The organism is Microvirga subterranea (assembly GCF_003350535.1).
GTDB classification, from domain to species: Bacteria; Pseudomonadota; Alphaproteobacteria; order Rhizobiales; family Beijerinckiaceae; genus Microvirga; species Microvirga subterranea.
This window is the reverse complement of the sequence record NZ_QQBB01000003.1, coordinates 395,064-450,586: the sequence shown is the minus strand read 5'-3', so window position 1 is coordinate 450,586 and position 55,523 is coordinate 395,064. Positions and strand designations below refer to the sequence as shown.

The following is a 55,523-nucleotide window of genomic DNA, read 5'->3' as shown; positions in this document are numbered from 1 at the left end:
GGTCGCGGTCGAGCCGCGAGAGCGCCTGGTCGGGCTCGGCGCGCTTCGAGAGCACGAGGTGGACCGTGTTGAAGAACTCGTTCGAGACCTTGTTGTAGTTGTCGCCGGTCACGGAGGCCGGGCGGGCGACCGCGTTGGTGAAGACGTCCACGAGGTCGCCGATGAACGGGTTGGCGCGGGCGATGTCGGCATCGCCGTAGAGGCTCACGATCGTCGGGTTGAACGAGCCTTCGATGGCGCGGCGCTTCTGCTCCTGCGCGCTCGTCAGGTACATGACGAGATCGATGGCCGCGTTCTGCTTCTTCGAATATTTCGACACGGCGAGGAGCTGGCCGCCGAGCGTGCCGGCATGGCGCCCGTCCGCCCCGCCCTGCGGCAGGGGCGCGATTCCGACCTTGTCCTTGATGGCGCTGTCGGCTCCTTGCGCAAGCGCCCAGGCATAGGGCCAGTTGCGCATGAAGGCAGCGTTTCCGGCCTGGAAGACGCCGCGGGATTCTTCCTCCGTGTAGTTGAGCACGCCCTCCGGCGTGACGGTGCCGACCCAGCCGGCCGCCAGCTTGAGCGCCTCGGCGGCCTTCGGGTTCTCGACCGTGATCTCGCCTTTCGCGTCCACGATGGTGCCGCCGTTGAAGGACGCGATCCATTCGAGCGCGTTGGTGGTCAGGCCCTCATAGGCCCGGCCCTGCCAGACGTAGCCCCAGAAGTCGCCGCGGCCGTCCTTGCGCTCGCCCTCCTGGATCAGGCGCGCCGTCTCGGTGAGGTCGGCCCAGGCCTGCGGCACGGGGCGCTTGTACTTCTCCAAGAGGTCCTTGCGGTAGTAGAGCAGGCCCGCATCGGCGAACCAGGGCATGGCCATGAGCTTGCCGCCGACCTGGCTGGTCTCGATCATGGTCGGCAGGTGATCGTCGATGGTCCCTTGCGCCTTGGCGGTGAGGTCCACGAGGTGCTGGCCGAGGATGCCGGTCCAGACCACGTCGATCTGGAACACGTCGATGTCGGCGGCCCCGGCTCCGAAGAGCTGCTGGTAGAGGGCAAGGCGCTCGGTGGCGGAGTTCGGGGTCGAGACGATCTTGACCGTGTTGCCCGTCTTCTTGGCCCAGGCGTCGACGCCCTGCTTGCAGATCTCGTACTCCTTGCCGAGCGCGCTGCAGGAGATGGAGATCTCCACGGCCCAGGCGCCCGTGGAGGCGATCAGTCCGGTGGCGGCGGCAAGGCTTGCCAGGAAGCGGGGCATGGCTTTCCTCCTGCGGGTTTATTGCTTAGCTTTTTAAAACCCCGTGCCGACTTTTGTTCCTCACGAACGTGGTCGGCGGTCGGGCGCGCCCCATCTCCACATCGCAAGAACATGAGGGTTTGCCATGAAGATCACCTGGCTCGGTCATTCCGCGTTCCGGCTCGATTTCGCCGACAAGGTCGTGCTTCTCGATCCCTTCTTCACCGGCAACCCAGCCTTCGAGGGGGACCGGGACAAGGTGTCGGAAGGGGTCACCCACATCCTCATCACCCATGGGCACGGGGATCACGTGGGCGACACGGTGGACATCGCCAAGGCCACGGGCGCCAAGGTCGTGACCAATTTCGAGCTCTGCATGTACCTGGCGAAGCAGGGCGTCGAGAACATCGATCCCATGAACACGGGCGGCACCACGGACCAGGGCGGCTTCACCGTCACCATGGTGCGGGCCGACCACTCGGCCGGCCTCGTGGAGATGGACGTGAACTTTCCCCTGGGCAACGCCAACGGCCTCATCGTGAAGGCGCCGGGCGAGCCCACCGTCTACCACATGGGCGACACGGACATCTTCGGCGACATGGGCCTCATCGCCGAGATCCACCAGCCCGAGGTGGTGATGATCCCCATCGGCGACCGCTTCACCATGGGCCCGGAGGTAGCGGCCCTGGCGATCAAGCGCTTCTTCGGCGGCGCCAGGGCGGTGATCCCCTGCCACTACGGCTCGTTCCCGCCCCTCGTGCCCAATGCGGACCGGTTCGTGGCCGCCATGGACGGGTCCGGCATCCAGGTGGTGGTGCCGCACAAGACCGTGGGCGTGAGGGTGTGATCACTGCTTCCCGTGTCATCCCCGGCGGCCCGAAGGGCCGGGAAGGGGGATCAATGGCATTGGACTGGAGGCTGGCTCCCCTTCCCCTCACTTCGTTCGGCCGGGGATGACAGGAGGGGCACATCCGCCGTTGCACCCCTTGGCGGGCGGGTGTTATAGCCCGCCCAACTGCATCAAGGGGTTTGGCCATCCATGTCGGTCGATCAGAAAACGGTTCGGCGCATCGCCCATCTGGCGCGCATCGCGGTGACGGACGAGGAGGTGCCGCACCTCCAGGGCGAACTCAACGCCATCCTGTCCTTCGTCGAGCAGCTCAACGAGGTGAACGTGGACGGGGTCGAGCCGATGACCTCCGTGACGCCCATGAGCATGAAGAAGCGCCAGGACGGCATCACGGATGGCGGCTATGCGGACAAGATCGTCCGGAACGCCCCCGCCACCGAGGACAACTTCTTCCTCGTGCCGAAGGTGGTGGAGTAAGAACCCGTCATCCCGGCCGGAGCGGAAGCGAAACAGCCGGGATCGCGCAAACCAGTACTTTCTTCCAGACGATCCCGGATCGCTGCAGGGCAGCGTCCGGGATGACAGGATGATCCCGTGACCGAACTGACCCATCTCACCATTTCCGAGGCCCGCGACGGCCTGAAGGCCAAGTCCTTCTCCGCCACGGAGCTGGCCCAGGCCCATGTGGACGCCATCGCGAAGGCGAGGGCGCTCAACGCCTATGTGCTGGAGACGCCCGAGAAGGCGCTCGCCATGGCGAAGGCGTCGGACGAGAAGCTCGCTAAGGGCGAGGGCAGGGCGCTGGAAGGCATCCCGCTCGGCATCAAGGACCTGTTCTGCACCGAGGGCGTGGTCTCGACCGCCGGCTCCAAGATCCTCGGCAACTTCAACCCGCCTTACGAGTCCACCGTCACCCGGAACCTCTGGAACGACGGCGCCGTGATGCTCGGCAAGCTCAACATGGACGAGTTCGCCATGGGTTCGTCCAACGAGACCAGCGCGTTCGGACCGGTCGTATCGCCCTGGCGGAACGACGGCACCCATCTGGTCCCCGGCGGCTCCTCGGGCGGCTCGGCCGCGGCCGTCGCGGCGCATCTGTGCCTCGGTGCCACCGCCACGGACACGGGCGGCTCCATCCGCCAGCCGGCGGCCTTCACGGGCACGGTCGGGATCAAGCCGACCTACGGCCGCGTGTCGCGCTGGGGCACGGTGGCCTTCGCGTCCTCCCTCGACCAGGCAGGCCCGATCACCCGCACGGTGCGGGATGCCGCCATCATGCTGCGCTCCATGTCCGGCCCGGACGCCAAGGACACCACCTGCGCGGACCTTCCCGTGCCCGATTTCGAGGCGGCCGTCTCCCGCGGGGTCAAGGGCCTCAAGATCGGCATTCCGAAGGAATACCGGGTCGACGGCATGTCGCCCGAGATCGAGAAGCTCTGGCACCAGGGCACCGAGTGGCTGCGCGCCGCCGGCGCCGAGATCGTCGAGGTCTCCCTGCCGCACACGAAATATGCGCTGCCGGCCTATTACATCGTCGCGCCGGCCGAGGCCTCCTCGAACCTCGCCCGCTACGACGGCGTCCGCTACGGTCTGCGCGAGAACGGCAAGGACATCGTCGACCTCTACGAGAAGACCCGCGCCGCCGGGTTCGGCCGCGAGGTCAAGCGCCGCATCATGATCGGCACCTACGTGCTGTCCGCGGGCTATTACGATGCCTATTACGTGCGCGCCCAGAAGATCCGCACCCTGATCAAGCGGGACTTCGAGGAGGTCTACGCGAAGGGCGTTCACGCGATCCTGACGCCCGCCACCCCGTCCGCCGCCTTCGGGATCGGCGAGAAGGGCTCGGGCGACCCGGTCGAGATGTACCTGAACGACATCTTCACCGTCACCGTAAACATGGCGGGCCTGCCGGGCATCGCCGTTCCGGCCGGTCTCGACCAGCAGGGGCTGCCCCTCGGCCTCCAGCTCATCGGCCGCGCCTTCGACGAGGAGACCCTCTTCGCGGCCGGCCAGGTGATCGAGGACGCCGCGGGCAGGATCATCCTGCCGCAGCCGTGGTGGGCCTGAGGTGGCGCCTCCCAGCGTCCCGCTTTCGGTCTGGCTGCTCGCGGCCTTCGATCCGGTCCTGATCCTGGTGGCGGTCTGGCTCGGCTGGAAGGCCGATCAGCTCGGCAAGGTCTTCATCGCCGCCATCGCAGCGCTCGTCGCCTCGGTGCTCGTGTCCTGGATATTCACCAGCATCGGCATCCCGTGGGTCGCGCCCGTAAGGGCCGACCTGCCGACCCTGTTCCCGGTGCGGATCGCCGCCGCCCTGATCTGGGCCGGCGGCGCCTATGCGGTGCGGCGAGTGGTAAAGCGTTAGGTTTCGGCGATCCCGGCCTGTGGGTTCGCCGAGGGGCCGAGCGCCGTCGAGATCTCCGCCAGGGTCGCCTTCTCGGCGTCGCTCACCGCCACGCCGCCGAAGCCCAGGAATCCACCCTCGTTTCCGGCCTCTGCGGCTTTCTGGGCCACTTCGCGCAGCCATCCCTTGAAGGCGGCGGCATCCTCCGGCGCCTTTGTGTCCAGAATCCCCGAGACGGCGCGCAGTTCGTCGATCGCCTTGGTCTTCACGTCAGCGAACTGGCTCCCCTTGAAGCGGTCCTGAAACGAGGTCCGGACCGCGTCGCGGGTCGTGGGGTCGGCGATGTCGTCCGCGACCGCCTTCACGAGCGGGTTCGCATTCGCGTCCTGCTTGGCGGCGAGCAGCGCCCACCCACCGGACATGGATTCCTTCAGGAGGCCCCAAAGGCCGCTCGGGTCAGCCGCCGTAATGGCCATGCTCACGATCATCGGGCTCGCGGCGACACGCGCCCATTCCTCGGGGGTGAAGCTTGCCTTGTTCGCCATCGTGGAGTCTCCCGGTTCACAGCTTGGCCAATGACGCTGGCAAGGTCGTAATTGTCAGCAGCGCAGCTTTGTTCCGCGCCTCGGCCGGCGAGCCTCTTACCCACTATACTTCGACCGGGACCGAAGCGTTGCCGGGCGACAGGAAGGCCCGGACATGACAGGTTGCCGCCAGCCCGAAACGGACACGGCAGGCAGCGATCATGGCACCGAAGGCACCTCAATCCCCCAACTACATCGTCGAGCTTTCCCTGCTGGCAGCGCTCGCGACCCTGTGGGGGGCGTCCTACACCTTCATCAAGCTCGGCATCGAGACGATCCCGCCCGTGACGCTGATCGCCGGCCGCACGATCCTGGCGGGCGCCGTGCTGCTCGTCATCCTGCTGGCGAGGGGGATCCGCATGCCTCGGGACCGGGCGACCTGGGGGCGGTTCACCGTGCAGGCCTGTCTCAACAGCGCGATTCCGTTCACGTTGATCGCATGGGCCGAGACATCCGTCGATGCGGGGCTTGCCGTCATCCTCAACTCGATGACGCCGGTCTTCACCTTCCTGATCACGGCGCTCTGGGTGCGCCATGAGGCGACGTCGCACCGGAAGATGGCCGGCGTAATCATCGGTCTTGCGGGGACCACGGTCATCGTCGGTGCGCAGGCCTTTTCCCATGTGGGGCAGGAACTCGTCGGCCAGCTCGCAGTGGTCGGGGCGACGATCTGCTATGCGGGGGCGGCCATCTTCGGCAAGGGCTTCAAGGATCTGGATCCGATGGTGCCCGCCGCCGGATCCCTCGTCTCGGGTGCTGCTCTCCTGATCCCGGTGAGCCTCATCGTCGACCGGCCCTGGACGCTCGAGCCGTCGAGCTCCTCGCTCTTGGGTCTCGTCGGCCTCGCCCTGTTCTCGACCGCGGCAGCCTTCGCGATCTATTTCCGCCTGATCCGCACGCTCGGGTCGGTCGGAGCCACCGCCCAGGCCTACCTGCGGGCGCCGATCGGCGTGGCCATCGGGGCCTACTTTCTTGGGGAGCGGCTGCCGCCCACGGCGTGGATCGGCCTCGGCTGCATTCTCGTCGGGGTCACCCTGATGACGATGCCGGACAGGCGCCCAGCCACCCTGAGGGCGGCCTGACGGCGCAGCAAAAAGGGCCTGACCCGAAGGTCAGACCCTTTGTGACGCATACTCTTTACGCGAGACGCAAGCTTAGGGCTTGGGAGCGGCCGGGGAAGCCGGGGCCGCCGGAGCCGTCGTCGACGGAGAAGCCGGGGTCGCCGGAGCGCTGGTCGAGCCGGAACCGGTCGCGCCGGGCTTGGTTGTCGACTCGGTCTGCGTTGCGGTGCTGCCGGTGGTGCTCGGCTCACGGTCGCCGCCGTCATAGAACAGGAAGGCCAGCAAGCCGAGAGCGATAACAAGACCGCCGATCAGGTAAGCAAGTGTGTTCGAACCACGACCTTCACGCTCGTAGACATTCGTCTCGCGATTGTAAACGTTGGGCTCGCGATCGATGGGATCCATAGCCATTGTTAACTCCTTGACCGTTTTACCTACCCGACAACGCCCTATCTCCGATGCGGTTTCATGGCAGCTTGACAATTATTGTAAATAGCTGTGAACAAAGCAAAAATAATCTTAACCGTTCATCAGGAAATCTGAACGGATGTTCAGGTTCGAAAGGGGTTGACCCGGATGCCCTCTGGCACTTACTCCGGGCTGGAAACGACGAGATATTAAAGGCGCGAGACGTCATGAACGCTCCGGTCAATCCCAAGAAACTCATCAAAGGCGCGACAGGCGATTGGGAGATCGTCATCGGCATGGAGATCCACGCCCAGGTGACGAGCCAGGCGAAGCTGTTCTCGGGCGCCTCGACCGCCTTCGGCGGGGATCCGAACAGCCACGTCTCGCTGGTCGACGCGGCCATGCCCGGCATGCTCCCCGTGATCAACGAGGAGTGCGTGCGCCAGGCGATCCGCACCGGCCTGGGCCTCAAGGCGCAGATCAACCTCAAGAGCACGTTCGACCGGAAGAATTATTTCTACCCGGACCTGCCGCAGGGCTATCAGATCAGCCAGTACAAGAGCCCTATCGTGGGCGAGGGCGAGGTCATCGTCGACGTGCCCGAGAGCGGCGAGACGATCACGGTCCGCATCGAGCGCCTGCACCTGGAGCAGGATGCGGGCAAGTCGATCCACGACCTGCACCCGACCATGAGCTTCGTCGATCTCAACCGCTCGGGCGTGGCCCTGATGGAGATCGTCTCGAAGCCCGACCTGCGCTCGTCCGACGAGGCGCGCGCCTACGTGACCAAGCTGCGCACGATCCTGCGCTATCTCGGCACCTGCGACGGCGACATGGACAAGGGCAATCTCCGCGCCGACGTGAACGTGTCGGTGCGCCGCCCCGGCGAGGAGTTCGGCACCCGCTGCGAGATCAAGAACGTCAACTCCATCCGCTTCATCGGCCAGGCGATCGAATACGAGGCGCGCCGGCAGATCGGCATCCTGGAGGACGGCGGCGTGATCGAGCAAGAGACGCGCCTCTACGATCCGGGCAAGGGCGAGACCCGCTCCATGCGCTCGAAGGAAGAGGCGCACGACTACCGCTACTTCCCCGATCCGGACCTGCTGCCGCTCGAATTCGACCAGGCCTACGTGGACGAGCTCGCCCAGCACCTGCCGGAGCTGCCCGACGAGAAGAAGGCCCGCTTCATGGGCGATTACGGCCTCTCGGCCTACGACGCCAGCGTCCTGGTGGCCGAGCGCGCCTCCGCCGACTTCTTCGAGGAGGTAGCCAAGGGCCGTGACGGCAAGGCCGCCGCGAACTGGATCATCAACGAGCTGTTCGGGCGCCTGAACAAGGAGGGCAAGGACATCTCCTCCTCGCCGGTCTCGGCCGCCCAGCTCGGCGCCATCGTCGACCTGATCGGCGAGAACGTGATCTCCGGCAAGATCGCCAAAGACCTGTTCGAGATCGTCTTCACCGAGGGCGGCGATCCGCGCGAGATCGTCGAAAAGCGCGGCATGAAGCAGGTCACAGATACCGGCGCGATCGAGGCCGCCTGCGATGCGGTGATCGCCGCGAATCCCGAGAAGGTTGAGCAGGCCAAGGCCAAGCCGACTCTGCTCGGCTGGTTCGTCGGCCAGGTCATGAAGCAGACGGGCGGCAAGGCCAACCCGCAGGCCGTGAACGAGCTGCTGAAAGCCAAGCTCGGGATCGAGTGACCATGGCCGTTACCGCGACCCTGGACGGCGAGGTCCGGAACCTGCGTCTTGCGGCGGATTCGGACGCGCAGGACCTGTTCGGGCTCCTGTCCCTCTGCTTCGCCGAGTACCCCGGCTGCTTCGTTGATCCGCACGACGACCTGCCGGACCTGCGCTATCCGGGCTCTTCCTTCGACCGGAAGGGCGGGGCGTTTTGGGTGGTGGACGACGAGCGCGGGCGCGTCTGCGCCTGCGTGGCGGTGGATTTTCCGGAAGACGGGGTGGCGGAGCTGCACCGGCTCTACGTGCGTCCCGACCAGCGTGGCAACGGCCTCGGCGGCGCCCTCGTGCGCCTCGTGGAGCGTCATGCGCGGGAGAGAAGCGCAAGCCGCATCTTCTTCTGGTCCGACACCCGCTTCACCAACGCCCATCGGCTCTACCAGCGCCTCGGCTATGCGCGGGTCGAAGGCCAGCGCGACCTCGGCGACATCTCGAACTCGGTCGAGTACCGGTTCGAGAAGAGCCTCTGACGCGAGGGTCCGGCCATGGGCCGCTCAGCCTCAAAGATCGTTCTCGCGGCCGTGCTTGCTTGCGTCGGCATCGTGCCCGCAGTCGCGCAACAGGGTGCTCCCCCGAAGGATTGGCGTGAGGTGAAGTGCGAGCGCTACAAGGCAGCCTGGACCGAGGCCCTGGCGCGGCGCGGCACCAAGGGCGTCGGCCGCGAGTTCCTCGACAATCACGAAGCCTTCCTGGCGTCGGGCTGCACGACGCAGGGCAATGTCTGCCCGCGCTCCGAGGAGGAGCTGGCGCTCGCCAACATCATGGTCGTGGCCGCCATGAATGCCGGAACGGCGAGCACCTTCCCGCCCTTCGCGTGCCGTCGGTGATCTAGCCCGGCGCCGCTCCCTGGGTGTTGACGAAGACGGCGTAGATCGACTGGCTTCCGGCCATGAACAGCCGGTTGCGCTTCGGCCCGCCGAAGCAGACGTTGCCGCACACCTCCGGCAGGCGGATGCGCCCGATGAGCTTGGCGTCCGGGTTGAAGACCAGCACGCCGTTGTAGCCGACGGCCCGCCCGGCATTGCTTGCGGACCAGAGGTTTCCGTCCACGTCGCAGCGTATTCCGTCCGGTCCGCACTTCACCCCGTCGACCATGCAGTCGCTGAAGACCTTGCCGTTCGTGGCCTTGTTGTCCGTGCCGATGTCGAAGGCGAAGATCTCGCCCTTGCCGCCCGGTCCCGCATCGCCCGGTCCCTTGCCGGTGCTAGAGACGTAGAGGCGCTTGTAGTCGGGCGAGAAGCAGAGACCGTTGGGATCCGGCACCTGGTCCTCGCCGATGACGAGATCCACGCGCCCGCTCGGGTCGATGCGGTAGACGTTGGTCGGCAGTTCCCGGCGGGCCTCGCCGAACCCGACCGACTGTCCGAGCCGGGACTTGAGCCGTCCCTGCTGGTTGCTCGGTCCTCCGGCCGCATCCGGCGCGCCCTCGTAGAGCTGGCCGCCATAGGGCGGGTCCGTGAACCAGTAGCTGCCGTCCGGGTGCGGAACCACGTCGTTGGGCGAGTTCAGCCGCTTGCCCTGGTAGGAGTCCGCCAGCACCGTGATCGAACCGTCATGCTCGTAGCGGACGACGCGGCGGGCGAGGTGCTCGCAGGAGAGCTGGCGCCCCTGGAAGTCGAAGGTGTTGCCGTTGCTGTTGTTCGACGGCATCCGGAAGACGCTCACATGCCCGTCGTCTTCGAGCCAGCGCATCTGGCGGTTGTTCGGGATGTCGCTCCAGACCAGGTAGCGTCCTTCGCCGCTCCAGGCGGGCCCCTCGACCCAGAGCCCGCCCGTCCACAGGCGCATGATGGCGCTGTTGGGCTGGACGTACTGGTTGAAAGCAGGGTCCACCGTGATGACGTCGGGATCGGTGAAGTAGGTCGTCGGCGCGCCTCCGGGCCCGAAGTCCCGCGGCGGCATCGTGACCGTGCTCGGCGGACCGGGCGGCGCCGAGGTCTGCGCGAAGGCAGGCGCTGTGCCGGCTGCGACGGCGCCGACGCCGAGCGCCTGGATGATCGTGCGACGCGAGACTGAATTGCGGCGGTCTCGATGACCGTCTTCCTCTGTCATGGACGTTTCTCCCCAACGTGCGGTGGACGTTTGCAAACACGCAACTCACGCAACTCGAAACGGGGGCGGCAGCCGAAGCGGGCCGGAAGCGAGGTTTCAGGATTAGGACGCGGGCGATGCCCGCACCAGTGGTCATGCGAATACATGCCACGCTCATGGGTGGTATTCCCGGCCATCGTCGATCCGATGAGTTCGGCTTACGGGATCTCGTAGACGGAATACTCGTCGTTGAGCCCGCGCAGCGCTGTCGTCTGCTGCATGGGCTTGAGGCCCCGGCTTTCGATGATGCTCGAGGCCTTCGGGTCTTCCACGACGTTACCCGTGGCGAAGATCGCGCGCGACATGGCAAGGCCCTGGACCCGGGAGGCGATGTTGACCGTCTGGCCGAAATAGTCCTGCCGGTCGTTGAGCGTCACCGCGAGGCACGGGCCTTCGTGGATGCCGATCTTGAGCAGCAGGTCCTCGCTGCCGCGCTCGTCGTTGAGCGTCCGCATCGCCTCGCGCATCCGGAGCGCCGCGGACAGGGCGTGATCGGGCGTCGGGAAGGTCGCCATGACGGCGTCCCCGATGGTCTTCACGACCGCGCCGGATTCGGACGCCACGATGTCGTTGAGCACGCGGAAATGCTCGCGCACGAGGTCGTAGGCCACAAGGTCGCCGACGCGCTCGTAGAGTTCCGTCGAGCCTTTCAGGTCCGTGAACAGGAAGGTGAGGCTCGTGATCTTCAGGCGCTGATCGACGTCGAGCGTGTCGGTACGATAGATGTCCCGGAAGGTCTGATTGGTGAGCAGTCGCTTGGCCGTCAGGAAGGGACGTCGCCGCTCCATCATCTGGTGCAGTTCCGGACCCGCAACCCACACCGCTGGCAGCACGCGCCGGTTCGTGCGGTTCTCGAGGGTGATCCGCAGCGGCCCCGGCTGCATTACGAGAGTCTCGTTCGGCGGATGTGTCTGGTTGATCACGAGGGTCAGGCTGCGCCGCTCCCGCGTCGGCTCGCCCTTCACGTCGATGAACTGCACCGAGTGCGTGATCGGCTCGAACACGATCACGAATTCGGAGGGCAGCTGCAGCGACAGGATCGCGCGCTCGCCGGGCGGAAGCTCGACGGCGTCGAGAACGATGTCCTCGAGCCGCTCGTCGAGATCGTCCGGCAGGTCGACGCCCGAGCCCCAGAAGATCTGGCGCATGTAGTCCGCCATCGGCAGCGTGTCCGGGTCGTGTGCGCCGATCTTGCGCACGCGCGGGCTCACCGTGAAGGTGACCTCGACCATCTCGTCCAGCGTCGGCTCGTAGCCGGCCGCGCAGAGGGCGCAGTGATACTCCGCGCGGTCTACGGATTTGAGCGACGTCGCCGCATCCAGCACGCCGCCGCAGCCCGGGCAGAGCACATTCCAGGACATCTCGAAGATGCCGAGCCGCGCCGCATGCAGGAAGGCGGCGATGACCTTCTCCTCGTCGAAGCCGTGCTTCGCCGCGAAGGCCAGGGCGTTGACCCGGTTGAGCTCGTGGTCGGGGGCCTCCTGGATCAGCCGCTCGATGGCGTCGACCACCGCCGGATCGGCGGCCTGGCGGAGGAGGGGGAGAAGGCGTTCGGCTTCGCTCATGCGGGAGCCTCCGGGTGTGCAGGGCGAAATCAGGGGATCGCGGAGCATCGCAAAAGGATGCGCGGCGCGTCGTGGTGATGTGCTGACCGGTACGAACGCTATGATACCACCGCCGAGAACGAATTGTGAACAACGAAATTGATCCGGAGCCCTTTCTTGAGGTTTCGCTCCTTTGCGACTCTCCTGCCGATCGGCTAGGGTCCTGCCGCTCAACCAGCCTCGCAGGTCCATCACATGACGGCTCGATTCGAACTCCACGGAATTACGTTCTCCGGCCCGACCAACAAGGTCGCCCTGATGCTGTCTCTGGCGGGGGAGCCCTTCGACTACGTCCACGTGAACATGATGTCCGGCGAGCACAAGCAGCCGCCGCACCTCGCCAAGCAGCGCTACGGGCAGGTCCCGTTGCTCGTGGACCGCAACAACGGGCGGCACCTGTGCCAGTCGGCGGCGATCCTCGAATACCTTGCCGACATGACCGGCAAGTTCGGCGGCGCATCGCTCGACGAGCGACTGCAGATCCGCGAATGGCTCTATTGGGATTTCGACCGCCTCGCCGGGCCTCTCTACCGGGCGCGCGTCATTCGGCTGGGGATCCGGCAGGCTCCGCCGGAGGTGCTGGAGGACGCCACCAACAACGCCAAGGCGGCCCTGACGGTGCTCGATGGGCATCTCGCCGGTCGCAGCTGGATCGTCGGGGATGGGGCCACCATCGCCGACATCGATCTCTACGGCGTCGTGGCCTACGCTGACCAGGCCGGCATCGACCTCTCGGCCTATCCGAACGTGAGCGCCTGGACGAAGCGGTTGGAGGCTCTGCCGGGCTTCCGGGCGCCCGGCTTCCTGCCGCAGGAATCGAAGGCCGCCGCATGAGCGGCCTGCTGATCCGACAGGCGGGCGACGAGGACCTCGAGGCGATCATCCGCCTGCACGAGGAGGACGAGCTCGGCTCCCACGGCGATGCCTGGACGCCGGAGAACCGGCCCGCCTACGAGGCGGCCTTCGAGGCGATCACCCACAGCTCCGACAACGAGCTCTTCGTCGCCGTGACCGGCGACGAGGTCGTCGGCACGTTCCAGCTCACCTTCATCCCGAATCTCACCGGCCGCGGCGCACTGCGCGTGAAGGTGGAGAGCGTGAAGGTGAAGGCTGCCCGGCGCTCGCAAGGCATCGGCGCCAAGATGATGGAATTCGCCGAGAAATACGCCCGCACCCGCGGGGCCGCGATGCTGGAGCTGTCCTCCAACAAGACCCGCACGAACGCCCACCGTTTCTACGAGCGCCTCGGCTTCGCCCGCAGTCATGAGGGGTTCAAGAAGAGGCTCTAGTGCGCATGTCGAGACACCCGTGTCATCCCCGGCGGCTCGCAGAGCCGGGAAGGGGATCCATGCAAACCGGTGAGAGTGAGGGGATTCGCTTCCTCTCCGGTGGCTGCGCCACGTCCGGCCGGGAATGATACAGGTATGAGCGGCGCGGTCGCGATCAGGAGGCGCGTATTCCGATGATAAGGTTTTGCCAAAGACAGGCACTCCTCCTCGCCGCCCTCACAACGGCCATCGCGGCCGTGCCCGCACGGAGCCAGGAGACCGCGCCGAAAACTCCCTTCGCGGATGCCGACATGCAGCCGGCATTCCGTGCACGCTGTGAGGATCTTCATCGATTGACCGACGACGTGGAGACGGGCGCGAAGCGCATCGACCTCGCCGTCGAGGGCGAACTCACCGTCGTCCATTCCGACGGCGTGCTGACCTATCTCGGCCTGTGCAAGGCCCCCGATCCGCGGGTGCTCTGCGTCACCTACCGGGACAACGGCATGAAGCCGGGCGACCGCGTGGCGCTCGCCGGCGGCTACGGCCGGCCGGACCGCGACCACATCCTGCTCGATCCCTGTCTGGCGTCGCCTCTCGGCGGGGCATCGGAGTAGGGGGCTCAATTCTCCCGGAGGGCCTTGCGGAAATAGACGACCCGTTCCGTCTCCTCGAAGCCGAGAGCCACGTGCATGCGATGCGAGACGCTGTTGTGCAGCTCGGCGTCGGAGGCGAGCTCCGACACACCGAGACCGTGAGCCCAATCCTCGACCGCGGCGATCAGCACCCGCGCGACGCCGGACCGGCGATGGTCCGGATCGACGTAGATGCCTTCCAGGAAGGCGACGGGGGAGGTGGTGCACCCGTTCACGTAATCCTCGCGCAGGGAAGCCTCGGCGAAGCCCACGGCTCGCCCATCGGAGGTCCATGCGAGGAAGGCGCAGGAGCGGCCGTGCTGACCGAGAAGGTCCTCCGTTTCCTGCCGATGCTCCTCCACAGGCGTATCGGGCCACAGGGCCTTCCGAAGGCGGGCCCACTCCTCGATGGTATCCTGCCTGCAAGGTTCGATCCGCATGGTCCGATTCCCTCCTGCTTGCGCCGAAGCCGTTGTTACGGCTTCGGCCGATTGCGGCAAGAGGCAGCCCGTCCGGTTTCGCCGCGCAACGGGACCGACGCGCGGTGACGGGCCGGAACCGTCAGACGCCGAACCTCACATGGCCCTCGCTGTCGACCGGCCAGGCCGGATTCCAGGCGATCTCCCAGGCATGGTCGTCCGGATCGGCCACGTAGCCGCGAAAGCCGCCATGCACGGGCGCGTCGGCCGGTCTCAGGACCGTCCCGCCGAAGCGCGCGAGCCGGTCGATGAGCGGCTGGACGTCGTCGCGGTTCGCCACGTTGTGGGCGAGCGAGAAGGCGCCGGGCCGCAGCAGGCCCTCGCGGCGCATGTCATCCTCGAGCGCATGCGTAAGCCAGGTGCCGAAGACGAACCCGTTCATCTGGTAGAAGGCGATCTCGTCGTTCCCGAAGACGGGCGTCCACCCGAAGCCGTCGACATAGAAGTGCCGGGACCGGGAAAGGTCGCGAACGCCGAGGGTGATCACTGATATCTGCTGTTGCATGGCGCATGTCCCTGGGTTGCCCTGGAGCACCATGCGCCAGGGCTTCCGTCATGGGACTTGGCGCTCGCGCGCCAGCCAGAGCTCCCGCCGAATCTTCCGACGGGAACGACCGGGCTAACCAAACCGGTCCGCCTTTTCCGACAGACAGATCGTAGTGCGGTTCAAGGACACGTGGCAAGCACTCACGACCGGCTTGCAGGCCAATGGCTCAGAAAATCAGAATGGGAAGAAGAAAAAGATGATTTCGAGCTGGCTCCACCGAAGTTGAGGCCACCCAAAGCGTCGTCTAACCAAGGCATAAGCAACGAAGAGGATTACCCCAGCAAGCGGATAAGCAATTGCGAACAGCACGAAGTCGCCGGCTGCAAAGCCAGCGACAACGCCAATGCTTAGCGACAGAAGGCAAATCGCAATAGCAGCCCTGTCACTTCCCTTGCGCGGATTGATCTTAGGACCCGTATACTGGCTCATGCCATTGTTGTCTCAGTGGCATGGGGTGGGGTTTCGAAGCGCGATCTCCCCCACCTCCGTATACTCCAGCCTCAGCCGAGCATGAGATCCGGGCAGATCCAGTCAGGCCTTGTTGGCCTTCATGCGGGTGTTGCAGGCGCTCCAGAATTTCGGCCACTTCATGCCGGGCTCGACCTTGCCGCCGGCCTTAGCCTCCTTCCACTCGGCGCTGCACTTCGACATGCGCTCGCGGGCGGCCATCTGGGCGGCGGTGGGCTCCTTCTTGGGCTTGGTCTCGGTCGCGAGTGCCGCGGAGCAGCCGAGGGCGGCGACCATGGCGGTGGTGACGGCGAAGCTCAGAATGCGATTGGTCATCAGGTTCCCCTTGCGAGGCCTCTGCTATCGAGAGGCTCTATAACGACCATAATGAAATAAAGTATCTTATAGTCCTTCGCGAGACCAATTCGGCTCTTTTCACCAGCTTTCCTTGCGCCAGATAGTGTCCGGCCCGATCTAATGGCCTAAACACTGTGCCCGACGTTCTGAATTGAGGAGTGGTCCGTCATGGCGGCGCCTGCCCAGCAAAAGCCGATCGATCTGTATTACTGGCCGACCCCGAACGGCTGGAAGATCACCATCATGCTCGAAGAATGCGGGCTGCCCTATACGATCCATCCGGTGAACATCGGCAAGGGCGACCAGTTCAAGCCGGAATTCCTGGCGATCTCCCCCAATAACCGGATGCCGGCGATCGTCGATCCGGAGGGACCGGACGGCAAGCCGATCTCGGTGTTCGAGTCCGGCGCGATCCTGCAGTATCTCGGCCGCAAGACGGGCCAGTTCTACCCGGCCGACGAGCGCAAGCGGGTCGAGGTCGACCAGTGGCTGTTCTGGCAGATGGGCGGCTTCGGTCCCATGCTCGGCCAGACGCACCATTTCCGCATCTACGCGCCCGAGAAGGTGCAATACGCCATCGACCGCTACACCAACGAGGCGAACCGCCTCTATGGGGTCCTGAACAAGCGGCTTTCCGACCGGGAATATGTGGCGGGCGATTATTCCATTGCCGACATGGCCATCGTGGGCTGGGCCAAGCTCTGGGAGCGCCAGGGCCAGAACATCGACGACTTCCCGCACGTGAAGCGCTGGCTCGAGACCATGCTGGCCCGTCCGGCGGTGGAGCGGGGCCTCAAGGTCAGCTCGGAGATCCGCCAGAACAACGACATGCAGGACCCGAACGTCCAGGCCGTGCTGTTCGGCCAGCGGGCGCGGTAGTCAGTTCAGGATGTGGCGCCTTTTCCCTCCCCCTTGTGGGGAGGGACCAAGGGTGGGGGTGCTGGCGCCAGACCGTCATAGGCTATCGCTCACACCCCCCTCTCCAACTCTCCCCCACAAGGGGGGAGAGGGCTCCGTCGCGCTTCCCGTGCGAACCTTCCTGCGTCTCCTTCTCACGTCGCTGGCAACCTCTCGGGTGAGAGAAGGGCGGCGTCGCTAATTCACCTTCGACCAGGTCTGGGAGCGGCAGATCAGGCCGCCGAGGACGCAGCCGGAGAGCTGCATCGCCTTGCCCTGGAAGCTCATCTTGCCCGAATAGGTCTTTCCGTCCTTGTAGTTGTAGAGCTGGCCCGTAAAGCCCTCGCCCGAGGGGACGATGTTGGAGATCATCTGCACGCCCACGAGGCTGCGGCCGCGCTGGCCCGGGTCCGGGTTGTTGGAATCCTTCGCGTCGCCCTGAACGCTCACGATGGTGCCGCAATAGGCCTGTCCGCAGCGGGCGATCCGCACCCGGGTCTCGCCGCTTTCGCTCAGGTAGGTGCCGCTGGGGTCGGAGGTCTGCGCCTGGGCCGATCCGGCGAGCACGAGGAGCCCGAGGGCGGCGAGGATAGACGTTTTCATGGCGTTCTCCCATAGGCCGGCCTTCGGACGGGCCGGTGCGCAGGGAGAGTAGGGCCGGGACTTAACCTTTCCAAGCCTGGCCTTTCGCAGGAGCGAAAAGGCGCTTGAGGGCGGGGGAGCGCGCCGCTATAAGCGCCGCACTTTCGAAATTCCATCAAAGAAGCGAGTTTTCCCATGGCCACCGAGCGCACGTTCTCCATCATCAAGCCCGACGCGACCGAGCGGAACCTGACCGGCGCCGTCAACGCCGTCATCGAGAAGGCCGGCCTGCGCATCGTGGCGCAGAAGCGCGTTCTCATGAGCCGCCGCGAGGCCGAGACCTTCTACGCCGTCCACAAGGAGCGTCCCTTCTTCGGCGAGCTCGTGGACTTCATGATCTCCGGCCCGGTCGTGGTGCAGGTGCTCGAGGGCGAGAACGCCGTCGCCCGCTACCGCGAGATCATGGGCGCCACCAACCCGGAGAGCGCCGCCGAGGGCACGATCCGCAAGCTCTACGCCAAGTCGATCGGCGAGAACTCCGTCCACGGCTCTGACAGCCAGGACAACGCCAAGATCGAGATCGCCCAGTTCTTCTCGGGCAACGAGATCGTCGGCTAAGACCGGGGCGTCATCCCCGGCCGCTTGAAGAGCCGGGAACGACACAAAGACACAGGCCGCCTCCGGGCGGCCTTTTCTTTGCGAATAGAGCTTGCTGCCCCAGGACGCCCGTGTAGGTTGACCTCCAAAAGAAGCGATCGGGGCCGCACGTGCAATCTATTGGCTATCTCCTGGGAGCGCTGCTCGTCATCGCAGCGATCACGCAGCTTTTCCTCTGGCTGCTGAGGCAGTGGGATGCCAGGATCCCTCGGATCCTCGTCGCGAACGCACTTTCCCTTTTCCTCATGACGGTCCTCAGGGCCATAGGTACTGCCGATGGTGGGGAGCCGAATTTCCAGAAAGCCTTCGCGGCCCTTGTCATCCCTCAGATCGTCTGGCTTGTCATCGGCCTGTTTCGGGAGGGAAGAGCCGCACGTTCGGCGGCGGATGGAGCATCCATCTGGGCCGAGACATCCTCAGCCCCTGCCGCCGGGGGGCAGCAGACGGTTGATCCCGAGAACGCGGCTCAGGTATCCGACCCCGGCGCTCCGTACCCGGCTGCCCGCGTTTCAGGAATTGAAAGAGGGGACGCCGCGGTAAAATCAAACAACTTCATCGCGCGCCACTGGCGGGGCGAGTTCCCTCTCTGGGTTTCCTATTGGATCTTCGGATTTCTTGCGAATGTGGCTGCTCTGGTCTTTGCAGCAGGCGTTTCTGCGGCGCTGTCGTCCAGCCAGGGATACAACCCGATCAACGTTCTAGGCACGCTGGTGCTCGTCTGGACAGGCATCTGCCTAATTCTGGTCTGGCAGCTTGTCGGTATCTGGCGGTCCGCGAACCGACATGTGGAGCGCGGGCGCTGGCGCCTCTGGGCAGGTCTTGCCAAACTCGCGGTAATCCTCGGCCTCCTGCAGGTCGCCGTGGAATTCAATCAGACCGGATATCCTCAGATCCGCGAAGCGACCCGGATGGCGTTTCTCGACGATCCGGATATTCCCGCCTATGCCATCCGCATCATGCGGAACGGGACGGAGGTCGAGGTCTCCGGCGGCTTCAAATATGGTCTGAACGAAGACTTCGAACGCATCCTGAAAGCGGCTCCCCAGGTGAAGGTCGTTCACCTGAACAGCGATGGCGGGCGATTAGGCGAGGCCGAAAAGCTCTACCGGTCCATCAAGGACCGAAATCTCATCACCTACACGGCGGCGCGATGTGCATCCGCCTGCACACTCGCCTTTGCGGCAGGGCGTGAGCGGTGGATCCATCCGACCGGACGCCTCGGCTTTCATGCACCTACCTTTCCAGGGATGAAAGCCGGCGAAGCGCGCAATGCATCCAGCACGCAGAGAGCGCTCATGGTTTCATCCGGCATGGCATCCGATTTCGTGTCGCGAGCGCTGTCGACGCCGAATGAGAGCATGTGGTTTCCCAAGCACGAAGAGCTCACGGCCGCGCGTGTCGTCACCGGCGTAGCGGATGTCTACAAATTCGCTGCGTCGGGATGGGGAACCACGATATCGCGGGAGCAGATGGAGCAGCGCTTCACCGAGGTCAATTCGCTCTTCGCGACCCTCAAATCCGTGCGGCCGGCCGACTTCGCCAAGATCGTGGATGAGATGAACGCCGGATATCTATCCGGAGAATCCGAAGGGCGACTGATCGACGCCGCACGTGCTCGCCTCTTGCCCGTCATCGGCAGCTACCGTCCGTTGGCCGACGACCAGACCGTTCTCGACCAGGGGCGGTTGATGGTCGATCAGTACAAAGCCTTAGCATCGATCGACAGGCAGCTTTGCTATGAATATGCCTCAGGAGTCGGCGCAACGAAAAACTATGCAAGCTACCTTCCGGCGGATCTTCGCAAGCGGGAGCTGGAGATCAACGAGCGAATCTTGAAGACGGCAAGCTCGCGCAGCCCGATTTCGGAGAAGGCTACCGAGCCCTACTGGGAAGCTGTCATCAACCGGCTGGCGGGCCGCTTCGGCGTCGACAATCTTCAAATTTTAGCCGAAAAGGACCTTAGTCCGGCTCACCGGGCACAGTATTGTGACATGGCGATTGCCATCTACGAGGAGATCCTCAATCTCAAGAAGGACGGAGCCGTCATGATGTTGCGCCACAACTTTCAGAACCTCGCAGACTAGGCTCCGGTAAGCCGCCATGAACCAAGCGCCCCGCATCGAACGTCGCCCCTCGGTCTGCCCGCACGACTGCCCCTCGACCTGCTCCCTCGACGTCGAGGTGATCGACGGGCGCACCATCGGGCGGGTGCACGGAGCACAGACCAACCGCTACACGGCAGGCGTGATCTGCGCGAAGGTGGCGCGCTATGCGGAGCGGATCCACCACCCGGACCGGCTGCTGCATCCGCTCAGGCGAACCGGCCCGAAGGGGTCCGGGCAGTTCGAGCGCATCTCCTGGGACGAGGCGCTCGACATCGTGGCGCAGAAGTTCCTTGAGGCGGAGCGGGCGTTCGGCTCGCAATCCGTCTGGCCCTATTACTACGCGGGCACGATGGGCTACGTGATGCGCGACGGCATCAACCGCCTGCGCCACGTGAAGCGCTATTCGGGCCAGTATTCCACCATCTGCACGGCGACCGCCTACACGGGCTTCGTGGCCGGCACCGGCAGGCTCGCCGGTCCCGACCCGCGCGAGATGGCGGTCTCCGACTGCATCGTGATCTGGGGCACCAACCCGGTCCACACCCAGGTCAACGTGATGACCCATGCGGCTCGCGCCCGTAAGGAGCGCGGGGCCAAGATCGTCGCGATCGACGTCTACATGAACCCGACCATGAAGCAGGCAGACTTGGCGCTGCTCGTACGGCCGGGCACCGACGGGGCGCTGGCCTGCGCGGTCATGCACGTGCTCTTCCGCGACGGCTACGCCGACCGTGACTACCTCGAGCGCTACACCGACCACCCACGCGAATTCGAGGAGCACCTGCGGACCCGCGATCCGGAATGGGCGTCGCGGATCACGGGCCTGTCGGTCGGGGAGATCGAGGCCTTCGCGAAGCTCGTGGGCGAGCGCAAGCGCAGCTATTTCCGCCTCGGCTACGGCTTCGGCCGCCAGCGCAACGGCTCCATCAACATGCATGCCGCCTCCTGCATTCCGGCCGTGACGGGCGCCTGGAGGCACGAGGGCGGCGGCGCGTTCCACAACAACAGCGCGATCTATCGCTGGAACAAGGCGCTGATCGAGGGACACGACGCCATCGACCCGACGATCCGCCGGCTCGACCAGTCGCAGATCGGGCGCGTCCTCACCGGCGACCGGGAGGCGCTCTACGACGGCCCTGCCGTGACCGCGATGCTGATCCAGAACACCAACCCGGTCTCCGTGGCGCCGGAGCAGGAGCTGGTGAAGCGGGGCTTTGCCCGCGAGGACCTGTTCGTCTGCGTCCACGAGCAGTTCATGACCGAGACGGCCATGATGGCCGACATCGTGCTGCCCGCGACCATGTTCATGGAGCACGACGATCTCTATTCCGGCGGCGGCCACCAGTACTACCAGCTCGGCGCCAAGCTCATCGATCCTCCGGGCGAATGCCGTTCCAATCATGAGGTGATCCGCGAAATCGCCGCGCGGGTCGGCGCCGAGCACCGCGGCTTCACCATGGAGCCGCGAGAGATCATCGACTGGACCCTGCGCCATTCCGGCTGGGACGGGATCGAGCACCTGGAGCAGCAGGTCCATGTGGATGCGCAGCCCTCCTTCGAGGACGCGCATTACCTCAACGGCTTCGCCTATCCGGACGGTAAGTTCCGCTTCCGGCCCGACTGGACCAGCATACCCTCCGGCAACAACGGCCCGATGGGGCCCTGGGCCGAGATCCCGGCCTTTCCGGACCACTGGGCCGTAATCGAGGAGGCGACCGAGGAGCATCCCTTCCGCCTCGCCACCAGCCCGGCGCGCAACTTCCTCAACTCAACCTTCACCGAGACCCCGACCTCGAAGACCAAGGAGGGGCGGCCCGAAGTGATGATCCACCCGGACGACGCGGAGCGGCAGGGCATCGTCGACGGGGACTGGGTGAAGCTGAAGAACCATCGCGGCGAGGTCTTCCTGCGCGCCCGCCTGTTCGACGGGGTGCGGCGCGGGGTGCTGATCGCGGAATCGGTTTGGCCCAACGCGGCGCACCCTTACGGTCGCGGCATCAACACCCTCACGGGCGCCGACCAGGTCGCGCCCTACGGCGGCGCGGCGTTCCACGACAACCGGGTGGCGCTGGAAAAGGCTGCTCCCGATCCCGCGGCGGTGCCGCAGACGTCCTCGAAGCATGAACGGCCCGAGCCGGTCGTTGGCTAAGTCTTAAGGCTAAATCCGACTCGCCCTTGACCCTGACGTGGCGGCCCTATCCTTAAGCTTGAGTGTTTCATCCTTCGAGGGCTTGTCCGATGTCTTCCGGTTTCCGCGCGTTCCTGGCCGCCGCCGCTCTTTCCCTGTCCGCGACGGCGGCCCTTGCGGCCGCCTCCAACACCCCCACCATGTACCAGCCCGACCCGGCCCTGAAGACGGCAAGCATGGGCGAGTTGCGCTCGCGGGTGAGCCAGGCCTGCGCGGTCACCCAGGCGAAGATCCAGAACGTCAGCGAGTCATCGCTCGCCCGCAAGTGCGACTGCTATGCCGGCCGCACCATGCGGTCCTTGAGCGCCGACGAGGTCCAGGCCTATCGCGACACGGGCGTGTTCAACGACACCGCCCGCGCCAAGGCGCTCGGCGCGATCGATTCCTGCAACCTGCAGCGGCCGTCGCTGTAAGGGATCGCGCACTATCCTTTCAGGATGAGGCGCGCTTTCCCTCCCCCTTGTGGGGAGGGGCTAGGGGTGGGGGTGTGGGCGCCAGACCGTCATAGGCTATCGCTTACACCCCCACCTCCAACTCCTCCCCACAAGGGGGAGGAGGGCTCCGTTGCGCTTGGCGTGCGAGTTCTCAGCCCGGCGACCGCAGCGCCCCGCCGGCGCCCCATCCTTGCGAAAACACCACCCGCCCGTTCTCCAGCCGGGCGCGCCCGCTGCAGATCATCGCCAGCGCCTGCGGGTAGAGGACGTGCTCCTGCACCAGGATGCGCTGCGCTAGGCTCTCCTCGGTGTCGCCGGGGACCACCGGCACGGCGGCCTGGGCCACGATCGGGCCGGCATCGAGCTCCGGCACCACGAAATGCACCGTGCAGCCGTGGACCAGCACGCCTTCCTCCAGGGCCCGGCGGTGGGTGTGGGTGCCGCGGAAGAGGGGCAGGAGGGACGGGTGGATGTTGATCATCCGGCCCTGCCAGCGCTCCACGAACCAGTTGGTGAGCACCCGCATGAAGCCCGCCAGGCAGACGAACTCGATGCCGCGCTCCCGCAGGGCCGCATCGAGGGCCTGCTCGAAGCTCTCCCTCGTCGAATAGGCCTTATGGTCGATGGCGAGGGCCTCGATCCCCGCTTCCCTTGCCCGCACCAGCCCCTCCGCATCCGGGCGGTTCGACAGGACGAGGGCGACTTCAGCCGGGTAGCCCGGCGCGCGCGCCGCCTCGATGAGCGAGGCCATGTTGGAGCCCCGGCCCGAGATCAGGATGGCGATGCGGCGGCGGGTCATGTCAGAACTTGAGGCTGCCTGCCGTCTTGACGGGTTCGCCGCCGTCATGCGCGATGGTCTCGCCGATGCGGACCGGGCTCTCGCCAGCCTGGATCAGGCGCTGCATGACCGCATCCGCCCGGGCGGCGTCCGCCACCACGATCATGCCGATGCCGCAGTTGAAGGTGCGCAGCATCTCGGCTTCGGCCACGCCGCCGGTCTTGGCGAGCCAGCCGAAGATGGGCGGGACCGGGATGGCGTCGAGATCGAGCCGGACGCCGATGCCGTCGGGCAGGACGCGCGGGATGTTGTCCGGGAAGCCGCCGCCAGTGATGTGGCAGAGCGCGTTGATGCCGTCGCCCCCCTTCAGGACCTTCAGCAGGGATTTCACGTAGATCCGGGTCGGCTCCAGCAGGGCCTTGGCGAGGCTCCGGTCCGACGCGAAGGGGGCGGGGGCACCCCAGGCGAGGCCGGACATCTCGACGATCCGGCGCACGAGGGAGAAGCCGTTGGAATGAACGCCCGAGGAGGGCAGGCCGATCAGGACGTCGCCGGCCTTCACGGCCTTTGGCAGCAGGGTCCCGCGCTCGGCCGCCCCGACCGCGAAGCCCGCGAGGTCGTAGTCGCCGCGGGCGTAGAGGCCGGGCATCTCGGCGGTCTCACCGCCGATCAGGGCGCAGCCCGCCAGACGGCAGCCGTCCGCGATGCCCTTGACGATGGCGACGCCCACCTCCGGCGAGAGCTTCCCGGTGGCGAAATAATCGAGGAAGAACAGGGGCTCGGCGCCCTGGACGATGATGTCGTTCACGCACATCGCCACGAGGTCGATCCCGATCGTGTCGTGGTGCTCCGTGTCGATGGCGATCTTCACCTTGGTGCCGACGCCGTCATTGGCGGCGACCAGAATCGGGTCCTTGAAGCCGGCGGCCTTGAGGTCGAAGAGCCCGCCGAACCCGCCGATCTCCGCGTCCGCCCCGGGGCGGCGCGTCGACCGCACCAGGGGCTTGATCTGGTCGACCATGGCGTTGCCGGCGTCGATATCGACGCCCGCCTGGGCATAGGTCAGGCCGTTCTGCTGCTTCTCGGTCATGGCACACCCCGTGTTGTGGGGGGAGTAAGGCGAGAGGGGGCCGAAAGGCAAGGGGATTTAGGCACATTCCCGGTAAAGTGGAGCGCTGCGCGGGTTCGCCGGACAGCGTTGCCAGGGCGATTGCCCGGGGGCTATTCTCGTCCCGAAACCGGCCGCCGCATTGCATCGACCGGCCTGCTCTCATCCCGGGAGGCATCTGTGATCGCATCAGCTCGGCCCGTCCACGATACCGCCCCGACCTGCAGGGTCGTTCGCGCCGGAACGGAATTCGTCGGGAAGCAGGGGCTCACCTATGCACCCGGGATCTCGGCCGAAACGGTCGGCTCGAAGGGGCTCCACCTTCAGATCCTGACCATGCCGCCGGGCGCCAAGGCGAAGGCCCACAAGCATGAGGCGCACGAATCCGCCATCTACGTTCTGAGCGGAGACGCCGGAATGTGGTTCGGCGAGGGCCTGGAACAGCACGTGGACATACGGCCCGGGGATTTTCTCTACATCCCGGCGAATGTCCCGCACCAGCCCTACAACGCGAGCAGCACCGAGCCCTGCACGGCGGTGATCGCCAGGACCGATCCCAACGAGCAGGAGAGCGTCGTCCTCCTGCCGGACCTCGACCGCGTACACGTCTGAGACACCGGGATCGTCCCCGCTATCCTCATCCCGCCGGGCCGCGATTGAACTCGCCCGCCCGTCCCGCCATCATGGCTCCGATGACCATTCCGAACATCATCACCATCGGCCGGCTCATCCTCGTCCCCTTCGTGATCATGATGATCATGCAGCAGCGCTGGGCGGCGGCCTTCGTGCTGTTCGTGGTGGCCGGGGTCTCGGATGCGATCGACGGGTTCATCGCCCGGAACTTCGACATGCGCAGCGAGCTCGGCTCCTACATCGATCCCCTAGCCGACAAGTCGCTCCTGGTCTCGATCTACGTGTCCCTCGCGGTGGTCGGGGCCATCCCGAGCTGGCTGGCCATCGTGGTGGTGTCCCGGGACGTGATGATCGTGGCGGCCGTGCTCCTGTCCTGGGTCATGGACCGGCCCGTGGCCATCAAGCCGCTGATCGTCAGCAAGCTGAATACGGCGGCGCAGATCGGGTTCGCGGCCTTCGCCCTGGCGGCCAACGCCTACGGCATCGAGCTGGCGGGCCTTGAGGATATCGCGATGCTCGCGGTCGCCGCCTTGACCGTCGCCTCCGCCGGTGCCTATCTCGGAGGCTGGCTCCGGCACATGTCGGCCTAGGAGCGCAGTGGAGTATTGCGGAAGATGTTCGGCAGATGACGATCCAACGGCAGATCGCATTCTGGTTCGCGGCCCTGACGGTGACCGTGCTGCTGATGCTCGCCCTGCGCGACATCCTCCTGCCCTTCGTGGCGGGCTTCGCCCTCGCTTACCTGCTCGATCCCCTGGCCGACCGGCTCCAGAAGATCGGCGTGGGACGGCTCGGGGCGAGCCTCGTCATCCTCATCCTGTTCGTGCTCTTCTTCATCCTGACCCTCGTGGTGCTGGTCCCCTTCGCGGCCCAGCAGCTCGGCGCGCTGGTGGAGCGGATCCCGAGCTACGTGGCCCGCCTCCAGCAGCTCGCCGTGGAGCAGGCCGGGCCCGTGCTCGACCGGATCGGGGGCCGGTCGGCCCTGCCGCAGATGCAGACCTCCGTCGGCAACCTGATCTCCCAGGGCATCGCCTGGGCCGGAACCTTTCTCCAGTCGCTGTGGTCCGGCGGGCAGGCGCTGCTCGGCATCTTCTCGCTCCTCGTCGTGACGCCGGTGGTCGCCTTCTACATGCTCGTCGACTGGGACCGCATGGTCTCGACGGTGGATTCCTGGCTTCCCATGAAGCATCGGGACACGATCCGCACAATCGCCCACGACATCGACCAGGCCATCGCCGGCTTCGTGCGCGGCCAGGCCCTGGTCTGCGTGATCCTCGGCACCTTCTATGCGGTCGGACTGTCGGTCATCGGGCTCAACTTCGGCGCCATCATCGGCATGACGGCGGGGCTTTTGAGCTTCATTCCCTATGTGGGCTCGCTCACGGGCCTGATCCTGTCCATGGGCGTGGCCATCGTGCAGTTCTGGCCCGACTGGACCATGATTCTCGCGACGCTGGGCATCTTCGTCTTCGGCCAGTTCGTCGAAGGCAACATCCTGTCCCCGAAGCTCGTGGGCGATTCCGTGGGCCTGCACCCGGTCTGGCTTATGTTCGCGCTCCTGGCCTTCGGGTCGCTCTTCGGCTTCGTCGGGCTCCTGCTCGCGGTGCCGCTCGCGGCCGCCATGGGCGTGATCGCCCGCTTCGCCCTGCGGCAGTACCTGACGAGCCCGCTCTACCGGGGCGGGGAGACGGTCATCATCAAGCCGCGGATCGACGTCGATGCGTGAGACGCCGAAGCAGCTCGCCTTCGACCTCCCGCTCAATCCGAGCTACGGGCGCGAGGACTTCCTCGTCAGCCCCTCGAACGAAGTCGCCTATGCGCGGATCGAGAGCTGGCCCGACTGGCCGCACAACGTGCTCCTGCTCGTCGGGCCGCCGGGCAGCGGCAAGAGTCACCTGGCGGCGATCTGGGCGGCCACCGCTCATGCCTGGACGGTGGACGTGTCGGAGATCACGGGCGACAAGGTCCCGCATCTCGTCTCCAACGGCGCTCTCGCCATCGAGGACGTGGACCGGGGCGTGCACGACGAGGCCGCGCTGTTTCATCTCCTCAACCTTGCGCGCGAGCGGAAGGCCTACCTGCTCCTGACATGCGAGACGCCGCCGGACCGGTGGGGCCTGAGGACCCCGGACCTGCTCTCGCGGCTGCGGCTCGCACCCTGCGTGGAGCTCGAAGCCCCCGACGACGCCCTGCTGAAGGCCGTTCTCGTGAAGCTCTTCATCGACCGGCAACTGGTGGTCGACACCAGCGTTGTCGACTACATTGCCCTGAGGATCGAGCGGTCGCTGGCAAAGGCGTCGGAGGTCGTGACGCTTCTGGACAAGGAAGCGTTGAGCCGCGGCCGGCGGGTCTCCCGCGCCATTGCAGCGGAGATTCTCGGCGCCGCGCAGGAAACGGATGAGATCGAGTGAAGCCCGAAGCAGAAGCCCTGGAAACGGCCCGTCGTGAAACCGTCACGAAATCCGCCGCAAAACGGAAGTCGCAGAAGAAGGCGGCGGAGAACGACGTGCGGAGCGCCCTGGTGTTGGATGAGGTGGAGATCGTCACCGATGCTCCGTTGCCCAAGGCTCCGCCCGAGATCGAGTTCGACGGCGCGGTCCTGAGGCAGTTCCCCCAGCGCTTCATCAACCGCGAATTGTCGTGGCTCCAGTTCAACCGCCGCGTCCTGGAGGAGGCGTCGAACCGGAACCATCCGCTGCTGGAGCAACTGCGCTTCCTGTCGATCTCGGCCGACAATCTCGACGAGTTCTTCATGGTGCGCGTCGCGGGCCTGCGCGGCCAAGTGCGCTCGGGGATCGCGACCCCGTCCCAGGACGGGCTCACGCCGCAGGAACAGTTGTCCAAGATTGCCGTGGAGGTGTCGAACCTCGCATCGGACCAGCAGCGCCGCTGGCGCGAGCTGAAGGAGGCGCTGATCGAGGAGGGGATCCTCCTGGTCGAGGGTGCGGAGCTCACCAAGGCGGAGGCATCCTGGCTCGAGGATTACTTCCTCAACCACATCTTCCCGGTGCTGACGCCGCTCGCCATCGACCCGGCGCATCCGTTCCCGTTCATCCCCAACCTGGGCCTGTCGATCGCCCTGAAGCTGGCGCGCCAGAGCGACGGCAAGGTGCTGAACGCCCTGATCCGCCTGCCGGCCCGCGCCGAGCGCTTCATCCGACTGCCCGATTTCGCCGAGACCGGCGCGAGCCGCTTCATCGCGCTGGAGCAGCTCATCGCCCTCTACACGACGCGGCTCTTTCCCGGCTACAGCGTGCAGGGGCAGGGGGCGTTCCGGGTCATCCGCGATTCCGACATCGAGGTCGAGGAGGAGGCCGAGGATCTGGTGCGCCTGTTCGAGACGGCCCTCAAGCAGCGCCGCCGCGGCAGCGTGATCCGCCTCGAGGTCGAGGCCGCCATGCCGGAGGACCTGCGCCAGTTCGTGGTCGAGGAATCCGAGATCCAGGGCGACGAGCTCTTCGTGGTCGAGGGCATGCTCGCCCTCAACGAACTCTCGCAGCTGGTGGCCCTCGACCGGCCGGACCTTAAGTTCAAGCCCTACAACCCGCGCTTTCCCGAGCGCATCCGCGAGCACAGCGGCGACTGCTTCGCGGCGATCCGCCAGAAGGACATCATCGTCCACCACCCCTACGAGTCCTTCGACGCGGTGGTACAGTTCCTCTACCAGGCGGCCCGCGACCCGAACGTGGTGGCGATCAAGCAGACCCTCTACCGCACCTCGTCGGACTCGCCGATCGTGGCGGCGCTGGCCGAGGCGGCCGAGGCCGGCAAGTCCGTGACGGCGCTGGTGGAGCTGAAGGCCCGCTTCGACGAGGAGGCCAACATCCGCTGGGCCCGCAACCTCGAGCGGGCGGGCGCGCAGGTGGTGTTCGGCTTCATCGAGCTCAAGACCCACGCCAAGCTGTCCATGGTGGTGCGCCGGGAGGGCGGGCAGCTCATCACCTATTGCCACATCGGCACCGGCAACTACCACCCGATCACCGCGCGCATCTACACGGACCTGTCGTATTTCACCGCCGATCCGGTGATAGGCCGCGACGTGTCGCGCATCTTCAACTTCGTCACCGGCTATGCGGAGCCGGCGGAACTCGAGCGCATGGCCGTGTCGCCGCTCACCCTGAAGAAGCGGCTCCTCCAGCACATCGGCGAGGAGATCGAGCACGCCAAGGCGGGCCGTCCCGCAGCTATCTGGGGAAAGTGCAACTCGCTGGTCGATCCCGTCATCATCGACGCGCTCTACGACGCGAGCGCGGCGGGCGTGCAGGTCGATCTCATCGTGCGCGGCATCTGCTGCCTCAGGCCCGGCATCAAGGGCCTGTCGGAGAACATCCGGGTCAAGTCCATCGTAGGACGCTTCCTGGAGCATACCCGGATCTACGCCTTCGGCAACGGCCAGGCTCTGCCGAACCCGAAGGCGCACGTCTACATCTCGTCCGCCGACCTGATGTCGCGCAACCTCGACCGGCGCGTCGAGGCGCTGCTGCCGATCGTCAATCCGACCGTGCATCAACAGGTTCTGGACCAGATCATGCTTGCGAACCTGCTGGACAACGAGCAGAGCTGGACCGTGCTGCCCGACGGGACCAGCCGCCGGGTCGTTCCCGCCAAGGGCGAGGAACCATTCAACGCGCACAAGTATTTCATGACCAACCCAAGTCTGTCCGGCCGTGGAAAATCGCTCAAGACGTCAAGCCCCAAGGCCCTCGCAAAGCGTGGGCAACGCTGACATGCAGACCGCCGGGCGCGAGGCTCAGGGACGGCTCAAGATCGGCCGTCCGGTCGCCACCGTCGACATCGGGTCGAACTCGGTCCGCCTCGTGGTCTACGAGGGGCTGACCCGCGCGCCGACGCCGATCTACAACGAGAAGGTGCTCTGCGGCCTCGGCCGCCACGTGGCCACCACCGGCCGCCTCGACGACGACGCGGTCGAGCGGGCGCTCAGGGCGCTCGCCCGATTTCGAGTCCTGTGCCAGACCATGAACGTGTCGGAGGTGTTCGTTCTCGCGACCGCCGCGGCCCGCGACGCCACCAACGGCCCCGCCTTCCTGGCTGCCGCGGAGGAGACCGTCGGCCACCCGATCGAGCTGCTCTCCGGCGCCCGGGAAGCGCAGCTCTCCGCGCTCGGCGTCGTGTCGGGCTTCTACGACCCGGACGGGATCGTCGGCGACATGGGCGGCGGCAGCCTGGAGCTGGTGGACGTGCAGGGCGCCCGGGTGGGGCAGGGCACCACCATGCCGCTCGGAGGCCTCGCCCTGCAGGATCTCAGCGGCGGCTCGCTCAAGAAGGCGCAGCGGATCGTCCGCGCATCGCTGGAGCGGGCCCCGGAATATCTGGAGCACCTCCACGGCCGCACCTTCTACGCCGTCGGCGGCACCTGGCGCGCCCTGGCGCGGCTGCATCAGGCCGCGAAGGACTATCCGCTCCACGTGATGCACGGCTACGTCATCAACCCGGACGACGGCCTCGACTTCCTGCATCTCGTGGAGGAGGTCGACGCCAAGACCCTGAAGGACATCGAGAGCATCTCCGAGGCCCGCCGACCGCTCCTGGCCTATGGGGCCATCGTGCTCGAGGAGATCATCCGCCTCGGCGCCCCGAAGGACATCGCCATCTCGGCCCACGGCGTGCGCGAAGGCCTGCTCTTCGACCGCTTGCCGGAGGAGACGCGCGGGCACGACCCGCTCATCTCGGCGGCGGCCGACCTCAACCTGCTCCGCGCCCGCTCGCCCGGCCACGGGGAGGAGATGTGGGCCTGGACCTCGCGCTTCCTGGAGGACCTGGGGCTGCCCGAAACGGAAGGGGAGCGGCGGCTGCGCCATGCCGCCTGCCTCCTCGCCGATATCGGCTGGCGGGCCCATCCGGATTATCGCGGCGAGCAGAGCCTCAACCTCATCGCCTACGGGGCCTTCTCGGCCGTCGATCATGCGGGCCGGGCCTATCTCGCCCTGTCGATCTTCTTCCGGCACGAGGGCCTGAACCCGGACAAGGTCGGCTCGCGCATCAAGGCCCTCGCGGGGGCGCGGCTGATCGAGCGGGCCCGGCTTCTCGCCGCCCTCATGCGCGTCGCCTATCCGGTCTCGGTCGGCATGGAGGGCGTCCTGCCCCAGGCGCCGCTCCTCGCCCGCGGCAGCCAGGTCGTGCTGCAGCTGCCCCGTTCCATGGAGGCGCTCGCCAACGAGCGTCTCGTCGGCCGCCTGAAGGCCGTGGGCAAGCTCCTCAACATGGAGCCGAGGATCGAGATCGTATAGGGAAAATGTCCCTGGCGACGTGCGCTCATCCGCAAGTTTACAACGATCCGGAGTGCAATTACGGTGCCGCCCTGGGAAGCAGACACGCGGCAGTTCCACCGCTTCGAGGACCCTTTATGCAGACCATCAATCTTGACGCCGTGCGCGGTGCGCAAGTCTCGCACGATCCTTATGATTTCCTTCTCGGGGCCGATTTCCTGCGCAAGGACGCCATCGACGACCTGAGGCGAGACTTCCCCGAAATGTCGAAGCCCGGCTATCTCACCGTCGACGAGGTGAAGCTGCACGGCCGCTTCAAGACCCTGATCGACGAGCTGGAGGGCCCGGAGCTCACCGAGGAGCTGTCCCGCCGCTTCGGCCAGGATCTTCATCAGTATCCGCGCCTCACCACCATCATGTCCCGGTCGCAGCCGAAATACGGCGCCATCCACACGGACGGCCCGTCCAAGGTCATGACCATGCTGGTCTACATGAACGACGAGTGGCAGCAGGACGAGGGCGGCCGCCTCCGGGTGCTCTACGACGAGAAGAACTTCGAGCCCTACGCCCTGGAAGTGCCGCCCACCATGGGCACCATGTTCGCCTTCCTGCGCTCCGACAAGTCCTGGCACGGCCACCGTCCCTTCGCGGGCGACCGCCGCGTCGTGCAGGTCGCCTGGGTCAAGAGCCAGGCGGACGTGGACCGCAAGAAGAAGCACAACAAGATGGCCCAGTTCTTCAAGGGCATCTTCGGACGCTGAGAGACGTCCTTCAGTAGAGATCCGAGACGGAGGCGGAAACGCCTCCGTTTTGCTTTTTAGGGCTTAAGCCTCCGGCACCGGATAGACCACGACCCGGTTCTTCCGCATGGCGAGGCCGAGCTGGCCGGCCTTGAGGGCCAACGCCTTCTCGCCGAACAGCGCCCTTCGCCAGCCGTGGAGCGGGGCCACGTCCGCATGGTCATTCTCGGCGATGGCCTCCAGGTCCTCGACCGTGGCGATGATCTTGGGCGCCACCCCTTCGCCCTCGGCGACCGCCTTCAGCAGCACCTTCAGGAGCTCGACCGTCGCGCCTGCGGCACCGCGGCCGCGCGGGCGCTCGGGGACCGGCACGGTGGACATGTCGCGGGAGAGGCCGCGCTCGACCGCGTCGAGGATGTCGGCTCCGGTGCGGGAGCGTTCGAATCCGTTCGGGATCGAGCGAAGCCTCCCTAAGGCCTCCACGCTGCGCGGGGCCGAGACGGCCACGTCGATGAGGGCGTCGTCCTTGAGGATGCGGCCGCGGGGGACGTCCCGTCCTTGAGCCTCGCGCTCGCGCCAGGCGGCGACCTCCATCAGGACCGCCACCTCCTTGGCCTTGCGCAGCCGCCCGGAAAGGCGCCGCCAGGCATTGTCGGGATCGGCCTGATAGGTCTCGGGGGAGGTGAGGATCGCCATCTCCTCGCTCAGCCATTCCAGCCGGCCGTTCTTCTTCAGCTGGTCGAGGAGCGCCTCGTAGACCTTCACGAGGTGCGTGACGTCGGAGAGCGCATAGGTGAGCTGGGCGTCGGAGAGGGGGCGGCGGGACCAGTCGGTGAAGCGGGAGGACTTGTCGACCCGGGCCTTGGCGAGGTCGTTGACGAGCTGCTCGTAGGAGACCGAGTCGCCGTAGCCGCAGACCATGGCGGCGATCTGGGTGTCGAACAGGGGCTCGGGAACGAGGCGCCCCAGGTTCCAGACGATCTCGAGGTCCTGGCGGGCCGAATGGAAGACCTTGACCACGTTCGGGTCGGCCATGAGCGCCATGAAGGGCTCCAGGCTGATCCCCTCCGCCAGCGGGTCGATGAGGAAGGCGTCCGCCGGGTCGGGGCCCGCCATCTGGATCAGGCAGAGCCTCGGATAATAGGTGGTCTCGCGCAGGAACTCCGTGTCGACGGTGACGAACGGATGGGCGGCGAGGCGGCGGCAGGCGGCCGCGAGGGCGTCGGTCGTTGTGATCAAGTCCATGATCTATGGCTTTTAGCGGAAGGCGCGGCTTCCCGCGACTCCCCTGTTAGGCGGATTTGAGTGCTTTCCTACGCTCTTTTGCCTGCCGCTCGGCGCGCTTGACGAGCCAGTCGAGGATGTTGCGGTCGACCACGAGGCCCGTCTCGGCGTCCTCGAGACGCTCGATCCGGTCCACCCGGAAGCCGCGATACCCGTCGTCGGACAGGTCGATGCCGCCGAGCAGCATCTTGCCGGGGCCGACCTTCAGCTCGCGGACGATCACCCAGCGCCGGCTCGGATTGCCGGCCTGGTCCACGTAGTCGAGCTCGAGCGCCGCCTCCAGCGGATAGACGTGCCAGTTGCCCTCGATCCGCTCCTCGTCGGGCGCGTTCCGGGCCGGCTTCAGCAGGGATGTTGCAGGGCTGTGAATCATAGATGGGATATGGTGATTCACGCTTTGTTCCGCAAGGATTTAGAAGTGCGGAAACCGGGAAAATTCGACGGGAAATCAGGGATTTGGGGTTGTTGCCACTCGGTCATTCCCGGGGCAGCTCCGCCGCCATTCCGGGGCGAGCGCAGCGAGAGCCCGGAACCCATGAACGCTGACGGTAAAGGATGAGACGGTACGGTCATCGCCTGTTTCTGCAGCGCCGATGGTTCTGGGTTCCGGGCCCTGCTTCGCAGTCCCGGAATGACGATGGAGCCGACCCGCAGTGACGATGCCGTCGTCACCCGCACGCCGCCGCCCGGCGGAGCAGGAAGGCCTTCTCGCGCTCGTTCCGGCTCAGCGCCGCCGCCTGCTCGAACGCCAACCGTGCGTCGGCATGCCGGCCCAACCGGAACAGAAAATCGCCCCTCGCGGCCGGCAGCGGCGCGTAGCCGCGCAACCGCCCGGCCGCGTCGATCTCGGCCAGAAGTGCCAGGCCCGCCTCGGGCCCGTAGGCCATGCTGTGGGCGACCGCCCGGTTGAGGTCGACCACGGGCGAGGGCGTCACCTCCTGCAGGGTGTCGTAGAGCGCGGCGATCCTGTGCCAGTCCGTCTCCTCCGCCCGGCGCGCACGGGCGTGACAGGCGGCGAGCGCCGCCTGCAGGGCGTAGGGGCCGCGGGCGCCGCCGAGCATCTCCGTGCGCTCCAGGGCCGCGAGGCCCCGGCGGATCAGGAGCCCGTCCCAGCGGGCGCGGTTCTGCTCGGGCAGGGGAATGGCCGAGCCGTCCGGCCCGACCCGGGCGGCCAGGCGCGAGGCCTGGATCTCCATGAGGGCGAGAAGGCCGAACACCTCGGGCTCGTCGGGCATGAGGCCTGCGAGGATGCGGCCAAGGCGCTGGGCCTCCGCGCACAGGGCCGGCCGGATCAGGTCCTCGCCGGCCGTCGCCGCATAGCCCTCATTGAAGATCAGGTAGATCACCTCCAGCACCGAGGCGAGGCGCTGCCTGCGGTCCGTGCCCCGGGGCACCTCGAAGGCCGGGCGGGCCTTTCCCAAGGTCTTCTTGGCCCGGACGATGCGCTGCGCGATGGTCGCCTCGCTCGACAAGAAGGCGCGGGCGATCTCGTCCGTGGTGAGCCCGCCGATCAGCCGCAGGGTGAGGGCCGCCCGCGCCTCCGCCGACAGGACCGGATGGCAGGCGGTGAAGATCAGGCCGAGCAGCTCGTCGCCGAGATCGTCGTCGAGGGCCGCCTCAATGGCCTCGACGCTCGTATCGCGTGCGTCTTCCAGGTCGCGGCCGATCTCCGCATGCTTTCGCGCAAGCATCTGGTCCCGCCGGATCCCGTCGATGGCCCGGCGCTTGGCCGCCGCCATGAGCCAGGCGCCGGGATTGTCCGGAACGCCGGTCTTCGGCCAGTCGGTCAGGGCGGTCACGAGGGCGTCCTGCGCCAGCTCCTCCGCCCGGCCCACGTCGCGCAGCATCCGGGCGAGGCCCGCGATGAGCCGGGCCCGCTCGATCCTGAAGACCGTCTCGATCGTCTGGTGAATGTCCGTCGCCGCCACGGTGCCCAGTTAACGGGCGAGGGCGCGCCGAGGCAAGCCGCGGCGGCGACGAAGGGGCCTCAGCGGTCGGCCAGCTTCACCCGGAGCCGCTCTTCCTGTTCGGCCAGTTCCGGCGTGATGACGTCCGCGAAATCCGCCATTTCGTAGAACGGGCGGATCTCGAGCTCGCTCGGGCCCGGCATCGGGTTGGGGCAGCGCTTCGCCCACTCGACCGCCTCCGCCATGTCCTTGACCTCCCAGATCCAGAAGCCGGCCACCAGTTCGCGGGTCTCCGCGAAGGGACCGTCGATCACCGTCCGGTTCGGGCCGTCGAAGGCCACCCTTTTGCCCTGCGACGAGGGCTTGAGGCCATCGCCGGTGAGCATGATGCCGGCGTTCACCAGCTCCTCGTTGAACTTGCCCATGGCCTCGAAGAGCTCGGGCGAGGGCATGATCCCCGCCTCGCTGTCCTTCGTGGCCTTCACCATCACCATCACGCGCATCGACTTGTCTCCTCTGATCGAAGGAGGCCCCTTGTGGCCTTCCTGCCCTGACGACGAACGACCCCCGGCGGAATCGACAGGCTGTTCGAAAAATTTTCGCGGACAAATGTGTAGGACGGGATTCGGGGGCAGGACAGGGGCGACTTCTCCGTCGTCCTTCCGGGACCGCAAAGCGGAGCCCGGAAGGACGGCCGTGCCGTGCGACATTCGAGCCTCACGGTCGCTCTTTTCCCGCAAGCGGGGCCGTGAGATAGGGCCGGTGCGCTTTGCGCATGACCTATGGGAAAGACCGAATGACCTACGAAGAATTCGTCAAGAACTACCAGGCCGGCACCATCAAGGTCCATGTCGTCAGGAACGCTTCCGGGTTCCTGTACGAAACGCCCGGCCTGATGCCACATCATGTTCGCAAGAGGCAGGCCCTAATCCGGACCGCCACGTTCGGATTGATGATCCTCGGGCTTATCCTGTTCTTCTTCGTCAAGTGGTACATCGCAGCGGCGGTCCTGTTCGCCGGAATGTTCATGGCGACCCGTGCCACAAAGGCCGCGGGCGAGGGCGTCTTAGAGGCCGCCCGGGCGGATCCGCGCTTCTACGAGTTGGTGACCGAGAAGGGCATCCTGCGCATCGAGCCGGCTTGACGGCGCCAATCCTCTGAGCCGGACAAGGCGGAGGCAAGAGGGCGATCTCCAAGGGGGCGAGGCGCACTCAGGGACGGATCGGGTCCGTCTCGGATGCGATGCACTCCACCTTCCGGAACGGAGCAGTGCTCAAGTGCTCTGGTGCCCGCTTGCGGGCAGCCTCGACGAGGCTGTCGCGGATCTGCGGCAGGATCTCCTCGCATCGCTTGAGAGTGAGATCCGGCACGGCCGGATTGTTGAAGCTCATCTGCGACGGCTGCCCATTCCGGCCCTCGAACGACAGCACGATCCAGACCGGAGTCGGCGGCGTGCCGGCCCACAGCCTCGGCACCCAATCGTAGATGACGGTATGGCCGGCGTAGAGCAAAGCGAGGCCGAGCAAGGCGCCGAAAAGGCTCGCGGCTTTCTTCACGGATCAGGTCTCCAAGGCTCGATAAAACGAAAGAATCATGGCGGGCCGTTCGCTTAAGCTCGGCCGTGGGCCGTCGCAAGGCGTCGCAAGCGCGCAGCCGCCATGGCCGCCTCTGCGCGGCGTTCTATATGACCGTGCCGGCAACGGAAGGTGGTGCGGCGCATGAGCTATCTCGTCATCAAGGCGGCCCTGTCTGGCGTGTTGGTCATGATCATCTCGGAGGTGGCGCGGCGCAGCCCCGGCTTCGGCGGGCTGATCGCGTCGCTGCCCCTGGTCTCCGTGCTCGGTATCATCTGGCTGTGGCGCGACACCTCCGACGCGGAGCGCATCGCGGCCCATGCGGAATCGACCTTCTGGTTCGTGCTTCCGTCCCTGCCGATGTTCCTGGCCTTCCCGGCCATGCTGCGCCACGGCGTCGGATTCTGGCCCTCCCTCGTCCTGTCATGCCTGCTGACCATGGGCCTCTACACGCTCACCCTCTGGCTGCTGCCGAAGATCGGCATCGACCTCTAACGGATCGGTCGCGCTACTCCGACTGGAACCCGGAACTCGTCCAGGCGATTGGATACCCTGCTGATTCACCCCTGAACCTACGTGAGATGACCGACCAACGAAAAACCAGTCGAGACGAGCTTCTGGAGCAGCAGCGGGTCTTGGCGGAGTTCGGCGAGTTCGCGCTGAAGGGCGAAGACCTCGACGACATCCTCAACAAGGGCTGCGAGTTCGTCGGCCGCGCTCTCGAGACATCGCTCGCGAAGATCATGGAGCTCATGCCCGACGGCAGGACGTTCAAGGTGCGGGCGGGCTACGGCTGGGGGCCTGGCGTCATCGGGCAGATCACCGTCACGGCGGCCGAGAATTCGCCCGAGGGCATGACGCTGAAGGACGGTGCAGTCATCTCCAACGACCGGGAGCAAGAGGAGCGCTTCGCCTACCACGACTTCATGATCGAGCACGGCGTCAGGTCGTTTGCGAACGTCCTGATCCACGGCAGCGGCGGGCGCCCGCCCTATGGCGTCCTTCAGGTCGACAGCAAGAGGCCGCGGGACTTCACCCAAACCGACATCGAGTTTCTCAAGACTTACGCCAACCTGCTCGGGTCCGTGGTCGAGCGCCTGCGCGTCGTCGATGAATTGCGGGCTGCGGTGCGCGAGAAGGATCTTCTCCTCGACGAGCTGAACCACCGCGTGAAGAACACGCTGACGACCGTTCAGTCCATCGCCTCGCAGACCCTGCGCAACGCGCCGACCATGGACCATGCCTTCAGCGCGATCGAAAGCCGCCTGCTCGCCCTGTCGCAGGTGCATAATGTGCTCACGACGCAGAGCTGGGCCCATGTGGGCCTCAACACCATCGTGGCTCAGGCGGTTGAGCCCTATCGCAGCCGCTGGGAGGATCGGATTCACGTGCAGGGCCCGCCCGTGCAGATCCCGCCGCGCATGGCGCTCGCGCTTGCCATGGCGTTGCAGGAACTTGCCACCAATGCGGTGAAATACGGTGCCCTGTCGAACGGCAAAGGTCGGATCGGCGTGCGGTGGGCGCTGAACGGCGCCGCGGGCGCGGGGCGCCGCCTCCATCTCGTCTGGGAGGAAAACGGCGGCCCGCCGGTCGAGAAGCCCACCCGCCGCGGCTTCGGCACCCGCCTCATCGAGCGCAGCCTCGCCCAGGACCTTGACGGCGAGGCGCATATCGACTTCGCTCCGAGCGGCGTCGTCTGCTCGGTCGACGCGCCGCTTGTGAGTTACTGACGGGGCTTTTCTCAACATCGTCCGCCGTTCCCAGCCTCGTGCCGGCGATCCGTGGATCGAACGAGAAAACGACGTCGTGGCGTGTCGCGACGACCGGCCAGACTCTGGAAGGAGTGGCAGGACGCACAACTCGGCGCGGTTCCAGACCTATCTTAGCCTTGAGAAGATCCTAGACGCACACTTACTTCAGCAACCACCGGAAGGCCCGGCGCAACTCCTCCGTCCCGTCGCGGTCGAACCACTTGCCGTGGCTGAAGATCACGCGGATGGGGGCGCGGGCGATGATGCGGGAGACGGCGCGGCGGGCCTCGCGGCGGTGCATGCGCACGACGAGGCGCAGGTAGGCCGGGGCCTTTCCGTCCGGCGCCTGAACGCCGGTGACCTTCGCGAAGACCCTCGTGCCGAAGGGCAGCTTGTCCGGCTCCAGGTTCTGGATCAGGTCGGTGAGGATCAGGGTGCGGGTCGGCCGGTGGAAGAAGGCGACCTCGCGGAAGCCCGCGCCGCCAGGCACGATAGTCTGCTCGAACACCTCCGCCCATTCCGGCGGCGGCGCCACGCCGAGATCCCGGTCGAGGCGAAGGCCCGCGGCCTTCACCTGCGCCCGGTCGCGTAGGCCGGGCGCGGCCGAGATGATGGCGGCCGGACAGGCTTTCTGCCACTCCTTCAGGTGCGTCCAATGGGCGATGCTGGGCGCCACGATGTGCCGGATCGGCCCGATGGTCTCGATCTCGCGCCGCAGCTCGGGAATGAACCGGGTCGGCGAATGGAGCCACACGTCGCCGGAGGGGAGGCGCACCACGGTCATCCGCACCGGCAGGGACAGGCCCGCCGCCTGCTGCGGTCCGCTGTCGACGATCCAGACGTTCTCCGCGACGGGCTTGAGCACGTCCACGGGAGGGTAGGTGACGTCCGGTTCCGATGCCATGGCTCGCCTGTCTGTCCGCGCACTTGCGCATCACCTTAATCCCGCCTTAGCTCTGTCGTTCCACGGCACTGGAAAGGCGGTTCGCATGTGGCCCGATCGACGCATCCTCGACCTGTTCGGCATCGAACTCCCGATCGTCCAGGCGCCCATGGCGGGAGCGAACCTCGCCGCGATGGCGGTCGCCGTGTCCGAGGCGGGCGGGCTCGGTTCGCTGCCCTGCGCCCTGCTGACGCCGGAGCGGGCGCGGGAGGAGCTGACGATATTCAGGCAGGCCGCCGCGAAGCCCGTCAACGTGAACTTCTTCAGCCACCGGCCGCCTGAGGCCGGGGAGGGGCGGGAGGCGGCCTGGAAGCGGCGGCTCGCCGCCTATTACGTGGAGTTCGGGCTCGACCCCGAGGCGCCTGCGCCGTCTTCGAGCCGCGCGCCCTTCGACGAGGCCTACCTCGCGCTGGTGGAGGAGTTCCGGCCCGAGGTGGTGAGCTTCCATTTCGGCCTTCCGCACGCCGAGCTGCTGGCCCGGGTCAAGCGGACGGGCGCGAAGGTGATCTCGTCCGCCACGACCGTGGAGGAGGCCCGCTTCCTCGAGCGGGAGGAATGCGACGCCGTCATCGCGCAAGGGTTCGAGGCCGGCGGGCATCGTGGCATCTTCCTTTCCGACGACGTCTCGACGCAGGTCGGCACCATGGCGCTGGTGCCGCAGATCGTGGATGCCGTGAAGGTGCCGGTCATCGCCGCCGGCGGCATCGCCGACGGGCGCGGCATCGCGGCGGCCTTCGCGCTCGGCGCGTCGGCCGCGCAGATCGGCACAGCCTATCTGTTCACGCCCGAAGCGACCGTCGCGCCCGCGCATCGCGCCGCCCTGAAAAGCGCCCGCGACGACCGCACCGCGATCACCAACGTGTTCACCGGACGACCGGCGCGCAGCATCGTCAACCGGATGGTGCGCGAGGTCGGGCCGATCTCCGACGCCGCGCCGCCGTTCCCGCTCGCGGGCGGCGCGCTCGTGCCCCTGCGCCAAGCCACGGAGCCGAACGGCTCGGGCGACTTCATGTCCCTCTGGTCGGGACAGGCCGCGCCGCTGTGCCGGGAGATGCCGGCAGGCGAGCTGACGCGGCGTCTCGCCGAGGAGGCGCTGGAGCGGATGCGACGCGGATAGGCGGGCGCCTTACTCCGCCGCCTCGCGCGTCACCTTGCCCTTGCCGTTCGTTTTCTTGGGAGCGTCCTTCTTGGCGCCGTCCTTCTTGGCCGGCTCCTTCTTGAGCGGCCGGCGTTCCAGCACCTCCTTGAGGAAGCGACCGGTGTAGCTTTCCTTCACCTTCACCACGTCCTCTGGCGTGCCCTGCGCCACGATCTGTCCGCCGCCGTCGCCGCCCTCGGGGCCCATGTCGATGATCCAGTCGGCGGTCTTGATGACCTCGAGGTTGTGCTCGATCACCACCACCGAGTTGCCCTGGTCGACGAGCTCATGCAGGACTTCCAGCAGCTTCGCCACGTCGTGGAAGTGCAGGCCCGTGGTCGGCTCGTCGAGGATGTAGAGCGTGCGGCCGGTGGCGCGCTTGGACAGCTCCTTCGAGAGCTTCACGCGCTGCGCCTCGCCGCCGGAGAGCGTAGTCGCCTGCTGGCCCACATGCACGTAGTCGAGGCCGACGCGGGCGAGCGTCTGCATCTTCTCGCGGATCGACGGCACGGCCTTGAACAGCTCGCGCGCCTCCTCGACCGTCATGTCGAGAACGTCCGCGATGGACTTCTCGCGATACTTCACCTCCAGCGTCTCGCGGTCGTAGCGCTTGCCCTTGCACACGTCGCAGGTGACGTAGACGTCGGGCAGGAAGTGCATCTCGATCTTGATGACGCCGTCGCCGGAGCAGGCCTCGCAGCGGCCGCCCTTCACGTTGAACGAGAAGCGGCCCGCCTGGTAGCCGCGCGCCTTCGCCTCCGGCAGGTTCGCGAACCATTCGCGGATTGGCGTGAAGGCGCCCACATAGGTGGCCGGGTTCGAGCGCGGCGTGCGGCCGATGGGCGACTGGTCGATGTCGATGACCTTGTCGAGGTGCTCCAGCCCTTCGATGCGCTCGTGCGGGGCCGGATGCTCCAGGGCGCCGTTGAGCTTGCGCGCCACCGCCTTGTAGAGGGTGTCGATCACGAGGGTCGACTTGCCGCCGCCGGACACGCCCGTGATGCAGGTGAAGGTGCCGAGCGGGATCTCGGCCGTCACGTCCTTGAGGTTGTTGCCCTTGGCGCCGACGACCTTCAGCATGCGCTTCCTGTCGGGCTTGCGGCGGCTGGATGGCACCTTCACGGTCATCTCGCCCGTGAGGTACTTGCCGGTGAGGGACTTCGGGTTCGCCATGATCTCGTCGGGCGTGCCCTCGGCGACGATCTGGCCGCCATGGATGCCCGCGCCGGGACCGACGTCGAACACGTAATCCGCCTGCAGGATCGCGTCCTCGTCGTGCTCCACCACGATCACCGTGTTGCCGAGGTCGCGCAGGCGCTTGAGCGTGACGAGCAGGCGCTCGTTGTCGCGCTGGTGCAGGCCGATCGACGGCTCGTCGAGCACGTAGAGAACGCCTGTGAGGCCCGAGCCGATCTGCGACGCGAGGCGGATGCGCTGGCTCTCGCCGCCCGACAGCGTGCCGGAGGAGCGGGCGAGCGTCAGGTATTCCAGGCCCACATCGACCAGGAAGGTCAGGCGCTCGCGGATCTCTTTCAGAATGCGGCCGGCGATCTCGTTCTGCTTCTTGGTGAGCTTCTTCGACAGCGCGCCGAACCATTCGTGCGCGTCCTTGACGGAGAGCGCGGTGGCGTCGCCGATGTCGGAGCCGGCGATCTTCACTGCCAAGGCCTCGGGCTTGAGGCGCTTGCCGCCGCAGGACTCGCAGGGCGTCTCGCCCATGAAGCGGCCGATCTCCTCGCGGGCCCAGTCGCTCTCGGTCTCCTTGTAACGGCGCTCCAGGTTCGGGATCACGCCCTCGAAGGGCTTCCTGACCTCGTAGGCGCGCAGCCCGTCGTCGTAGGCCATGCGGATCGAGTCGCCGTCCGAGCCGTAGAGGATGACGTCGCGCACCTTCTCGGGCAGCTCCGTCCAGGGCTTCGTCATCGAGGCCTTGTAGTGCTTCGTGATCGCTTCCAGCGTCTGGCCGTAATAGGGCGAGGAGGACTTGGCCCAGGGCATCACCGCGCCGCGCTTGAGCGAGAGCGTCTCGTCGATGACGAGGTCCGGGTCGATGCGCATCTCGTGGCCGATGCCGCCGCAGGTCGGGCAGGCGCCGAACGGGTTGTTGAACGAGAACAGGCGCGGCTCGATCTCCGGGATCGTGAAGCCGGAGACCGGGCAGGCGAACTTCGACGAGAACACGATGCGCTTCGGAGCGCCCTTGTCGTCCTTCTCGTCTGCGTACTCGATCACCGCGATGCCGTCGGTCAGCTCAAGGGCCGTCTCGAAGGATTCCGCCAGGCGCGCGGCGATATCGGCGCGCACCACGATGCGGTCCACCACCACGTCAATGTCGTGCTTGAACTTCTTGTCGAGGGCAGGGGCCTCGTCGATGGCGTAGTATTCGCCGTCGATCTTCAGGCGCTGGAAGCCCTTCTTCTGGAACTCGGCGATCTCCTTGCGGTATTCGCCCTTGCGGCCGCGCACCACGGGGGCCAGCAGGTAGAGACGGGTCTTCTCGGGCAGTTCCAGCACCCGGTCGACCATCTGGCTGACGGTCTGGCTCTCGATCGGCAGGCCGGTGGTGGGCGAGTAGGGGATGCCCACGCGCGCCCAGAGCAGGCGCATGTAGTCGTAGATCTCGGTGACAGTGCCGACAGTCGAGCGCGGGTTCTTGGAGGTGGTCTTCTGCTCGATCGAGATGGCGGGCGAGAGGCCGTCGATCTGGTCCACGTCCGGCTTCTGCATCATCTCCAGGAACTGGCGGGCATAGGCCGAGAGAGATTCCACGTAGCGGCGCTGGCCCTCGGCATAGATCGTGTCGAACGCGAGGGAGGACTTGCCGGAGCCCGACAGTCCCGTGAAAACCACGAACTTGTCCCGCGGGACCATGAGGTCGACGTTCTTGAGGTTGTGCTCCCGCGCCCCGCGCACGGTGATGACACGCGCATTCGGGTCGCCCGCCTTGGCGCGGTTGAACAGTTCGTCGAGCTTAGCCATGGGCCTGCCTGAGCCTTGAAGTGAGGAATGCCGGCCTAAGGAAGCGGCCGGCTCCCGGATATGTGACGTCTCACCGGCCGAGACAACATGCGGCCAATGATTCCAGGGGCGTGACCTTAGAACAAAGAGGGTACGGAGGGCAATGGGGGCCGGCGCCGTGCCTTCCGTTCGCAGAACGTGCGACTTTGCGTTGCGTGATATCCAGTCGGTCCCACTCAGGCTGGACACGCCCAGGTGCGACATCGCACGCAGCGGAATGGCAGTCATCTTTACGTTACAACATGTCGAACCAGGTTGCCCTGCATCGTCAATGGCTGGAGTAAAACCATGGCTACGTTCAAGAACATCCCCGGCTCGGGTTATGGCAACCCATATGTCGATTCCCTCATCTGGGGCGGCAACATGTGGGACCAATCACAGCAGCCGATCCTGATCTCCCTCGCAGGGGAGAACGACTACGACGAGGCCGTTCAGGTCCACGGCGAGATCAACTACCTGCACTCGAGCGCGGCACGAGGCGTCTGGTACCCGGAAACGAGGGCCCTGATGATCGACGTCCTGGGGCTCTTCACCAGCGTCGCCAATATCCGGCTGGACGAGGCGCCGACGGTCAGCGATGCCAACATCGCCTTGTGGTGGTATCCGCTGGAGTTCGGCGTCAGCGGCTGGCACGAGTCTCCCGACACCATCCATCCGACGGAACAGCAGTCTCACCAGCGCTGGGGCATCTTCAACAGCTTCTTCTCCGATGCCTGGAAGGAGAAGCAGTTCGGCGGCGCCGGGCGCGCGACCATGATCCAGGAGCTCGCCATCGGTTTCGGCCTGGCCCATCCCTATGACGGCGGCACCCGGTCGGACGCGACCAAGTTCCCAGGCGTGAACGGGGCCGACGATCTCGGCGCCTACGGCTTTAACCAATCCGTCTACACGGTCCTGTCGTCCAACAACGGCCTGTCCACCACGCCCGATGGCGGGCTCAAATGGGGCAACCAGGGTGGTCTCGGCGCGTTCGACATCGCCGCCCTCCAGACGCTCTACGGCGCCAACATGTCCACCGCCACCGGCAACGACACCTACACGCTGCCGACCAGGAACGACCGCGGCACCGGCTGGATGTCGATCTGGGATGCCGGCGGCACCGACACCATCTCGGCAGCGGGCTCCACCGCCGGCGTCACCATCGACCTGCACGCCGCGACCCTGGCGCCGAACGACCCGGGAGCAGGCGGCTACATCTCGCAGCAGAAGGGCATTGCGGGCGGGTTCACGATCGCCAACGGGGTGGTGATCGAGAACGCGGTCGGCAGCGCCTTCGACGACATTCTCATCGGCAATGCGGCCGCGAACACCCTCAACGGCGGGGCGGGCAACGACACCTACTATGTCGACTCGCCCAACGACGTGGTGATCGATGCGAGCGGCGTTGACACGGTCTACGCCACCTTCGCCTTCTCCAACCCCGCCATCGAGAACGTCTTCGTCAACGGCGTGAAGGTCGTTTCGGGCGGTGCGCCGGTCGAAGGTGGCGTCCGGGTCCTCCGCGGGACAGGCGGACGGGACGTCCTGACGGGGACCGAGGCGAACGAGAAGATCTCCGGCGGCGCCGGCAAGGACGTGCTCACGGGCGGGGTGGGGAAGGACATCTTCGTGTTCGACACCAGGCCCAACAAGAAGACAAACCTCGACACCATCACCGACTATTCGGTGGCCGATGACTCGATCTGGCTCGACAATGCCGTGTTCAAGAAGCTCGGCAAGGGTTCCGAATCGAAGCCGCAGGCCCTCAACCGGAAGTTCTTCGCCTTCGACAAGGCCAAGGACGGCAACGACTACCTCGTCTACGTGAAGAAGACCGGAGTGCTCTACTACGATGCGGACGGCTCCGGATCGGGCAAGGCGGTGGAGATCGCCAAGCTGCCGAAGAAGCTTGCGGGCTTTTCGGCCGGAGAGTTCTTCGTGATCTAGACCATGGTGGCTGTTCGGACGCAGCCGACGGCTGCGTCCGGGCGGGCATTCCGACATCCTGAACGGACGAGTCGGCCGTAGGGCTGGGCGCCTTTCATCCGGCGTAGGTCGCCGCTGTTGCGTCTGAGCGTGGGGAGGTTTCTCACGCCAGCTGACGGCAGGGCGGCAAACCCAATGCGCCATCGAGAAAGGCGCGGCAGGACTCAGAAGATGCGCAGCGACTGCTCACCTCTTCAATTCTTACATGATATATAGTATCAGTAACGGCCGAGTGGCGGTCAGCCTCGGTTGCGGGCCGTCTTACATGACGCTGCGGGCTAACAATTTACGTTGGGTGAATAATGACCATTCCTAAATTCGGCTCGGAAACTCGGGTCAATGTCACGACTGCCGATGATCAAGTCAGCCAGAGCGTAACGGCTCTCGCGGATGGCGGTTGGGTGGTGACCTGGGCGTCCGACGGCCAGGACGGGAACCGTAGTGGTGTCTACCAGCAGCGGTTCGACCACAATGGCACCGCCGCCTCCAGCGCTGACCAGCTCGTGAACGTCACCACGGCAGACGATCAGTTCGAACCGAGCGTGGTTGCGCTCGCCGACGGCGGGTGGGTGGTGACCTGGACATCATGGGCGCAGGATGGCATCGCCGGCGGCATTTATCAGCAGCGGTTCGACCGTAACGGCACTGCTACCTCCGTCGCCGACCGGCTCGTGAACGTCACCACGGCAGGCGACCAGATCGAATCGAGTGTAACTGCACTTGCCGACGGTGGCTGGGTGGTAACCTGGGCGTCCGACGGCCAGGACGGGAGCGATTACGGTGTATATCAGCAGCGGTTTGACCGCAACGGCACTGCCGCTTTCACCGCCGACCGGCTCGTCAATGTCATCACCGCGGGCCGTCAGATCGGGTCGAGTGTGGTTGCGCTCGCTGACGGTGGATGGGTGGTGACCTGGATGTCTTGGGGGCAGGATGGGGACCGATACGGTGTCTACCAACAGTGGTTCGATCGCAATGGCAATGCTGCCTCCGTCGCCGACCGGCTCGTGAACGTCACCACGGCAGGCAATCAGGGCCAGACGAGTGTGACGGCCCTAGAGGACGGCGGCTGGATCGTGGTCTGGACGTCTTACGACGAGAACTACACCAATGGCGAGATCTATATGCAGGTGTTCGACCGCAACGGGGTCGCCGCCTCTCCAGACGACATCCTCGTCAGTACGACATCCAGCGGCATGAAGCGATTGCCACGTGCAACGGCGCTGGCCGATGGCGGCTGGGTGGTCACCTGGACGTCGGATCAGACGGGAGACAGCAACGTTTACCAGCAGCGCTTCCTGCCGGAGAAGGCGCCGCACGATCTCACGCTCAGCGCCAGCACGGTGCAGGAGGGGGCTGGCGCCGGCACGCCGGTGGGCGCCGTTGCAGGTCAGGACGCCAATGTCGGCACCACCGGCGACGTGCTCACCTACACGCTCCTGGACGATGCCGGCGGGCGCTTCAGGCTCGACGGCGACAGGATCCTGGTTGCGGACGGCTCCAAGCTCGATTTCGAGCAGGCGACCTCCCACACGATCAGGGTGAAGGTCACCGATCGGGCCGGCAACGCCTTCGAGAAGGAATTCGCGATTGCAGTCACAGACATCGCCGACACGGGCGGTGGTGGCGGAGGAGGCGGTGGCGGTGGCACTCCGATTCCGGTCGACCTTGTGCTGCGCGGCACGACAGGTGCCAACGTGCTCACGGGCGGCGGAGGCAACGACACGCTCTACGGCAAAGCCGGCAAGGACGTGCTCACCGGCGGAGCGGGCAAGGACGTGTTCGTGTTCGACACGAAGCCGAACAAAAAGACCAACCTCGACACGATCACCGACTTCTCGGTCGCCGACGACCCGATCTGGCTCGACAATGCCGTGTTCAAGAAGCTGGGCAAGGGCTCGGCCTCCAAGCCAGGCGCGCTCAAGAAGGCGTTCTTCAAGGTGGCCGACAAGGCCAAGGACGGCAACGACTACCTCGTCTACAACAAGAAGACCGGCATTCTGTATTACGACGCCGACGGCTCGGGCAGCGGCAAGGCGGTCGAGATCGCCAAGCTCGCCAAGAACCTCAAGCTTACCGCCGCCGACTTCTTCGTGATCTGAGGATCTTCGGTCCCGAGAGTCCTGAGGGGCGCCACGCTCCGAAAAAGGCGTGGCGCTCATCTTTCCTTGCGTTAAGCTTGGATATGACCTCATTCCTCTCGGAGACCGGATCATGACCCTCCATCGGATCGCTTCGGGCGCCGCCTTCGCGCTGCTTCTCACGGCCCAACCCGGTCTCGCCGGCCCGTGTACCCAGGAGATCGACCAAGTCCAGAAACAGGTCGATGCCCGGATCGATGCGGCTGCAGGGGCAGGAAGGGCCGGTGCGGAATCCAACGCCGCCCGCCTGCACCGGGAGCCGACCCCCGCCTCCATTGCGGCCGCTGAGCAGAAGTTGGGCGAAGGCAAGTCCGAAGAGGCGGCTCTCGCGGCTCTCGGCAGCGCTCGCCAAGCCGATCAAGCGGGCGACAAGGCGGAATGCGACGCAGCTCTTGCAGTCGCGAAGAGGGCCCTTGCACAATAAAGTTTGCGAACGCGAAACAACGAAAAGGCCCGCCTCGGGAGGCGGGCCAAGATCATTCGGCCAAAGGTTGTCAGAAGTCGAAGATGAAGCTCGATGCCGTCAGCGCTGCCTTGTTGGCTAGGGTGAAGACCTGAATGGCAGCCCTTGCTCCGGTTCCGTCGAGATCGATGAACAGCCGTCCGTCGTCGGTGTCATAGAGGAACTGAGCCATTGTCGAATTGGCGACCGGATCGGAGCCTGCGACGAGCGGATTCGCTTTGTTCATCGTTATAGTCGAGGACAGGTAGTCGAGAAGAAGACGATCCTTGGATGTGAAGTCCATGATCGTGTTGACGCGTGCTCCGGGCGTCGCGTCCCAGTTCATCACGAAGATGTCCGACCCCGCACCGCCTGTGATCATGTTCCCACCGTAGCTCGTGATCCGGTCGTTGCCTGCTCCGCCATCGATCGAGTAGCGCAGGTCGGGGTTCGTCTCGGACCCGTATGAGCTCACCGAAATCCGATCATTGCCTGCGCCACCTTTGACCGTGCCGCTGCTTCCCCAAATATTGAAGCTGTCGTCGCCCTTTGAGCCGATGAAGAGGCTGCCATCGCCTGCGCCGTCGATTATCACCTCCGCGTTCTCGAACTGCCCAGCCTTCATGTTCTGGTGACCGATGTTGGCAGCCCCCTTGCCGGTGATCTTCGACAGGTCGAGCGTGTACGTGACGGAGTCCGTCGCGAGATAATCATACACCGTGATGACGAGCGTGTCCTCGTCCTTGCCCCCCAGGGCCGTATCCTCCTTCTGAAGAACGACCCTGTCGCGGCCAGCGCCGCCCGAAAGGACGTCCCGCACAGCGTCATTCCCGCCGGTGAGATAATCGTTTCCATTGCCGCCGACGAGGTTGTCGCTGCCACCGCCGCCATCGAGCCGGTCGTGCCCTTCGCCGCCATCGAGCCGATCGTTATCCGAGCCGCCATAAAGCTGGTCACGGCCGGCGCCGCCGATCAGCCGATCGTTGCCCTCGTCGCCCGAGAGATAGTCATCGCCTGCATCGCCGGAGAGCTTGTCGTTGCCTTCCCATCCGTAAAGGCTGTCGTTGTCCTCCCCGCCAGAAAGGTTGTCGTTGCCCTTGCCGCCGGAAAGGTTGTCATCGCCTTCGCCGCCGAACAGCTTATCGTTGCCCAACCCGCCGTCCAGGTAATCGTTGTCGTCGTCGCCCGACAGGGAATCGTTACCGTCTCCGCCGTAGAGAGTGTCGTCGCCCTCATCGCCGTACAGCTTGTCGCTGCCGAGCAGGCTGGAGATGGAATCGTCCCCCTTGAGACCCTCCATCATGTCGTTCTTGACTGTTCCGAAGAGCCAATCGGTCGACACCGTTCCCTTGATTGTTTTCTTCTTAGCCATGCATTCCTCCTACCGAAGTTATGTAATCTAATTACATTGCATAGACGAATTTGCAACGTCTTCCTTCGCACCGGTCAATGGGGATCAAGGAGACTGTTGCTCCGGTGAGGTGGAAGGGAGCCGGGTGATTAGCCTTTAACTGGGGACAGGTCTGTGCAGAACCTCGCCCCTGGCTTGTAACCGGCTCCGGCGGGGCTCAGAACTCTGCCTCAAGCGAAGGAGAGCCGTTATGGCAGGCAGCGTGAACAAGGTGATCCTGGTAGGCAATCTGGGTCGTGACCCGGAGGTGCGGCGGCTGAACTCGGGCGAGCCGGTGGTGAACCTGAGGATCGCCACGTCGGAGACCTGGAAGGACAAGGGCACGGGCGAGCGCAAGGAGAAGACCGAGTGGCACTCGGTGGTGATCTTCAACGAGAACCTGGCGCGGGTGGCGGAGCAGTACCTGAAGAAGGGCTCGAAGGTGTACATCGAGGGCCAGCTGCAGACGCGCAAGTGGCAGGACCAGCAGGGGCAGGAGAAGTACACGACCGAGATCGTGCTGCAGCGCTTCCGGGGCGAGCTGACGATCCTGGACAGCCGCGGCGGCGGGGGAGCCTCCGAGTACGGCGACGAGGAGCCGGGCCAGGTCCGCAGCGGCGGCGACTTCGGACGATCCGCACCGATGGAGCGGCGCCCGGCCCCGGCCCAGTCCTCGTCCTTCGGTGGGGGAGGCGGTGGCTCCCGCTACAACGACCTCGACGACGACATTCCGTTCTAGTCGGTGCCGACCCGGCCCGGAGCGACCTCCGGGCCTTTTCGTTCGCAGGGCGTAAGAATTTCATCGCCCAAGCGGGCAACGCAAAAGTAACGATACGGCCGAAAACAAGCTTGGCTGCCGTAACTGCCCTCTCTGTTTATGTAGTTACGTTGCGTAAATTCCCATGATAGGCACCGGCGGTTCACTCTGCCAGGTGCGCCATGCCGTTTCTCACGAGTTCGTCCTACACGGTCATATCTCAGGATCTGACCACCGAATACGCGGATCCGCCGGACAACACGCAGCCTTTGACCAACATCTACCGGGTGTTGGTCAACTTCCCGACCAACGACTCCGTCCTCACGGTATCGAACGGGGTGCTGATCGAGGCGACGGGCGCCGGGTCCACCGGAATCATGACCGTCACGACGGCGCAGGTCAGCCACAGCGGCACGATCCGCACCTCCTGGATCGGCGTCGATATCGCGGCCCAGGGCGGGCTCTATGTGGGACCGAGCGGCGTAATCGACTCCGCCCAGGCGGTCCGGCTGCGCTTCGACGGCGGCCGGGTCATCAACGACGGAACGCTGATCGCCTCGCTGGTCGGGATCGAGGGCTGGGATTCCATCAAGGCGATCAACAACGGCTCGATCTCGGGCATCGCCGGCATGCTCGTCTACGGCACCGCCAACCAGCCGAACACCGGCTCGCGCCTCGTCAACAGCGGCACGATCAGCGCCTTCGGCACGGGCATCGATGTGAGCGACGTCAACAGCACGATCATGAATGCCGGCACCATCACGGCGGCGCTGACGGGCATCAAGGTCACGGCCGCTTATGCCGCCACGGGCAGCTACGAGATCACCAACACCGGCACGGTGAGCGCGGAGGTCGCGGTGCAGGGCTCCGCCTTCCGGGATGTCCTCACCAACGAGGGCTTTCTCAACGGCATGGTTCTCCTGGGGGCGGGCGACGACCTCTACACGGGCATTCGCGGATCGGTGAACGGAGTAATCCGTCTCGACGGCGACGGAGATGCGGGCAACGACACGGCCTATGGCGGCCTCGGCAACGAGACGATCAACGCCGGCCATGGCGACAACCTCGTCGACGGCGGCGGGGGCGACGACACGATCACAGCCGGCATGGGGCACGATGTCCTGCGCGGCGGCGCGGGCGACGACGTTCTCCAAGGTGGGGACGGCAACAACGACCTGGATGGCGGCGCGGGCAACGACATCCTCTCAGCCGGGACAGGAGACGACCTGTTCAGCGGCGGAGACGGCATCGACACGGTGCTGCTCTCCGGCGCCGACGTGACAGTCGATCTGCGCCTCACGGTCGCACAGGCCACGGGCCTCGGCCTCGACCGCTTCACCGGCATCGAGAACGTGACGAGCGGGGACGGGAACGACGTGCTCGTCGGGTCGGACCTCGACAACGTGCTGAAGGGTGGCGCCGGGAACGACACCCTCGAGGGCGGGCAGGGCCATGACCGGCTCGACGGCGGTGTTGGCAGCGACACGGCGCGGTTCAGCGGACCGGCCGGCGCAACCGTGAGCCTTCTCCTCCAGGGGCGGCCGCAGGACACGGGCGGCTACGGCATCGACACGCTCGTCGGCATCGAGAACCTGGAGGGCGGCGCCGGCAACGACGTCTTCATCGGCGATGATGGGGCGAACCGCCTCACCGGCCATGGGGGCGACGACGTGCTCACGGGCGGCCGGGGCGACGACACGCTGGAGGGCGGGGCAGGGCGCAACACGGCAGTCTTCTCCGGCGCGCGGGCGGACTACGCGGTCTCCAGCAATGAGGATGGGAGCCTGACCGTCGCGGACACGCGGCAGGACCACGATGGAACCGACCTTCTGCGCGACATCCGCTTCGCAACCTTCAGCGACGGAACCTTCGCGCTGGTCAATCGCGCGCCGAGCGAGTTCGCGCTTTCAAACGACCGCGTGGCGGAGAACGCGTCCGTCGGATCCGTCGTCGGGCGCTTCTCCGCCTCGGACGCGGACGGCGATGCGCTTGCCTACGAACTCACGCAGGACGCCGACGGCGTGTTCGCGCTGAACGGCCGCGACCTCGTGCTGTCGCGGCCGCTTGACTACGAAACGCGCTCACAGTTCAGCATCACCCTGAAGGTGAGCGACCCCTATGGCGGCGTGACCACCAAGACCTTCGCCATCGATGTGGAAGACGTGCCCGACGATCCGGAGCCGCCGCCGCCACCTCCGCCGCCACCACCTCCACCGCCTCCTGACAATCTTGTGCTGCGCGGCACCTCTGGGGCAAACGTGCTCATCGGCGGATCCGGCCACGACACGCTCTACGGCCGGGCCGGCAAGGACGTGCTCACGGGTGGCCAGGGTCAAGACGTGTTCGTGTTCGACACCCGGCCGAACAGCCGTGCGAACGTGGACACGATCACCGACTTCTCGGCCGCGGACGACACGATCTGGCTGATGAAGAGCGGCGTGTTTTCCAAGATTGCCAAGAAGGGGGCGCTGGAGGCGAAGGCGTTCTGGGTCGGCACCAAGGCGCACGATGCCAGCGACCGCATCGTCTACGACAAGAAGACGGGCGCGCTCTACTACGACGAGGACGGCAACGGCAGCCATGCGGCCGTGCAGATCGCCAAGCTCGCCAAAAACCTCAAGCTCACCTCAGACGATTTCTTCATCATCTGACGTCCGCCTCACCGGGAAACGACATCAAGCCCTGCTCGCCCGGTGGGGTTCTTTCGCGTCGAGTGGGGTGCGCCGTCCGCCGCATCGCTCGGTTTTGCCGAGGATTTCCAGCGGTGATCTTGCCTCCAGAAGAGAAAGGGATATTTAGTGATATAATATATCAATTTGCCGATGCCTCGCGGTACAGGAGCACGGAATGGCGCTGGTTCCTTGGAACGACGTTCAACTCGCGAACAGCCAGGGCGGGTTTCACCAGGACGCCGACATCACGGCGCTCCCGAATGGGACCTTTCTGGCCGTCTGGCAGGAGCGGGCGAGTGTTGCGGATGGCCCGTGGAGCGTGCGCGGCCAGATCTTCAATGCCGACGGAACCAAGAAGGGAGAGGAGTTCTGGATCGGCGATCAGAACGACCTGACCGGCCAACTGCCGGCCGTCACGGCCTTGAGAAACGGCAGCTTTGTCGTGACGTACGACGACTTCTCGCCTGGATCGGGGACGACGCTCACCTATGGCCGCCCCTTTGACTCCAACGGCGTTCCCCTTGGAGGAGAATTCCTGACCCAGGCGGCGACCTGGGACAACTACGAAAACGCGTCGCTTGCGACGATGAACGACGTTCTGCATGGGTTCGTCTCAGCGTCGGTCAACACCGACAACCATGTCATCTATCTGGAGTATTTCACCGAGACGCGCGCTCCCAGGGGCGTGACGACGGAGATCACCGCCCCCGTCCCGCCGCTGTTTTCCGCCGAGTACTACAATCCTTCGGTCACGGGCCTTGCCAACGGCAATGTCGCGGTCGCATTCGCCCAGAAGCTGATCGCTCCGAACGGCGCAGAATCTGGGCGTACCGTTCAACTGCAGCTCGTGAGTCCCACCGGCGAGAAGTTGGGCAGCACGTTCACGCTGGCGACGAGTCCCGGCGGAGCCGTGCCGCAGCCCTGCGTGACGTCACTGGCAGGCGGCCAGTTCGTCGTGTCTTGGGCAGAGTCGCGATCTATCGATGGTCAACTGCACTCCCTGGTCCGTGCCGTCATCAAGAACCAGGATGGCTCGGGAGGGACAGAGAAGATCCTGTACGACAGCACCGTCAGTGGCGCATATGAGCCTGTCCTGACATGGCTGAGGGATGGTGGCTTCGCGGTAGCCTATAGGACTGGCAGTTCATGCCATGTGAGAACCTTCGATGCGAACGGCGACCCGACCAGCGAAGCCTATACGGTAACCTCCTTCGGGACGCAGGACGATCTTAAGATCACGCAGCTGCTCGACGGTCGGTTGATGGTGAGCTGGACATCCGACGACAGGGCGGCCGACATCTCCAACGTCCGCTATCGAATCTTAGATCCGCGGGGAGGAGCCGAGGACTGGTATGGCGGCAATGGCGCCGAGCAATATGTCGGCACAGGCCTGAACGACGTCCTGCGAGGTTTCGGCGGGAACGACACGCTCCTCGGCGGAGACGGCGACGACGTTCTGAGCGGAGGCGAGGGCGCAGACCTCCTCAGAGGCGGGAGGGGCCGCGACACGGCCTCGTATTACGGCACAAGCGGCGTCGAGGTGAACCTCGCTGATCCCTCTCAGAACCGCGGCGTCGCGCAAGGTGACCAGTACGAGAGCATCGAGAACATCGACGGTTCCCTGGTGGACGATGTCCTCAGGGGTGACCATCTCGCGAACCACATTCGGGGATTGGACAGCCTGGATCGCCTCTATGGCGGAGATGGCAACGACACGCTCGAGGGGGGCGAGGGCGACGATCAACTCTACGGCGGTACGGGGGCGGACGTCCTGCAAGGCGGGATTGGGAACGACATCTATACGGTCGATCGGCCCGACGATACGGTGATCGAGCTAGCGGGAGAGGGACGCGACACGATCAATGTGACGTGCTCAAGCTATGTCCTGGCTGCCGGCGTCCAGGTGGAGGATCTGGTGGCCGAAAGCCAACTCACCTCCCTCGACATTGCGATCACCGGCAACGAGCTCGCCAATCGGATCGTCGGACACGATGTCGTCAACGTCCTCAAGGGCGGCGGCGGCGACGACACTCTGGAGGGCAAGGGCGGCGACGATGTCCTGTCCGGCGACGAAGGAGCGGATTTGCTCGTCGGTGGAACCGGCGACGACACGTACTACGTGGACGAGGCCGGCGACCGGGTGAGGGAACTTGTCGGGGAGGGACACGACACCGTCTATGTCGTGTCCTCGGCTTACACCCTCAACGCCGGCACCGAGGTCGAGGTGCTCCAGGCTTGGAGCCAGTTTCCCGGCTCGGTCAGCATCACTGGCAACGGCTCCGCCAACCGCATCGTCGGGCACGAAGGTGTCAATGTCCTCAAGGGCGACGACGGAAACGACGTGCTGGAAGGCTGGGGAGGCAACGACGTTCTCTCGGGCGACGAGGGGCTCGATGAGCTGAGGGGCGGTTCCGGAGACGACACCTACTACGTCAAGCAGGGCGACACCGTCCTCGAGGCAGCCGGCGAAGGCTTCGATACGGCATATATCGTCGGGGACGGCTTCGTGCTCAATGCCGGAGCGGAAGTGGAAGTGCTGGTGGCTCGGGCGGAATTTTGGAA

Annotated in this window: 53 protein-coding genes (2 of these 53 cut by a window edge); 33 read left to right on the top strand and 20 right to left on the bottom strand. The window is 65.8% G+C overall.

The genetic code is table 11. From position 1 onward, the window contains the following. Positions 1 to 1,234, bottom strand: the 5' portion of a protein-coding gene (locus DES45_RS10250) for an ABC transporter substrate-binding protein (RefSeq protein ID WP_114769875.1). It extends 29 nt beyond the left edge of the window; only the first 1,234 of its 1,263 coding nucleotides appear in the window; the start codon lies at positions 1,232 to 1,234; the stop codon falls past the left edge of the window. A gap of 124 nt (positions 1,235 to 1,358) precedes the next feature. Here DES45_RS10250 and DES45_RS10245 point away from each other — a divergent pair, with 124 nt between their 5' ends. The 4 genes from DES45_RS10245 (at position 1,359) to DES45_RS10230 (ending at position 4,428) form a co-directional block, all read left to right on the top strand. Next, the gene (locus DES45_RS10245) at positions 1,359 to 2,060 is read left to right on the top strand and encodes a metal-dependent hydrolase (protein ID WP_114769874.1); all 702 of its coding nucleotides are present in this window, start codon (positions 1,359 to 1,361) and stop codon (positions 2,058 to 2,060) included. A gap of 192 nt (positions 2,061 to 2,252) precedes the next feature. Further along, positions 2,253 to 2,540 (top strand): Asp-tRNA(Asn)/Glu-tRNA(Gln) amidotransferase subunit GatC, encoded by a 288-nt coding sequence (gene gatC, locus DES45_RS10240; protein ID WP_114769873.1) that lies wholly within the window; start codon positions 2,253 to 2,255, stop codon positions 2,538 to 2,540. 117 nt (positions 2,541 to 2,657) lie between these two features. Then, positions 2,658 to 4,133 (top strand): Asp-tRNA(Asn)/Glu-tRNA(Gln) amidotransferase subunit GatA, encoded by a 1,476-nt coding sequence (gatA, locus tag DES45_RS10235; protein ID WP_114769872.1) that lies wholly within the window; start codon positions 2,658 to 2,660, stop codon positions 4,131 to 4,133. 1 nt (position 4,134) lies between these two features. Next, positions 4,135 to 4,428: a hypothetical protein gene (locus tag DES45_RS10230; protein ID WP_114769871.1), complete on the top strand. Its 294-nt coding sequence runs from the start codon at positions 4,135 to 4,137 to the stop codon at positions 4,426 to 4,428. Here DES45_RS10230 and DES45_RS10225 read toward each other — a convergent pair. Beyond that, positions 4,425 to 4,952, bottom strand: a complete 528-nt coding sequence (locus DES45_RS10225) for a hypothetical protein (RefSeq protein ID WP_114769870.1) — start codon at positions 4,950 to 4,952, stop codon at positions 4,425 to 4,427. The genes DES45_RS10230 and DES45_RS10225 overlap by 4 nt on opposite strands. Positions 4,953 to 5,152: 200 nt before the next feature. Here DES45_RS10225 and DES45_RS10220 point away from each other — a divergent pair, with 200 nt between their 5' ends. Further along, a complete protein-coding gene (locus DES45_RS10220; RefSeq protein ID WP_114769869.1) occupies positions 5,153 to 6,073 on the top strand; it encodes a DMT family transporter in 921 nt (306 codons plus the stop codon). A 72-nt stretch (positions 6,074 to 6,145) separates the two neighbouring features. Here the strand turns inward: DES45_RS10220 and DES45_RS25375 are convergent, their stop codons facing one another. After that, positions 6,146 to 6,463, bottom strand: coding sequence for a hypothetical protein (locus DES45_RS25375; protein ID WP_173949333.1), 318 nt, complete (start codon positions 6,461 to 6,463; stop codon positions 6,146 to 6,148). A gap of 224 nt (positions 6,464 to 6,687) precedes the next feature. Here DES45_RS25375 and gatB point away from each other — a divergent pair, with 224 nt between their 5' ends. Genes gatB through DES45_RS10200 form a run of 3 tightly spaced genes read left to right on the top strand, consistent with a single transcriptional unit; the run spans position 6,688 to position 9,029 of the window. Further along, the gene (gene gatB, locus DES45_RS10210) at positions 6,688 to 8,163 is read left to right on the top strand and encodes an Asp-tRNA(Asn)/Glu-tRNA(Gln) amidotransferase subunit GatB (protein ID WP_114769868.1); all 1,476 of its coding nucleotides are present in this window, start codon (positions 6,688 to 6,690) and stop codon (positions 8,161 to 8,163) included. Positions 8,164 to 8,165: 2 nt separating this feature from the next. After that, positions 8,166 to 8,672, top strand: a complete 507-nt coding sequence (locus DES45_RS10205) for a GNAT family N-acetyltransferase (RefSeq protein ID WP_114769867.1) — start codon at positions 8,166 to 8,168, stop codon at positions 8,670 to 8,672. Between the two features lie 15 nt (positions 8,673 to 8,687). Then, a complete protein-coding gene (locus DES45_RS10200) occupies positions 8,688 to 9,029 on the top strand; it encodes a hypothetical protein (protein WP_114769866.1) in 342 nt (113 codons plus the stop codon). A 1-nt stretch (position 9,030) separates the two neighbouring features. On the opposite strand, the gene DES45_RS10195 is transcribed toward DES45_RS10200, so the two are convergent. Beyond that, positions 9,031 to 10,254: an SMP-30/gluconolactonase/LRE family protein gene (locus DES45_RS10195; protein ID WP_114769865.1), complete on the bottom strand. Its 1,224-nt coding sequence runs from the start codon at positions 10,252 to 10,254 to the stop codon at positions 9,031 to 9,033. Between the two features lie 197 nt (positions 10,255 to 10,451). Further along, on the bottom strand, positions 10,452 to 11,858 hold the full coding sequence (locus DES45_RS10190; RefSeq protein WP_114769864.1) for an adenylate/guanylate cyclase domain-containing protein: 1,407 nt from the start codon (positions 11,856 to 11,858) through the stop codon (positions 10,452 to 10,454). A gap of 234 nt (positions 11,859 to 12,092) precedes the next feature. Between DES45_RS10190 and DES45_RS10185 the strand changes: the two genes are divergently transcribed. From DES45_RS10185 to DES45_RS10175, 3 genes are all read left to right on the top strand, one after another. After that, on the top strand, positions 12,093 to 12,731 hold the full coding sequence (locus DES45_RS10185; RefSeq protein WP_114769863.1) for a glutathione S-transferase family protein: 639 nt from the start codon (positions 12,093 to 12,095) through the stop codon (positions 12,729 to 12,731). Next, a complete protein-coding gene (locus tag DES45_RS10180; protein WP_114769862.1) occupies positions 12,728 to 13,186 on the top strand; it encodes a GNAT family N-acetyltransferase in 459 nt (152 codons plus the stop codon). The genes DES45_RS10185 and DES45_RS10180 overlap by 4 nt, the downstream gene beginning before the upstream one ends. Positions 13,187 to 13,518: 332 nt before the next feature. Beyond that, positions 13,519 to 13,782, top strand: coding sequence for a hypothetical protein (locus DES45_RS10175; RefSeq protein ID WP_114769861.1), 264 nt, complete (start codon positions 13,519 to 13,521; stop codon positions 13,780 to 13,782). Positions 13,783 to 13,787: 5 nt separating this feature from the next. Here DES45_RS10175 and aac(6') read toward each other — a convergent pair whose 3' ends face one another. The 4 genes from aac(6') to DES45_RS10155 form a co-directional block, all read right to left on the bottom strand. Then, positions 13,788 to 14,240, bottom strand: coding sequence for an aminoglycoside 6'-N-acetyltransferase (gene aac(6') / locus DES45_RS10170; protein WP_114769860.1), 453 nt, complete (start codon positions 14,238 to 14,240; stop codon positions 13,788 to 13,790). 121 nt (positions 14,241 to 14,361) lie between these two features. Beyond that, the gene (locus tag DES45_RS10165) at positions 14,362 to 14,784 is read right to left on the bottom strand and encodes a VOC family protein (RefSeq protein ID WP_114769996.1); all 423 of its coding nucleotides are present in this window, start codon (positions 14,782 to 14,784) and stop codon (positions 14,362 to 14,364) included. Between the two features lie 216 nt (positions 14,785 to 15,000). Further along, positions 15,001 to 15,255 carry a hypothetical protein gene (locus DES45_RS10160; RefSeq protein ID WP_114769859.1) on the bottom strand — a complete coding sequence of 85 codons (255 nt, stop codon included), beginning with the start codon at positions 15,253 to 15,255 and terminating at the stop codon, positions 15,001 to 15,003. Between the two features lie 102 nt (positions 15,256 to 15,357). Continuing rightward, positions 15,358 to 15,609 carry a hypothetical protein gene (locus DES45_RS10155; protein ID WP_114769858.1) on the bottom strand — a complete coding sequence of 84 codons (252 nt, stop codon included), beginning with the start codon at positions 15,607 to 15,609 and terminating at the stop codon, positions 15,358 to 15,360. A 189-nt stretch (positions 15,610 to 15,798) separates the two neighbouring features. Here DES45_RS10155 and DES45_RS10150 point away from each other — a divergent pair, with 189 nt between their 5' ends. Then, positions 15,799 to 16,509 carry a glutathione S-transferase N-terminal domain-containing protein gene (locus DES45_RS10150; protein WP_114769857.1) on the top strand — a complete coding sequence of 237 codons (711 nt, stop codon included), beginning with the start codon at positions 15,799 to 15,801 and terminating at the stop codon, positions 16,507 to 16,509. Positions 16,510 to 16,725: 216 nt separating this feature from the next. On the opposite strand, the gene DES45_RS10145 is transcribed toward DES45_RS10150, so the two are convergent. After that, positions 16,726 to 17,130 (bottom strand): DUF2147 domain-containing protein, encoded by a 405-nt coding sequence (locus tag DES45_RS10145; RefSeq protein WP_114769856.1) that lies wholly within the window; start codon positions 17,128 to 17,130, stop codon positions 16,726 to 16,728. 174 nt (positions 17,131 to 17,304) lie between these two features. On the opposite strand from DES45_RS10145, the gene ndk reads away from it, so the two are divergent. The 4 genes from ndk to DES45_RS10125 all read left to right on the top strand — a co-directional run bounded on the left by ndk (position 17,305) and on the right by DES45_RS10125 (position 22,472). Next, positions 17,305 to 17,727, top strand: a complete 423-nt coding sequence (ndk, locus tag DES45_RS10140) for a nucleoside-diphosphate kinase (protein WP_114769855.1) — start codon at positions 17,305 to 17,307, stop codon at positions 17,725 to 17,727. A gap of 149 nt (positions 17,728 to 17,876) precedes the next feature. Continuing rightward, a complete protein-coding gene (locus DES45_RS10135) occupies positions 17,877 to 19,850 on the top strand; it encodes a COG3904 family protein (RefSeq protein WP_114769854.1) in 1,974 nt (657 codons plus the stop codon). Between the two features lie 16 nt (positions 19,851 to 19,866). Continuing rightward, positions 19,867 to 22,020: a molybdopterin oxidoreductase family protein gene (locus DES45_RS10130; RefSeq protein WP_114769853.1), complete on the top strand. Its 2,154-nt coding sequence runs from the start codon at positions 19,867 to 19,869 to the stop codon at positions 22,018 to 22,020. Positions 22,021 to 22,109: 89 nt separating this feature from the next. Then, complete coding sequence (locus tag DES45_RS10125) at positions 22,110 to 22,472, top strand: hypothetical protein (protein ID WP_114769852.1); 363 nt, start codon at positions 22,110 to 22,112, stop codon at positions 22,470 to 22,472. A gap of 172 nt (positions 22,473 to 22,644) precedes the next feature. On the opposite strand, the gene purN is transcribed toward DES45_RS10125, so the two are convergent. Together purN and purM are read right to left on the bottom strand one after the other, a co-directional pair. Continuing rightward, positions 22,645 to 23,292 (bottom strand): phosphoribosylglycinamide formyltransferase, encoded by a 648-nt coding sequence (gene purN, locus DES45_RS10120; RefSeq protein WP_114769851.1) that lies wholly within the window; start codon positions 23,290 to 23,292, stop codon positions 22,645 to 22,647. A gap of 1 nt (position 23,293) precedes the next feature. Then, positions 23,294 to 24,361, bottom strand: a complete 1,068-nt coding sequence (gene purM, locus DES45_RS10115) for a phosphoribosylformylglycinamidine cyclo-ligase (protein ID WP_114769850.1) — start codon at positions 24,359 to 24,361, stop codon at positions 23,294 to 23,296. A gap of 198 nt (positions 24,362 to 24,559) precedes the next feature. Here purM and DES45_RS10110 point away from each other — a divergent pair, with 198 nt between their 5' ends. From DES45_RS10110 to DES45_RS10080, 7 genes are all read left to right on the top strand, one after another. Continuing rightward, complete coding sequence (locus tag DES45_RS10110; RefSeq protein WP_245571658.1) at positions 24,560 to 24,991, top strand: cupin domain-containing protein; 432 nt, start codon at positions 24,560 to 24,562, stop codon at positions 24,989 to 24,991. A gap of 80 nt (positions 24,992 to 25,071) precedes the next feature. Further along, complete coding sequence (locus tag DES45_RS10105) at positions 25,072 to 25,602, top strand: CDP-alcohol phosphatidyltransferase family protein (protein WP_114769994.1); 531 nt, start codon at positions 25,072 to 25,074, stop codon at positions 25,600 to 25,602. Between the two features lie 35 nt (positions 25,603 to 25,637). Beyond that, complete coding sequence (locus tag DES45_RS10100) at positions 25,638 to 26,738, top strand: AI-2E family transporter (protein ID WP_114769849.1); 1,101 nt, start codon at positions 25,638 to 25,640, stop codon at positions 26,736 to 26,738. Beyond that, positions 26,731 to 27,423, top strand: coding sequence for a P-loop NTPase family protein (locus DES45_RS10095; protein ID WP_114769848.1), 693 nt, complete (start codon positions 26,731 to 26,733; stop codon positions 27,421 to 27,423). The genes DES45_RS10100 and DES45_RS10095 overlap by 8 nt, the downstream gene beginning before the upstream one ends. A 146-nt stretch (positions 27,424 to 27,569) precedes the next feature. Then, on the top strand, positions 27,570 to 29,738 hold the full coding sequence (locus DES45_RS10090) for an RNA degradosome polyphosphate kinase (protein WP_245571679.1): 2,169 nt from the start codon (positions 27,570 to 27,572) through the stop codon (positions 29,736 to 29,738). Position 29,739: 1 nt separating this feature from the next. Next, positions 29,740 to 31,260 (top strand): exopolyphosphatase, encoded by a 1,521-nt coding sequence (ppx, locus tag DES45_RS10085; protein WP_114769846.1) that lies wholly within the window; start codon positions 29,740 to 29,742, stop codon positions 31,258 to 31,260. A gap of 116 nt (positions 31,261 to 31,376) precedes the next feature. Then, on the top strand, positions 31,377 to 32,000 hold the full coding sequence (locus DES45_RS10080) for a 2OG-Fe(II) oxygenase (protein WP_114769845.1): 624 nt from the start codon (positions 31,377 to 31,379) through the stop codon (positions 31,998 to 32,000). 63 nt (positions 32,001 to 32,063) lie between these two features. Here the strand turns inward: DES45_RS10080 and rnd are convergent, their stop codons facing one another. The 4 genes from rnd to DES45_RS10060 all read right to left on the bottom strand — a co-directional run bounded on the left by rnd (position 32,064) and on the right by DES45_RS10060 (position 35,673). Continuing rightward, a complete protein-coding gene (gene rnd, locus DES45_RS10075; RefSeq protein WP_114769844.1) occupies positions 32,064 to 33,224 on the bottom strand; it encodes a ribonuclease D in 1,161 nt (386 codons plus the stop codon). 46 nt (positions 33,225 to 33,270) lie between these two features. After that, complete coding sequence (locus tag DES45_RS10070; RefSeq protein WP_147282382.1) at positions 33,271 to 33,657, bottom strand: hypothetical protein; 387 nt, start codon at positions 33,655 to 33,657, stop codon at positions 33,271 to 33,273. 274 nt (positions 33,658 to 33,931) lie between these two features. Beyond that, a complete protein-coding gene (locus tag DES45_RS10065; RefSeq protein ID WP_114769842.1) occupies positions 33,932 to 35,191 on the bottom strand; it encodes an RNA polymerase sigma factor in 1,260 nt (419 codons plus the stop codon). A 59-nt stretch (positions 35,192 to 35,250) separates the two neighbouring features. Next, positions 35,251 to 35,673 carry a YciI family protein gene (locus DES45_RS10060; RefSeq protein WP_114769841.1) on the bottom strand — a complete coding sequence of 141 codons (423 nt, stop codon included), beginning with the start codon at positions 35,671 to 35,673 and terminating at the stop codon, positions 35,251 to 35,253. A gap of 293 nt (positions 35,674 to 35,966) precedes the next feature. On the opposite strand from DES45_RS10060, the gene DES45_RS10055 reads away from it, so the two are divergent. Continuing rightward, complete coding sequence (locus DES45_RS10055) at positions 35,967 to 36,314, top strand: hypothetical protein (RefSeq protein WP_114769840.1); 348 nt, start codon at positions 35,967 to 35,969, stop codon at positions 36,312 to 36,314. Positions 36,315 to 36,381: 67 nt separating this feature from the next. Here DES45_RS10055 and DES45_RS10050 read toward each other — a convergent pair whose 3' ends face one another. Then, positions 36,382 to 36,726 carry a hypothetical protein gene (locus DES45_RS10050; protein WP_114769839.1) on the bottom strand — a complete coding sequence of 115 codons (345 nt, stop codon included), beginning with the start codon at positions 36,724 to 36,726 and terminating at the stop codon, positions 36,382 to 36,384. Between the two features lie 162 nt (positions 36,727 to 36,888). Between DES45_RS10050 and DES45_RS10045 the strand changes: the two genes are divergently transcribed. Both DES45_RS10045 and DES45_RS25670 read left to right on the top strand, forming a co-directional pair. After that, entirely contained in the window at positions 36,889 to 37,239 is a 351-nt protein-coding gene (locus DES45_RS10045) for a DUF3147 family protein (protein WP_114769838.1), read from the top strand. 86 nt (positions 37,240 to 37,325) lie between these two features. Further along, on the top strand, positions 37,326 to 38,474 hold the full coding sequence (locus DES45_RS25670; protein ID WP_210272309.1) for a sensor histidine kinase: 1,149 nt from the start codon (positions 37,326 to 37,328) through the stop codon (positions 38,472 to 38,474). Between the two features lie 181 nt (positions 38,475 to 38,655). On the opposite strand, the gene DES45_RS10035 is transcribed toward DES45_RS25670, so the two are convergent. Then, the gene (locus DES45_RS10035; RefSeq protein ID WP_114769837.1) at positions 38,656 to 39,399 is read right to left on the bottom strand and encodes a DUF4336 domain-containing protein; all 744 of its coding nucleotides are present in this window, start codon (positions 39,397 to 39,399) and stop codon (positions 38,656 to 38,658) included. Positions 39,400 to 39,484: 85 nt separating this feature from the next. Between DES45_RS10035 and DES45_RS10030 the strand changes: the two genes are divergently transcribed. Then, positions 39,485 to 40,555 (top strand): NAD(P)H-dependent flavin oxidoreductase, encoded by a 1,071-nt coding sequence (locus tag DES45_RS10030; protein WP_114769836.1) that lies wholly within the window; start codon positions 39,485 to 39,487, stop codon positions 40,553 to 40,555. 9 nt (positions 40,556 to 40,564) lie between these two features. On the opposite strand, the gene uvrA is transcribed toward DES45_RS10030, so the two are convergent. Next, positions 40,565 to 43,555, bottom strand: a complete 2,991-nt coding sequence (uvrA, locus tag DES45_RS10025; RefSeq protein ID WP_114769835.1) for an excinuclease ABC subunit UvrA — start codon at positions 43,553 to 43,555, stop codon at positions 40,565 to 40,567. Positions 43,556 to 43,882: 327 nt separating this feature from the next. Between uvrA and DES45_RS26040 the strand changes: the two genes are divergently transcribed. The 3 genes from DES45_RS26040 to DES45_RS10010 all read left to right on the top strand — a co-directional run bounded on the left by DES45_RS26040 (position 43,883) and on the right by DES45_RS10010 (position 48,124). Further along, complete coding sequence (locus DES45_RS26040) at positions 43,883 to 45,520, top strand: M10 family metallopeptidase C-terminal domain-containing protein (protein WP_114769834.1); 1,638 nt, start codon at positions 43,883 to 43,885, stop codon at positions 45,518 to 45,520. Between the two features lie 341 nt (positions 45,521 to 45,861). Next, positions 45,862 to 47,661, top strand: a complete 1,800-nt coding sequence (locus tag DES45_RS10015; protein WP_147282381.1) for a hypothetical protein — start codon at positions 45,862 to 45,864, stop codon at positions 47,659 to 47,661. A gap of 112 nt (positions 47,662 to 47,773) precedes the next feature. Beyond that, positions 47,774 to 48,124: a hypothetical protein gene (locus DES45_RS10010; protein ID WP_245571657.1), complete on the top strand. Its 351-nt coding sequence runs from the start codon at positions 47,774 to 47,776 to the stop codon at positions 48,122 to 48,124. Between the two features lie 70 nt (positions 48,125 to 48,194). Here DES45_RS10010 and DES45_RS26035 read toward each other — a convergent pair whose 3' ends face one another. Beyond that, complete coding sequence (locus tag DES45_RS26035; protein WP_114769832.1) at positions 48,195 to 49,514, bottom strand: calcium-binding protein; 1,320 nt, start codon at positions 49,512 to 49,514, stop codon at positions 48,195 to 48,197. 229 nt (positions 49,515 to 49,743) lie between these two features. Between DES45_RS26035 and DES45_RS10000 the strand changes: the two genes are divergently transcribed. The 3 genes from DES45_RS10000 to DES45_RS09990 form a co-directional block, all read left to right on the top strand. Beyond that, complete coding sequence (locus DES45_RS10000; protein WP_114769831.1) at positions 49,744 to 50,271, top strand: single-stranded DNA-binding protein; 528 nt, start codon at positions 49,744 to 49,746, stop codon at positions 50,269 to 50,271. Between the two features lie 200 nt (positions 50,272 to 50,471). Continuing rightward, a complete protein-coding gene (locus DES45_RS09995) occupies positions 50,472 to 52,940 on the top strand; it encodes a calcium-binding protein (protein WP_114769830.1) in 2,469 nt (822 codons plus the stop codon). A gap of 196 nt (positions 52,941 to 53,136) precedes the next feature. After that, a protein-coding gene (locus tag DES45_RS09990) for a hypothetical protein (RefSeq protein ID WP_114769829.1) crosses the window boundary here: on the top strand, positions 53,137 to 55,523 show its 5' portion. Its footprint extends 1,351 nt past the window's final position; 2,387 of the gene's 3,738 nt are visible here — the first part of the coding sequence; its start codon is at positions 53,137 to 53,139; its stop codon lies off the right edge, out of view.

What these genes read in the sequence shown, in the direction of transcription:
- DES45_RS10150 (WP_114769857.1), top strand. Translation starts at nt 15,799, where the DNA reads ATGGCGGCGCCTGCCCAGCAAAAGCCGATCGATCTGTATTACTGGCCG.
- purN (WP_114769851.1), bottom strand. Translation starts at nt 23,292, where the DNA reads ATGACCCGCCGCCGCATCGCCATCCTGATCTCGGGCCGGGGCTCCAAC.
- DES45_RS10205 (WP_114769867.1), top strand. Translation starts at nt 8,166, where the DNA reads ATGGCCGTTACCGCGACCCTGGACGGCGAGGTCCGGAACCTGCGTCTT.
- DES45_RS10165 (WP_114769996.1), bottom strand. Translation starts at nt 14,784, where the DNA reads ATGCAACAGCAGATATCAGTGATCACCCTCGGCGTTCGCGACCTTTCC.
- DES45_RS10080 (WP_114769845.1), top strand. Translation starts at nt 31,377, where the DNA reads ATGCAGACCATCAATCTTGACGCCGTGCGCGGTGCGCAAGTCTCGCAC.
- DES45_RS25670 (WP_210272309.1), top strand. Translation starts at nt 37,326, where the DNA reads ATGACCGACCAACGAAAAACCAGTCGAGACGAGCTTCTGGAGCAGCAG.
- DES45_RS10195 (WP_114769865.1), bottom strand. Translation starts at nt 10,254, where the DNA reads ATGACAGAGGAAGACGGTCATCGAGACCGCCGCAATTCAGTCTCGCGT.
- DES45_RS10045 (WP_114769838.1), top strand. Translation starts at nt 36,889, where the DNA reads ATGAGCTATCTCGTCATCAAGGCGGCCCTGTCTGGCGTGTTGGTCATG.
- uvrA (WP_114769835.1), bottom strand. Translation starts at nt 43,555, where the DNA reads ATGGCTAAGCTCGACGAACTGTTCAACCGCGCCAAGGCGGGCGACCCG.
- DES45_RS10100 (WP_114769849.1), top strand. Translation starts at nt 25,638, where the DNA reads ATGACGATCCAACGGCAGATCGCATTCTGGTTCGCGGCCCTGACGGTG.
- DES45_RS10180 (WP_114769862.1), top strand. Translation starts at nt 12,728, where the DNA reads ATGAGCGGCCTGCTGATCCGACAGGCGGGCGACGAGGACCTCGAGGCG.
- DES45_RS10105 (WP_114769994.1), top strand. Translation starts at nt 25,072, where the DNA reads ATGACCATTCCGAACATCATCACCATCGGCCGGCTCATCCTCGTCCCC.
- gatB (WP_114769868.1), top strand. Translation starts at nt 6,688, where the DNA reads ATGAACGCTCCGGTCAATCCCAAGAAACTCATCAAAGGCGCGACAGGC.
- DES45_RS10145 (WP_114769856.1), bottom strand. Translation starts at nt 17,130, where the DNA reads ATGAAAACGTCTATCCTCGCCGCCCTCGGGCTCCTCGTGCTCGCCGGA.
- DES45_RS26035 (WP_114769832.1), bottom strand. Translation starts at nt 49,514, where the DNA reads ATGGCTAAGAAGAAAACAATCAAGGGAACGGTGTCGACCGATTGGCTC.
- DES45_RS10190 (WP_114769864.1), bottom strand. Translation starts at nt 11,858, where the DNA reads ATGAGCGAAGCCGAACGCCTTCTCCCCCTCCTCCGCCAGGCCGCCGAT.
- DES45_RS10015 (WP_147282381.1), top strand. Translation starts at nt 45,862, where the DNA reads ATGACCATTCCTAAATTCGGCTCGGAAACTCGGGTCAATGTCACGACT.
- DES45_RS10160 (WP_114769859.1), bottom strand. Translation starts at nt 15,255, where the DNA reads ATGAGCCAGTATACGGGTCCTAAGATCAATCCGCGCAAGGGAAGTGAC.
- ppx (WP_114769846.1), top strand. Translation starts at nt 29,740, where the DNA reads ATGCAGACCGCCGGGCGCGAGGCTCAGGGACGGCTCAAGATCGGCCGT.
- DES45_RS10030 (WP_114769836.1), top strand. Translation starts at nt 39,485, where the DNA reads ATGTGGCCCGATCGACGCATCCTCGACCTGTTCGGCATCGAACTCCCG.
- DES45_RS10185 (WP_114769863.1), top strand. Translation starts at nt 12,093, where the DNA reads ATGACGGCTCGATTCGAACTCCACGGAATTACGTTCTCCGGCCCGACC.
- DES45_RS10245 (WP_114769874.1), top strand. Translation starts at nt 1,359, where the DNA reads ATGAAGATCACCTGGCTCGGTCATTCCGCGTTCCGGCTCGATTTCGCC.
- DES45_RS10095 (WP_114769848.1), top strand. Translation starts at nt 26,731, where the DNA reads ATGCGTGAGACGCCGAAGCAGCTCGCCTTCGACCTCCCGCTCAATCCG.
- purM (WP_114769850.1), bottom strand. Translation starts at nt 24,361, where the DNA reads ATGACCGAGAAGCAGCAGAACGGCCTGACCTATGCCCAGGCGGGCGTC.
- DES45_RS10035 (WP_114769837.1), bottom strand. Translation starts at nt 39,399, where the DNA reads ATGGCATCGGAACCGGACGTCACCTACCCTCCCGTGGACGTGCTCAAG.
- DES45_RS10200 (WP_114769866.1), top strand. Translation starts at nt 8,688, where the DNA reads ATGGGCCGCTCAGCCTCAAAGATCGTTCTCGCGGCCGTGCTTGCTTGC.
- DES45_RS09995 (WP_114769830.1), top strand. Translation starts at nt 50,472, where the DNA reads ATGCCGTTTCTCACGAGTTCGTCCTACACGGTCATATCTCAGGATCTG.
- DES45_RS10225 (WP_114769870.1), bottom strand. Translation starts at nt 4,952, where the DNA reads ATGGCGAACAAGGCAAGCTTCACCCCCGAGGAATGGGCGCGTGTCGCC.
- DES45_RS10010 (WP_245571657.1), top strand. Translation starts at nt 47,774, where the DNA reads ATGACCCTCCATCGGATCGCTTCGGGCGCCGCCTTCGCGCTGCTTCTC.
- DES45_RS10125 (WP_114769852.1), top strand. Translation starts at nt 22,110, where the DNA reads ATGTCTTCCGGTTTCCGCGCGTTCCTGGCCGCCGCCGCTCTTTCCCTG.
- DES45_RS10155 (WP_114769858.1), bottom strand. Translation starts at nt 15,609, where the DNA reads ATGACCAATCGCATTCTGAGCTTCGCCGTCACCACCGCCATGGTCGCC.
- DES45_RS10055 (WP_114769840.1), top strand. Translation starts at nt 35,967, where the DNA reads ATGACCTACGAAGAATTCGTCAAGAACTACCAGGCCGGCACCATCAAG.
- DES45_RS10060 (WP_114769841.1), bottom strand. Translation starts at nt 35,673, where the DNA reads ATGCGCGTGATGGTGATGGTGAAGGCCACGAAGGACAGCGAGGCGGGG.
- DES45_RS25375 (WP_173949333.1), bottom strand. Translation starts at nt 6,463, where the DNA reads ATGGCTATGGATCCCATCGATCGCGAGCCCAACGTTTACAATCGCGAG.
- DES45_RS26040 (WP_114769834.1), top strand. Translation starts at nt 43,883, where the DNA reads ATGGCTACGTTCAAGAACATCCCCGGCTCGGGTTATGGCAACCCATAT.
- DES45_RS10000 (WP_114769831.1), top strand. Translation starts at nt 49,744, where the DNA reads ATGGCAGGCAGCGTGAACAAGGTGATCCTGGTAGGCAATCTGGGTCGT.
- gatC (WP_114769873.1), top strand. Translation starts at nt 2,253, where the DNA reads ATGTCGGTCGATCAGAAAACGGTTCGGCGCATCGCCCATCTGGCGCGC.
- ndk (WP_114769855.1), top strand. Translation starts at nt 17,305, where the DNA reads ATGGCCACCGAGCGCACGTTCTCCATCATCAAGCCCGACGCGACCGAG.
- rnd (WP_114769844.1), bottom strand. Translation starts at nt 33,224, where the DNA reads ATGGACTTGATCACAACGACCGACGCCCTCGCGGCCGCCTGCCGCCGC.
- DES45_RS10220 (WP_114769869.1), top strand. Translation starts at nt 5,153, where the DNA reads ATGGCACCGAAGGCACCTCAATCCCCCAACTACATCGTCGAGCTTTCC.
- DES45_RS10130 (WP_114769853.1), top strand. Translation starts at nt 19,867, where the DNA reads ATGAACCAAGCGCCCCGCATCGAACGTCGCCCCTCGGTCTGCCCGCAC.